General features: G+C 45.1%; 48 protein-coding genes and 2 pseudogenes. 33 read left to right on the top strand and 17 right to left on the bottom strand.

The genetic code is table 11. The annotated features are described in order from the left end of the window. Positions 1–108 precede the first annotated feature (108 nt). The 5 genes from ST37_RS02665 to ST37_RS02645 form a co-directional block, all read right to left on the bottom strand. Complete coding sequence (locus tag ST37_RS02665) at positions 109–342, bottom strand: hypothetical protein (RefSeq protein WP_084883581.1); 234 nt, start codon at positions 340–342, stop codon at positions 109–111. A gap of 75 nt (positions 343–417) precedes the next feature. Next, positions 418–699, bottom strand: a complete 282-nt coding sequence (locus ST37_RS02660) for a hypothetical protein (RefSeq protein WP_242426203.1) — start codon at positions 697–699, stop codon at positions 418–420. A gap of 47 nt (positions 700–746) precedes the next feature. Beyond that, on the bottom strand, positions 747–992 hold the full coding sequence (locus ST37_RS02655) for a hypothetical protein (RefSeq protein WP_143698110.1): 246 nt from the start codon (positions 990–992) through the stop codon (positions 747–749). Positions 993–1,110: 118 nt separating this feature from the next. Continuing rightward, on the bottom strand, positions 1,111–2,451 hold the full coding sequence (locus ST37_RS02650) for an anaerobic sulfatase maturase (protein ID WP_084883575.1): 1,341 nt from the start codon (positions 2,449–2,451) through the stop codon (positions 1,111–1,113). Between the two features lie 79 nt (positions 2,452–2,530). Then, a complete protein-coding gene (locus tag ST37_RS02645) occupies positions 2,531–2,938 on the bottom strand; it encodes an FKBP-type peptidyl-prolyl cis-trans isomerase N-terminal domain-containing protein (protein ID WP_084883573.1) in 408 nt (135 codons plus the stop codon). 375 nt (positions 2,939–3,313) lie between these two features. On the opposite strand from ST37_RS02645, the gene ST37_RS02640 reads away from it, so the two are divergent. Then, positions 3,314–4,057: a hypothetical protein gene (locus ST37_RS02640; protein WP_084883571.1), complete on the top strand. Its 744-nt coding sequence runs from the start codon at positions 3,314–3,316 to the stop codon at positions 4,055–4,057. Between the two features lie 408 nt (positions 4,058–4,465). After that, a complete protein-coding gene (locus ST37_RS02635; protein WP_084883569.1) occupies positions 4,466–6,175 on the top strand; it encodes a sulfatase-like hydrolase/transferase in 1,710 nt (569 codons plus the stop codon). 131 nt (positions 6,176–6,306) lie between these two features. Here ST37_RS02635 and ST37_RS02630 read toward each other — a convergent pair whose 3' ends face one another. Continuing rightward, entirely contained in the window at positions 6,307–7,047 is a 741-nt protein-coding gene (locus ST37_RS02630; protein WP_084883567.1) for a sulfite exporter TauE/SafE family protein, read from the bottom strand. Positions 7,048–7,430: 383 nt separating this feature from the next. Between ST37_RS02630 and ST37_RS02625 the strand changes: the two genes are divergently transcribed. From ST37_RS02625 to tnaA, 3 genes are all read left to right on the top strand, one after another. Beyond that, the gene (locus ST37_RS02625; protein WP_084883565.1) at positions 7,431–9,962 is read left to right on the top strand and encodes a pyruvate formate lyase family protein; all 2,532 of its coding nucleotides are present in this window, start codon (positions 7,431–7,433) and stop codon (positions 9,960–9,962) included. Positions 9,963–10,162: 200 nt separating this feature from the next. Further along, the gene (locus tag ST37_RS02620) at positions 10,163–11,110 is read left to right on the top strand and encodes a glycyl-radical enzyme activating protein (RefSeq protein ID WP_084883563.1); all 948 of its coding nucleotides are present in this window, start codon (positions 10,163–10,165) and stop codon (positions 11,108–11,110) included. Between the two features lie 547 nt (positions 11,111–11,657). Then, a complete protein-coding gene (gene tnaA / locus ST37_RS02615) occupies positions 11,658–13,073 on the top strand; it encodes a tryptophanase (protein WP_084883561.1) in 1,416 nt (471 codons plus the stop codon). A gap of 272 nt (positions 13,074–13,345) precedes the next feature. Here tnaA and ST37_RS02610 read toward each other — a convergent pair whose 3' ends face one another. Further along, positions 13,346–14,080, bottom strand: a complete 735-nt coding sequence (locus ST37_RS02610) for a WYL domain-containing protein (protein WP_084883560.1) — start codon at positions 14,078–14,080, stop codon at positions 13,346–13,348. 134 nt (positions 14,081–14,214) lie between these two features. Between ST37_RS02610 and ST37_RS02605 the strand changes: the two genes are divergently transcribed. The 3 genes from ST37_RS02605 to ST37_RS02595 all read left to right on the top strand — a co-directional run bounded on the left by ST37_RS02605 (position 14,215) and on the right by ST37_RS02595 (position 16,513). Next, complete coding sequence (locus ST37_RS02605; protein ID WP_084883693.1) at positions 14,215–15,147, top strand: alpha/beta hydrolase; 933 nt, start codon at positions 14,215–14,217, stop codon at positions 15,145–15,147. Positions 15,148–15,325: 178 nt separating this feature from the next. Next, on the top strand, positions 15,326–15,829 hold the full coding sequence (locus tag ST37_RS02600) for an NUDIX domain-containing protein (protein ID WP_084883558.1): 504 nt from the start codon (positions 15,326–15,328) through the stop codon (positions 15,827–15,829). Positions 15,830–15,895: 66 nt separating this feature from the next. After that, positions 15,896–16,513, top strand: coding sequence for a histidine phosphatase family protein (locus tag ST37_RS02595; RefSeq protein ID WP_084883556.1), 618 nt, complete (start codon positions 15,896–15,898; stop codon positions 16,511–16,513). A gap of 70 nt (positions 16,514–16,583) precedes the next feature. On the opposite strand, the gene ST37_RS02590 is transcribed toward ST37_RS02595, so the two are convergent. Beyond that, on the bottom strand, positions 16,584–17,174 hold the full coding sequence (locus ST37_RS02590; RefSeq protein WP_084883554.1) for a hypothetical protein: 591 nt from the start codon (positions 17,172–17,174) through the stop codon (positions 16,584–16,586). Between the two features lie 549 nt (positions 17,175–17,723). Here ST37_RS02590 and hppD point away from each other — a divergent pair. From hppD to maiA, 4 genes are read left to right on the top strand one after another with little or no spacing between them, the layout of a single operon-like run. After that, the gene (hppD, locus tag ST37_RS02585; protein WP_084883552.1) at positions 17,724–18,797 is read left to right on the top strand and encodes a 4-hydroxyphenylpyruvate dioxygenase; all 1,074 of its coding nucleotides are present in this window, start codon (positions 17,724–17,726) and stop codon (positions 18,795–18,797) included. Continuing rightward, positions 18,790–19,947 (top strand): homogentisate 1,2-dioxygenase, encoded by a 1,158-nt coding sequence (locus tag ST37_RS02580; protein ID WP_084883550.1) that lies wholly within the window; start codon positions 18,790–18,792, stop codon positions 19,945–19,947. Before hppD ends, ST37_RS02580 begins: the two co-directional genes overlap by 8 nt. Then, complete coding sequence (locus tag ST37_RS02575; RefSeq protein ID WP_084883548.1) at positions 19,944–20,981, top strand: fumarylacetoacetate hydrolase family protein; 1,038 nt, start codon at positions 19,944–19,946, stop codon at positions 20,979–20,981. The genes ST37_RS02580 and ST37_RS02575 overlap by 4 nt, the downstream gene beginning before the upstream one ends. Before the next feature lie 4 nt (positions 20,982–20,985). Next, positions 20,986–21,654, top strand: a complete 669-nt coding sequence (maiA, locus tag ST37_RS02570; RefSeq protein WP_084883546.1) for a maleylacetoacetate isomerase — start codon at positions 20,986–20,988, stop codon at positions 21,652–21,654. Positions 21,655–21,709: 55 nt separating this feature from the next. On the opposite strand, the gene ST37_RS02565 is transcribed toward maiA, so the two are convergent. Then, on the bottom strand, positions 21,710–23,731 hold the full coding sequence (locus ST37_RS02565) for an acetoacetate--CoA ligase (RefSeq protein WP_084883544.1): 2,022 nt from the start codon (positions 23,729–23,731) through the stop codon (positions 21,710–21,712). Between the two features lie 200 nt (positions 23,732–23,931). Here ST37_RS02565 and phhA point away from each other — a divergent pair, with 200 nt between their 5' ends. The 3 genes from phhA to ST37_RS02550 all read left to right on the top strand — a co-directional run bounded on the left by phhA (position 23,932) and on the right by ST37_RS02550 (position 26,744). Then, positions 23,932–24,726: a phenylalanine 4-monooxygenase gene (phhA, locus tag ST37_RS02560; protein ID WP_084883542.1), complete on the top strand. Its 795-nt coding sequence runs from the start codon at positions 23,932–23,934 to the stop codon at positions 24,724–24,726. Further along, positions 24,716–25,054, top strand: a complete 339-nt coding sequence (locus ST37_RS02555; RefSeq protein WP_084883540.1) for a 4a-hydroxytetrahydrobiopterin dehydratase — start codon at positions 24,716–24,718, stop codon at positions 25,052–25,054. The genes phhA and ST37_RS02555 overlap by 11 nt, the downstream gene beginning before the upstream one ends. A gap of 343 nt (positions 25,055–25,397) precedes the next feature. Beyond that, the gene (locus ST37_RS02550; protein ID WP_084883538.1) at positions 25,398–26,744 is read left to right on the top strand and encodes a VCBS repeat-containing protein; all 1,347 of its coding nucleotides are present in this window, start codon (positions 25,398–25,400) and stop codon (positions 26,742–26,744) included. Between the two features lie 191 nt (positions 26,745–26,935). On the opposite strand, the gene ST37_RS02545 is transcribed toward ST37_RS02550, so the two are convergent. After that, entirely contained in the window at positions 26,936–27,823 is an 888-nt protein-coding gene (locus tag ST37_RS02545) for a LysR family transcriptional regulator (RefSeq protein ID WP_084883537.1), read from the bottom strand. Positions 27,824–27,969: 146 nt separating this feature from the next. Between ST37_RS02545 and ST37_RS19920 the strand changes: the two genes are divergently transcribed. The 3 genes from ST37_RS19920 to ST37_RS02535 are packed head-to-tail and all read left to right on the top strand — an operon-like array spanning position 27,970 to position 29,979. Then, positions 27,970–28,128, top strand: coding sequence for an NAD(P)-binding domain-containing protein (locus ST37_RS19920; RefSeq protein ID WP_172400917.1), 159 nt, complete (start codon positions 27,970–27,972; stop codon positions 28,126–28,128). A 33-nt stretch (positions 28,129–28,161) separates the two neighbouring features. Further along, complete coding sequence (ygiD, locus tag ST37_RS02540) at positions 28,162–28,986, top strand: 4,5-DOPA dioxygenase extradiol (protein ID WP_084883536.1); 825 nt, start codon at positions 28,162–28,164, stop codon at positions 28,984–28,986. Positions 28,987–29,004: 18 nt separating this feature from the next. Then, positions 29,005–29,979: a glutathione S-transferase family protein gene (locus ST37_RS02535; protein WP_084883535.1), complete on the top strand. Its 975-nt coding sequence runs from the start codon at positions 29,005–29,007 to the stop codon at positions 29,977–29,979. 122 nt (positions 29,980–30,101) lie between these two features. Here ST37_RS02535 and ST37_RS20195 read toward each other — a convergent pair. The 3 genes and pseudogenes from ST37_RS20195 to ST37_RS02525 form a co-directional block, all read right to left on the bottom strand. Next, a pseudogene (locus ST37_RS20195) lies at positions 30,102–30,316 on the bottom strand (IS3 family transposase); the annotation flags it as partial. Between the two features lie 52 nt (positions 30,317–30,368). Next, a complete protein-coding gene (locus tag ST37_RS02530) occupies positions 30,369–32,441 on the bottom strand; it encodes a methyl-accepting chemotaxis protein (protein ID WP_143698108.1) in 2,073 nt (690 codons plus the stop codon). 157 nt (positions 32,442–32,598) lie between these two features. Continuing rightward, on the bottom strand, positions 32,599–33,600 hold the full coding sequence (locus ST37_RS02525; protein WP_242426197.1) for a LacI family DNA-binding transcriptional regulator: 1,002 nt from the start codon (positions 33,598–33,600) through the stop codon (positions 32,599–32,601). Between the two features lie 326 nt (positions 33,601–33,926). Between ST37_RS02525 and ST37_RS02520 the strand changes: the two genes are divergently transcribed. From ST37_RS02520 to ST37_RS02495, 7 genes and pseudogenes are all read left to right on the top strand, one after another. Continuing rightward, positions 33,927–35,279: an ABC transporter substrate-binding protein gene (locus ST37_RS02520; protein ID WP_084883530.1), complete on the top strand. Its 1,353-nt coding sequence runs from the start codon at positions 33,927–33,929 to the stop codon at positions 35,277–35,279. A gap of 85 nt (positions 35,280–35,364) precedes the next feature. Continuing rightward, positions 35,365–36,375 (top strand): sugar ABC transporter permease, encoded by a 1,011-nt coding sequence (locus ST37_RS02515; protein ID WP_084883528.1) that lies wholly within the window; start codon positions 35,365–35,367, stop codon positions 36,373–36,375. Beyond that, positions 36,375–37,574 carry a carbohydrate ABC transporter permease gene (locus tag ST37_RS02510; RefSeq protein WP_143698107.1) on the top strand — a complete coding sequence of 400 codons (1,200 nt, stop codon included), beginning with the start codon at positions 36,375–36,377 and terminating at the stop codon, positions 37,572–37,574. Before ST37_RS02515 ends, ST37_RS02510 begins: the two co-directional genes overlap by 1 nt. A 31-nt stretch (positions 37,575–37,605) precedes the next feature. After that, positions 37,606–38,697, top strand: coding sequence for a sn-glycerol-3-phosphate ABC transporter ATP-binding protein UgpC (gene ugpC, locus ST37_RS02505; RefSeq protein ID WP_084883527.1), 1,092 nt, complete (start codon positions 37,606–37,608; stop codon positions 38,695–38,697). Positions 38,698–38,778: 81 nt separating this feature from the next. After that, positions 38,779–40,263 carry a sucrose phosphorylase gene (gene gtfA / locus ST37_RS02500; RefSeq protein ID WP_084883525.1) on the top strand — a complete coding sequence of 495 codons (1,485 nt, stop codon included), beginning with the start codon at positions 38,779–38,781 and terminating at the stop codon, positions 40,261–40,263. A 170-nt stretch (positions 40,264–40,433) separates the two neighbouring features. Then, positions 40,434–40,568 (top strand): annotated as a pseudogene (locus tag ST37_RS19680) (helix-turn-helix domain-containing protein); the annotation flags it as partial. A gap of 93 nt (positions 40,569–40,661) precedes the next feature. After that, on the top strand, positions 40,662–41,822 hold the full coding sequence (locus ST37_RS02495) for a GGDEF domain-containing protein (protein WP_084883524.1): 1,161 nt from the start codon (positions 40,662–40,664) through the stop codon (positions 41,820–41,822). A 230-nt stretch (positions 41,823–42,052) separates the two neighbouring features. On the opposite strand, the gene ST37_RS02485 is transcribed toward ST37_RS02495, so the two are convergent. Further along, a complete protein-coding gene (locus tag ST37_RS02485; RefSeq protein ID WP_084883520.1) occupies positions 42,053–43,090 on the bottom strand; it encodes a zinc-binding dehydrogenase in 1,038 nt (345 codons plus the stop codon). A 119-nt stretch (positions 43,091–43,209) separates the two neighbouring features. Between ST37_RS02485 and ST37_RS02480 the strand changes: the two genes are divergently transcribed. Then, positions 43,210–44,085, top strand: coding sequence for a LysR family transcriptional regulator (locus tag ST37_RS02480; protein WP_242426196.1), 876 nt, complete (start codon positions 43,210–43,212; stop codon positions 44,083–44,085). A gap of 349 nt (positions 44,086–44,434) precedes the next feature. Beyond that, positions 44,435–45,796: an MATE family efflux transporter gene (locus tag ST37_RS02475; protein ID WP_084883516.1), complete on the top strand. Its 1,362-nt coding sequence runs from the start codon at positions 44,435–44,437 to the stop codon at positions 45,794–45,796. On the opposite strand, the gene ST37_RS02470 is transcribed toward ST37_RS02475, so the two are convergent. Beyond that, entirely contained in the window at positions 45,793–46,374 is a 582-nt protein-coding gene (locus ST37_RS02470) for a hypothetical protein (protein WP_084883514.1), read from the bottom strand. The two genes, ST37_RS02475 and ST37_RS02470, sit on opposite strands and share 4 nt — an antisense overlap. Positions 46,375–46,512: 138 nt before the next feature. Next, complete coding sequence (locus tag ST37_RS02465) at positions 46,513–48,108, bottom strand: isocitrate lyase (protein WP_084883511.1); 1,596 nt, start codon at positions 48,106–48,108, stop codon at positions 46,513–46,515. 181 nt (positions 48,109–48,289) lie between these two features. On the opposite strand from ST37_RS02465, the gene ST37_RS02460 reads away from it, so the two are divergent. From ST37_RS02460 to ST37_RS02445, 4 genes are all read left to right on the top strand, one after another. Beyond that, positions 48,290–49,246 carry a LysR family transcriptional regulator gene (locus ST37_RS02460; protein ID WP_084883509.1) on the top strand — a complete coding sequence of 319 codons (957 nt, stop codon included), beginning with the start codon at positions 48,290–48,292 and terminating at the stop codon, positions 49,244–49,246. Between the two features lie 114 nt (positions 49,247–49,360). Further along, the gene (locus ST37_RS02455; RefSeq protein ID WP_084883506.1) at positions 49,361–51,559 is read left to right on the top strand and encodes a malate synthase G; all 2,199 of its coding nucleotides are present in this window, start codon (positions 49,361–49,363) and stop codon (positions 51,557–51,559) included. A gap of 243 nt (positions 51,560–51,802) precedes the next feature. Continuing rightward, entirely contained in the window at positions 51,803–52,300 is a 498-nt protein-coding gene (locus tag ST37_RS02450; protein ID WP_084883504.1) for a GNAT family N-acetyltransferase, read from the top strand. 133 nt (positions 52,301–52,433) lie between these two features. Further along, positions 52,434–53,624, top strand: coding sequence for a potassium/proton antiporter (locus ST37_RS02445; protein WP_084883501.1), 1,191 nt, complete (start codon positions 52,434–52,436; stop codon positions 53,622–53,624). 185 nt (positions 53,625–53,809) lie between these two features. On the opposite strand, the gene ST37_RS02440 is transcribed toward ST37_RS02445, so the two are convergent. Next, positions 53,810–54,583 carry a RelA/SpoT domain-containing protein gene (locus ST37_RS02440; protein ID WP_084883499.1) on the bottom strand — a complete coding sequence of 258 codons (774 nt, stop codon included), beginning with the start codon at positions 54,581–54,583 and terminating at the stop codon, positions 53,810–53,812. Positions 54,584–55,073: 490 nt separating this feature from the next. Between ST37_RS02440 and ST37_RS02435 the strand changes: the two genes are divergently transcribed. Both ST37_RS02435 and ST37_RS02425 read left to right on the top strand, forming a co-directional pair. Further along, positions 55,074–55,775: a VC0807 family protein gene (locus ST37_RS02435; protein WP_084883496.1), complete on the top strand. Its 702-nt coding sequence runs from the start codon at positions 55,074–55,076 to the stop codon at positions 55,773–55,775. Positions 55,776–56,868: 1,093 nt separating this feature from the next. After that, positions 56,869–57,483, top strand: coding sequence for a hypothetical protein (locus ST37_RS02425; protein ID WP_084883491.1), 615 nt, complete (start codon positions 56,869–56,871; stop codon positions 57,481–57,483). The last annotated feature ends 188 nt before the right edge of the window (positions 57,484–57,671 follow it).

The following is a 57,671-nucleotide window of genomic DNA, read 5'->3' as shown; positions in this document are numbered from 1 at the left end:
GACAAAGTGTAACTACTCAGCCAGTTTGAGTGTTGCTGGGTGGAACAGCTCTTCTATTGTGAGTTCGCGCTCTGACAGACCTTGCTCATACGAATAACGGAATAAGGTCTATAAGGTTTTGGTGTTATTGTCATCAAAGCCATAGCTAAAGAAGTTATCGCCCATTAACGCGCGCGCCGACTCAAGCTCTTGGACATACCAAGGCATCATGTCTGCCGCCCAACCGATCTGGTTCATTTGCCCATACGCGATTTGTGTGGCTTCGACATAAGCGTTATAGACAGCTTCTGCTAACCATGGGTGCTCTTCCAGTAATTCTGTTTTAATGGCGACTGCGTGCATAATTGGAAATACATCGGTCTTTTGGTAGTACTTTTTCTCTGCGGTGCGCGAATCGTTATATAGGCGTGCGACTTTTTAGTGTCCTTGCACATAAGCTTCGGGCTCTGCTGCATGGAATAAAGCGTCTACCTCACCGCTGACTAAAAATTCTGACTCGTCTTTATCTGCCGAGCCTGTGCGAACCACAACGCCGTTTGGCATGTGCGCTTCTTGAGCTGATACCGCGCCTGTTACTCCTTTAGATGAATCTACATCGGAGGCAACCCAGTTAACGTCTTGTGGAGATATGTTGTATTCGTCTTGCAGCATACCGCGTATATAGGTGAGAGAGGTGGACGAGTATCCAGGTGTTCTGATGGTTTTGCCTCTTAGATCTTCAGGCTTTTCGATGCCCGAGTCGCTGTTTATAAAGATGCTCTTATGTCTAAGGTTTGATCGCCATTGAGGACATCGTTATACATTTCACCGATGCCCATTTTTTTACAATGGAGATCAACACCTTCAATCTCAACTTGACCGTTTAGGATGGGTTTGAGCCTTGGAAATTCGTATCCAGAAATGGTGAGTTGTAGATTTTCGTCTGAGGTGGGGTTAGCAAATGCGGTTGTAGAAAAGATAGCTAGGCTTAAAAGCGAGAGTGCCTTTTTCATTAGAAAGTTCACTTATGCATGGAATCACTCATGGCATACTCCTTTATTATGGGTGATTCGATTTAAACTGATCTTTAGACTCAGCAATTTCCATTGTCGCCGACTCTAAAGATAGGAATTAGTATTGAGTATTAAACATGTAGCGTGGGTTTGAGCCCAACAGGCTTGCTATTTTGTCATCGCTATAGCGGCCAAATTTCACCGGGTAGCCATAGCTGCGGGCGATGTGTGCCATGCGCTTATCGATGTGTGCAAAGTACTTTTTCCAGCCTGCACACAAGTAATTTTGGTTCGGTTCGCCGTCGGCGTTTTTGATAAATCGATTTTTTGGGCATTCGCCGTAACAAGCAAATACATACTCGCAGCGTTGGCAAGCGCTGGTGAGTGATTCAATTTTGGCGTAGCCAAAGTCTTGTTGCTGCTGCCCGTACGACACCTCTTCGAGATTGTCGTGATAAATATTGCCGACTTTGTGCTCCGGATACACATAGTGGTCACAGGTATAGAGGTCACCGTTAGGCTCCATCGCCAACCCTTTGCCACAAACTGGGTTTAAGGTACACAATTGACTGCGCTCGCCAATCCACGAGGCCAGGTTTGCTTCAAAATATTGAACAAACACGCTACCAATATCACTTTTTTCCCACTCGTCAAAAACCGCGATCAAAAAGTTGCCCCAGCCTAGGTCTGAAACACAAAATGACTCAACTACTGAGTTTTTGTGACCAGGAATAAGACGCTTGTCACCTTGCTTAATTTGGTTTTTGGCCTGCCAAGACTCTGTATCACTTTGCGGTGCATCGGTACGGAAGGTCTTCTGCTCGACAATAGGGATAAATTGAATCTGTGTTGATTTAACAACGTCGCGTAAGAAGCGGTACACCTCAACAGGGTTTTTGCTGGTCAGGTTGTTTACGCACGTCAAAGTCGCGAATGTGACGTTGTGCTTGTGGATCAGAACCACGGCTTTCATGACTTGTCTAAAGGTGCCGCGTCCAGCGCGGTTAGTGCGGTGGGCATTGTGCAAAAGCTCGGGACCATCAATGCTAAGGCCCACTAAAAAATCGTGCTCCGCCAAAAAAGCGCACCACTCATCGTTTAGTAAGATGCCGTTGGTTTGAAGATCGTTTTTTATAACTACGCCGTCGGGTTGATATTTCTTCTGCAGTTCAACAACAGTTTTAAAGTACTCAAGCCCCAGTAGCGTGGGCTCGCCGCCTTGCCATGAAAAAATGATTTCTGGTGCGTTGTGCGATTCGATATATAGCTTGATGTAAGTTTCTAAGGCTTCACCTTCAATTTTTGGTGTACAGCCTGGTTTGTATTCAAGAAAATCTTGTTTACTTAGGTAGTAGCAATAGGTGCAATCAATGTTGCACGCTGCCCCTACAGGTTTAGCCATAATGTGGGTGCGCTTGGTGGGTTTACCATTGAAAGTGGAGCTGTCTTGTACGGTCATTGTCTGTTACCTATGTCATCGTGTGTGTACACAATCGCTGAAAACTGTGGTTTTTAAATTCGAGTGGTTTGCAGGGCTATTAGCCTTGTTGATCGCTCGTGTTGCTGTTGCTTAGCTCTTTGCGAGCGGCCGCTTGCGCCATATCTTCTTGTAGCGCCTCTAAAATCTCGGTAGCAGCAGCAGGAGTGATTTGTGAAGTGCGCTTAAAGGCGTCTTCAATGCCCTGCAACACAAAATCAGGATCCAGTTCGATGCCTAGTTGCTGTGGGTGCTCTAAGTTCTGTGATAAGCGAGAGGCGAAGGTTGAACCCAGTGCGTAGGCTTGCTGCTCAAGGCGGTTGGAAGGAACCAGTATCGAGTCAGCCTCGTTATTTTCTACTATCGCTGTGGCGTCGGACTTATTATTTACCTGAACATCGTCGCCTTGGCATCCAATAAGTAAAAGTGCAGAAGCGCTTATAAGAAATGCCTTAATTGTGTCGGTCATGGTTATCTCCAATTACTCGTTCGTTTGTGCCAAGAAGTATTAATTTCGGTCACTATAAATGAATAGATAACTGAGGTGAATAGGTTGTTTCTTGTTCGCAGTTAATTGAACGGAAATCAAAGAAAAACACTTAAAAAAATGAAATAAATTGAGATTAAAATTACTTGTTATCAATGGTTTATATGTATTGTATTGATTCATAAATGAGGGTGAGGTGATACATTAAGTTGACCGTATTGATCGTGGTGTCGTTTCTCATTGACTATTTAAATACGCTAGGGGAGTTATGTAAGTCGGTTGCGTTAGATAATGGATTTCAATTCAGCACAAATACATTTCCCTGAATAAATCTGTTTTAAATACCGAGAATGAATTGTGAAAAAATCTACTATCGCTTTAGCAAGCTTAATAGCCTTTGTGCCTATTATTTCCCATGCTGATGTTGCCAATACTGAAGAGACCGAACTGGCGGACATGTCGGATCCGTTAGCGGTTTATAATCGTGCGGGAGCAGGCGTGACCAATAACGGAATTAACCTTAAGTTTGGCATAGAATATGCGACTCCAGACTCCAATAACCAAGCTATGCATGTGCTCGAAATAAAGGGAATAGCGGGTGAAGCGCTTGGATGGAGTGACCATGACACCCGAGACGACTCAATAGACTCCATTCGCTACCGCAATTTCCAACTCGATAAGCAAAAAAACTGCGGTACTCAAATAGATATGGATTGGGACTTCGACAGTGATATGGGCAGCGCCTCTTACAGTTTTTTACAAGGAACGCCTAAATACGGCGCGTTTCAATTTTATCCTTTAGCTGGTGCAGGTTTTACGGTGTCGGATGAGAAAGAGGATGGCATTGGCATTCCTGGCGGCTTTGCCTTGGTGGGTGTGTATACCAAAGTGACGCTTACCGATACCATCTGGCTAAACTACAACCCAATGTATAAAGCAGGTGTCGGTGGGCAGCTCAGTGATTGGAGCCAGCTGGATCATGAAATTACCGCCTCCTATAGACTTAACCCACGCCAAAATGTTCGCTTTTACGCCAATTGGGATAATGAGACTGACTTTAAGAAAGGCGACTTTAAACTCGAGTTTAATCATCAATTCTAATCATCTGTAAAAGTACATCTTTAGCCTAACATGGCCACGATTGATCGCATCTAACTGATTAATCGTGGCCATTTTTTGTACTTAACCTAAATGCCATTGAACAAACCCACTGTATTTGGTGTGAAACATAATTGAAAGTGAGGTTTCAAAGCAACTTAGCCTAATTGATTGAAATTGGCTCTCGGTAGAAGATAGGCCTCGCACGGAATGCAGTCCTACTCAAACAGAGATGGACAAAGCAGTCAGCAATACAATGGATTCTTTTCCTTAGGATAGGCACTAGGAACTCATTGGCCGAGTGGTCTCACTGCGGCACCTGACAAAACCATTAACCTATTTGTTATGCATCATGGCGGGCGATTCAGTATTACGGCTCGACGACAAACGCATAACTAAAGAGGCGATACTGTGTTAAAACTCAATAAATCTATCGTAGCGGCATCCATCGCTACAGCGACCCTTGGTGCATCAGCGGTTCACGCTAATGAAATCATCCATGATGCTGAGCACTACATCTTACACGCACAAAGTGGCGAACGCTGGGCTGTTGAAGACAAAGATCTCGACGCAAAATTGGCCGAATTAGAAGCACGCTTTGGCACTAAGCCAAACATCATCCACTACATGTGGGATGACACACCAATTGGTGATGTAGGTATTCCAGAAATTCAAAAGGTACGTGGCTACGAAACGCCGGTACTAAACCAAATGGCGCGCGATGGCGCTAACTTCATGCGCATGTACACCGAGCCTTCGTGTACTCCAACTCGCGCCGCAGCGCTGACGGGTCGTTATGCGGTTCGTAATGGTATGTATACAGTTGGTTTCCCATACGAGTACGGCGGTCTACCTCGCTCAGAAGTGACCATCGCTGAGATCCTTAGCGAAGCGGGCTACAAAACGGCATTCCACGGCAAAGCTCACCAAGGTGATACCGAAGGCGGTAACATGAATGAGCAAGGCTTTGACGAAGCATTCTGGACGCCATACAACCAAGTTCCGAGCCTATATAACGCTCGTGGACAGCATGGCGCACTAGCGAAAGGTGTATTGCTTCCTGAAATGTTCCCTGAAGACCCATACGACATGGATCCAAACTGGCGACCAAACGGCTTTGTTTACGCGTTAGAAGGTAACAAAAATGGTCCAGTAACAGAGTGGGGCGAGCCTACGGAAGATTTCTACTACAACATCGACCGCGAAGCGACCGATCGTACATTGGACTTCATTGAGCGCAGTGTTGAAGAAGGCAAGCCATTTTATGTGGCACATTGGCCAACTATGGCATCGTTCCTAAACATCCATCCATCGGATGAGTTCCGCACCACCAATGGTTCTATCTTGGCAGAAGGCTTAACTCGCATCGATGAAATGCTTGGCGAAATCCAAGAAAAAGTGGTTGAGCTAGGTATTGAAGAAAACACCCTGATCATCGCTATGGCAGATAACGGCCCTATGGTGTCTGGTGGTCCAGTTGGCATGAACGAAACCTTATACACGGGTGGTAAAGGTATGTACACAGAGGGCGCGGTTCGCGTTCCTATGTTTGCTACTTGGCCTGGAATGATTGAAGAAGGTTCAGTACCGGGTGATATCCTTCACGTAACAGACTTGTTCACTACATTCGCACGCTTAGGCGGAGCAATGGACCACGTACCTACAGACCGTATTATCGACGGTGTTGACCAAACGTCTCTGTTTATCAATGGTGATACTTTCAGCCGTCGTGACTACGTTTACATCTACACAGGTGATGAGCTAGGCGCCATTGTTAAAGGCCGCTACAAGCACCACGTTGCTGGCGCACAAAAAGGTCTATCAGGCGCAGAGTACTACGACCTGTATGCGGATCCACGTGAGCGCGTTGGTATGATGCTACCAATGTTCCCTGCTAAAGGTATGTTCACTACCATGAAGACGCGTCACCTTATGATGATCGACGCCTTCCCGAATATTGAACAAGAGCGTGCAATGCCGTTCCTAACGGTTGAGAACCCTCGTGAAGAAGTCGAGCGTGCAAGTCAGCTTCGTGTTGATGAAGAGACGTTCCCAATTGATATTCGTGAGCACCTTAAGAACGTGAAAGGCTACGAGAACATCCAAGAAGATTGGAACTAATCTTAGCTGACACTGGAATTAAGTCCTAAATAGAAAGCCCTCACAGTCTAACTGTGAGGGTTTTTTGCTGTTTATCAGTCCAGATTATGCGTGGGTTTTACCATATATGCCGTTCGCTATGACACAAATAATCAAAAACTGACATTTTTTAACACAAGCGCGATACCCATGAACAATAAGAAACCATGAACGATCTTGTGGTAGTCGATTTTGTATTTCTGCATAAAGTGATACGCAATCATACCGCCTGCCAGTCCCACTATAAATGCAGGCATTGCAGACATCACATAGTCGAGCACTTCTGCAGTAATTAACCCCTCATTGTAAAACCCAATGTTGGCACCGATCATTTGCAACATGAAGAAAAACGCGAGCGTTGATTTAATTTCGTCGGCTGACCATGGCTGCATAGAGGTGTAAGCAATAACCGGCGGACCTGATTCACCAACACTGGCGCCCAGTAACCCCGAAGTAAACCCTGCACCTACAGTAACTGGGACAGATGTTTTTTGAAACAAAGGCTTAGTAGATCGAAGTGAGTGAATACTAGAAGCAATCAACACCAAGCCCATGGTGATCAAAATGTAATGAGAAGGAAGACTTGCCAGTAACTTCGCGCCCATAAAAGAGGCGGGAATTGAGCCTGCAAATAGAATTAAGCCGACTTTTCGCTGAATAGAGTGACGCATTTTCCATACGATAGGGAAGGTAACAATCCAGCCAAATATACCGGCGATAGGCACAGCTGTTTGCGCACCAACTAACAGTGAAAGTAAAGGTACCGACACCAACGCCGAGCCAAACCCGGTAAGACCTTGGGTAAATCCGGCCAATGCGATGATCATCGAAATGAGTATAAGGGTTGTATCCATCTTCCGTCCTAAAAAGCGCTGAGTTGCCCTGTAAATTTATGGACACTATAGGCTTCATACAGTTAATTACCATTACACGTGTCACATTGTGTCAATTTTTGTTGATTTACTTTCGCATTGTGACATTTCTCCCAGACGCAATTCAACGGCTCTATATAATGGGCTTTACAATACAAAGCCCTAACTGCACCCAACGGGTTGTAGACAAAAAATACAATAACGAGTCGACCTTAACGTGGGCTTGTTGAGTGAGACGTTAAGCGATTAAAAGACCCCAATGGGCTACCAAAGAAGTGCCATGATATTAAGGGGAGTGCGGTTGAACTGCCGCACTGAAGCGCGTCCACCTACCGAATTAGATTGAGTATTTTAAGAGGAAAACAATGGACAATTTTCAAGTGGAACAGGATGCTTTATTCCAAAGCAACTCGGGTACGCACACATTAGCGCGTGGTGTCGAGGCGTTTGATAAGGTGTATGGCTTGGGGTATGAAGTGGGCCATGAGGATTGGTCACCCTATCCACGAGTCAATACTCTGAGACAGACTTTCCTTGATAGACCTTATGAAATTGATGTCGAACGACTTCGCCTAGTGACTCAAGCCTATAAGGACAACGAGGCTACGCCTCGTATTTTGCAATGTGCGTATGCATTTGAAAACGTACTACTAAACAGCACGTTACACATCTACGAGCACGATCTTATTTTGGGTGAGATTGCTGCACCTGCCAAAGCCTCTCCGATTTATCCCGAGTTTTCCGTGGATTGGATTATTGACGAGATTTTGCATTCGCCGTTTGAAGAGCGTTCTAACGATCAGTTCTACATTCGCAACGATCAAGATCGCGCCGAAATCTTGGAACTGTGTGAGTACTGGAAAGGCAAAAGCGCCAACGAAATCATCACCGCCCACTTGGACGACGATCAAAAGAAAGGCTCGCACATGGGCGAGAAAGTGTTCCAAACCAACAATTACCACTTTGCGGGAATTGGTCATTTTGCCATGGACTTCAACAAGCTCATGACACTGGGCTACGACGGAGTATTGCAGCAAGCTAAGAGCGCATTCGAAAAGTTATCTAAACAAGATCCCGACTTTAGTGATAAGCGAGATTATTACAAAGCCACCATCATTTCGTTGGAAGCGGCGAAAAAGTACATCGCTCGCTACGCGAAGTTCGCCAATGAACTGGCCAGCACGGAACTAGACAGCAAGCGCCAGCAAGAATTGCAGACTATGTCAGCAAACTGCGCTCAAATTGCTGGAGGCGCTCCACAAAACTTTTGGCAAGCGGTTCAATTGTTTAACTTTGCTGTGACGCTTACTCAAATTGAAGGTAATGGTCATTCAATTTCGTACGGTCGTATGGATCAGTGGTTGTTCCCATTTTACGAAAAAGACGTGAAAGAGCGTGCTGTGTCAAAAGAGTTCATTCTTGAGCTGATTGAAGTGCTTTACGTCAAAATGAATAACCCAACCAAACTTAAAGACAAAGGCACAGTTAAAGTGCGTAACGGTCGTGGTTTTGGTGGCGAGAGCTTAACCATTGGTGGGGTTGACGCCCACGGCGATGATGCGACTAATGATCTCACAATGCTGATGCTAGAAGCGTCTGTGCATACCCGTATGATGAACCCTTGGGTGTGTGTGCGCTTACACGAAAATACGCCTTATGAGCTTAAAATCAAAACCATTGAGTGCATTCGCGCAGGCTACGGTCATCCTAAGTTATTCAATGACGGTCCTGCAATTAAAGCAATGTACAGCAAAGGCTTAAGCATTGAAGAGGCAAGAGATTACGCAGTCGTAGGTTGTGTAGAGCCAACGATTCCAGGTAAAGAGCATGGCTGGCTTGATGCAGGGTACGTGAACACTGCGAAAATGATGGAAATGGTGATAAATGGTGGGCGCATTCTTTCTGGACCTAACGCTGGCTTACAACTGGGGCCTAATACAGGAAGCCTAGAGACCTATACATCGTTTGAAGAAGTACTTGAAAGCGTTAACAAGCAGTTTGCTTATTGGTGTGATCAGTTGTGCAGCTGCCTCAATGTGACCGACAAAGTGCACCGCATGATAAAACCGACCCCTTATATTTCTGCGTTTTTTGACGGCTGTATAGAGTCGGGTAAAGACATGACCTATGGCGGCGTTAAATATAACGGCACAGCGCCACAAGCGGCAGGCATTGCAACCTGTGCAGACTCATTAGCCAGCATCAAAAAACTGATGTTTGATGACAAGAAGTATACAGGCAAACAGCTATTAGATGCCGTACGAGATAACTGGGAAGGGCATGAGAAACTGTATGCTCTGGTCAATAGCTCAAAGATCCCGCACTACGGCAACGATATAGACGAAGCAGACGAGCTGTTTACCTTCATGTTCGAATGTTTCTGTAAACACATCAAAGGTCGTAAAAACCCTCGCGGCGGTAAATTTAGTCCTGGAGTTTACACTGTAAACGCTAACGTAGGCATGGGGTTATACACCAACGCAACGCTAGACGGCCGTAAAAACGCCGAGCCTATTTCAGACAACATGGGACCGGTTCATACCGCCGGTGGCTCGCACGATATTTCGGGCCCAACAGCCATTGTAAACTCTGTCACCAAGGTGGATCACAGCTTGGCTACCAATGGCACATTACTTAACTTAAGGTTCCCAGAAGACGCGGTCTCTGGGGTTGAAGGTCGTGACATTTTAGTGAGCTTTGTCGATGAGTACATCGCTAAGCAAGGCATGCATGTTCAATTTAACATCATGAGTTCCGAGAAGATGAAAGCGGCGCAAAAGAACCCTGAGATGTATAGAGATATGTTGGTTCGAGTTGCGGGATACAGCGCCTACTTTGTAGAGCTGGGTAAGCCGCTGCAAGACGATCTGATTCAACGTACTGAGCTTAGATTCTAAACTAAAGGTTCTAAACTTAAGATTCTAAGCTGCATATAATAGGTTGAAGGGTTTGAATTGCAGCTGTTAAACGTCTAATTCTTAGTGCTTTTTTATGGCCTAATAATTAGACCTTGTTATAAAACACCCTATTGGGCATAGAGTTTGTTTCGGTAAGTTCATGCCCATTTCTCGCGTCGCGACTCACTTTGAGGTTTATTGTGTCAAACCAAGCAACGGTTCTTAACGTCCAAAGGTTCACTTTGCACGATGGCCCTGGAATACGAACAGAGTTCTTTCTAAAAGGCTGCCCACTGCGCTGTGATTGGTGTGGCAACCCAGAAAGCTTCAATCGAAAAGCCGAAGTCGGCGTTTATCAAAACAAATGTCTCACCACAGATAAGTGCAGCGAATGCATTGATGTGTGTGTGCAGCCAAATATGCTCATCTTTTCCGATGCAGCATTACAAAAGATCGATAGAAGCGCCTGCACAAGCTGTTTAGGCTGCGCGCAACAGTGCCCCTCAGAAGCGATTAAGCAGTGGGGAAGTGAGATGTCGGTAGAGCAGTGCGTGGAGGTGATTAAAAAAGACCGCGGTTTTTACGAGCGCTCTGGCGGAGGAGTGACAGTATCTGGTGGAGAGCCACTGCTGCAAAGCGACTTTGTTTATGACTTATTCAAAGCGTGCCAAAAAGAAGGGATCCATACCTGTCTAGAGTCTAGTTTTTTCGCCAACTGGAACAAAATTGACGCACTGCTTCCTGTCACCGATCTGTTTATTTCCGATATTAAGCTGATGGATTCAGCAAAACACAAAAAGCACACTGGTGTAGACAATCACAAGATACTCGACAACCTTAAGCGACTTTCTACAACTGACAAACCGCTTATACTTCGCATCCCTGTGATCCCGTCCGTCAATGATGATCTTGGTAACGCAGAAGCGACCGCAGATTTTATTCTCAATGAAATGGACGGTAGGGTAAGAACGCTGCAGCTTTTGAGCTTTATGCGTTTAGGTGAAGAAAAGTATGCTTCACTAGGTCTTGATTACCCGATGCGTGACTTAGAGTTTGATCGGGTTGAGTTTCAACATCGAGTGAATCAATTGGCCGAGTATTTTAACCAGCGAGGGATCCATTGCTTGGTGGGGACTAAAGAGAGCTAGGGCAATACTACTGATCCTTCGTCACTGCATTTCTTTAACGTTACACGTAAACTGACATACCCAAACACTGTATTTCAACCATTTCTGCCCTAAGAACCCCATCACAACTTAGTTTCGCTAATTAGTTAAGTTCACATTTGTGACTAAGAAGGTTTTACTTTCGTCGGCAAAACGACAATATTTAACGGTAGCTGTTAATGGTATCTGATACTCGGTTAGAACAGCGCTCCTAAAACTTAGATTGGTATTGCATGGATATGAATACACAAGTGAAAAACAAAAATGGATGGCGATCAAGCTCAACAGCTTGGTACACCCACGACTACACGCTATCGATCCTTTCTAAGTTAGACGCTTAATCCTCTTCAATTCGCCTGGGCCTTGCCCAGAGCGCTTTCTTTTACACGATAGAAATTCCGAATAGTGACGCCAAATGTTGCCATCGGTACTCGTCGTGATATTCAAATAAAAGCATTAGTAGATCACTCTAAAGATTTCATGTGAAGTCGAGTAATGATCTGCTGATCGAGATTGATAGGACATTATCATGGAAAACTTTAAGCACTTACCTGAACCCTTTCGTATTCGTGTTATAGAACCAGTAAAAACAACAACCTATGAATATCGAGAAAAAGCGATATTAGACTCGGGCATGAACCCATTTCTGCTTGATAGCGAAGATGTGTTTATTGATCTGCTGACAGACAGTGGCACGGGTGCCGTAACCCAAGATATGCAAGCCGCAATGCTACGAGGCGATGAAGCCTATAGCGGAAGTCGTAGTTATCATGCGCTTGCGAATGCAGTAAAAGATATCTTTGGTTATGAGTACACGATTCCTACGCACCAGGGACGCGGCGCCGAGCAAATCTACATACCGGTTTTGATCAGTATGCGTGAAAAAGAAAAAGGCTTAGACCGAGGTAAAATGGTCGCTATTTCTAACTATTTTTTCGATACCACTCAAGGTCATACTCAGGTGAACTGCTGTAAAGCGAAGAATGCTTACCTTGAAGATGCATTTGATACCAGTGTTAACGCCGACTTCAAAGGTAACTTTGATTTGGACAAGCTTGAATACGCAATTCAAGAAGCGGGTCCAAAGAACGTACCTTATATCGTGAGTACCATTACCTGTAACTCGGCTGGTGGTCAGCCAGTTTCGATTGCGAACTTAAAAGCGGTGTATGAGATTGCCCAGCGATACGACATCCCAGTGATTATGGACTCAGCACGCTTTGCAGAAAATGCGTACTTTATTCAACAGCGTGAACCTGGCTATCAAGACTGGACAATAGAGGCGATCACGCGCGAAACCTACAAGTATGCCGATGGTCTGGCGATGTCGGCCAAAAAAGATGCCATGGTACAGATGGGCGGTTTATTGTGCTTTAAGAATGAAAAGTTCTTAGACGCCTACAATGAATGTCGAACGCTTTGTGTTGTGCAAGAAGGCTTCCCAACCTACGGAGGTCTGGAAGGGGGCGCTATGGAGCGTCTAGCCGTAGGTCTTTATGACGGAATGCGACAAGAATGGTTGGCGTACCGAATTGCTCAGGTGAAGTATCTGGTTGATGGGCTTGAAAAAATTGGTGTCGTTTGCCAACAGGCTGGGGGGCACGCCGCGTTTGTTGATGCAGGGAAGTTACTTCCTCATGTCCCACCTCATCAATTCCCAGCCCATGCACTCGCCTGTGAGCTGTATAAAGTCGCTGGAATTAGAGCGGTAGAGATTGGGTCACTATTGCAAGGGCGGGATCCTGAAACCGGTAAGCAGTACCCATGCCCAGCGGAGTTATTGCGATTAACCATTCCTCGGGCTACCTACACGCAAAGTCATATGGACTTCATTATTGAAGCGTTTGAGAAGGTGAAAGAGCGAGCGGCTCATGTTAAAGGACTTGAGTTTGTTTACGAGCCACCTGTATTACGTCACTTCACCGCTAGGTTGAAAGAGGTCTAATATCCAAGCAACGGAAGGACCACCTCACAAGGTGGTTCTTCCTATGTAGTAGGCTGAGTAGAGTATTCCACGAAGTTGAAATATTCCTAGAGAAAGAACTAAAGAAAGTTGAGCGCCAACTTTCCATAGATGAAGAGATCAAAAGTAACCTAGAGCAACTTGGTGGAATGAATATCGATAAATTAAATCAATGGATTAAGTTGGGCTTTAACTTGCGATGATTCAAAAAACTTACAGGTATTTCCTATTAGGATATCAATGCAACGTTCTTTCTACAGCGACTTGTAGCCGTGAGCAAAATTTCGAACGGGAGACACCTGTTGATCAAAAGCAACATGGCGACGGAGAAAGGTTTCACCTTCAATCACTTCAGGGTCACTGATCCTATCCATTCTAAAATGTCTAAAATCTTGCCTTGATGGATCCCATGCCACCAAGTACCAAAGTGGCGGCAATATTAGCATTGCCTGAGGCTCAACCCGTCGTTGCGACTTCTTGCCATTTACATCTTGGTATCGAAACTTCAAAGGGCATTGATTTAAAAAGGCCGTTTCAAATTCTGGTAGTAGGGAAGTGTCTACAGCTCTCATATTAGAAAGGTTAACTTGCTGGGACAAAGTGCCAATATATAGGCAATCTAAAAGTCGTCGTAGGTCATTGAGCTTGTCGGAAGGCAGAGACTTTTCGATCTTAGCTAATGCCGTGTCGGCGAGGCTGGTAAAGGGGACACCACCCATAGCGCAGACGGTAGATACACTGATCACCAATGAAAACACTTCTGCGACAGAGAGTCGTACGGTTGTTTGTACTGACCTCTGGTCTAGCTGAAGACCGCCTCCACGACCTAGCTCCGAATGGATAACAAAGCCTTCATCGCGCAGTTTAGAGAGATCGCGCAATACGGTGCGTCGCGATATTCCCACCTCTTGGCCAAGCTCCGCAATGGTTGTTGTGCCTTTACGCCGGAGAATACGGATAATTGAATCATGTCGCTTTCGAACTGTCATTGTTGGCTTTTAATCCTTTAAAGGTGCCACAATTTGACACCTTTAAAGGATATAACAGGGGTTCACTCGTCGGCAAAGTAAATTTAGATGGATTTGCCGCTACTTTAGAATTTAAAGACCCTCGGAGTCCTCCTATGTTTGAACAACACCAATTCCCAAGCGCGAAGATGATCCCTGTAAATGATGTGATATTAGAAGTGTTTGAAGCGGGCGAGCAAAACTACGGCAACCCCATTGTGCTGTGTCACGGTTGGCCTGAAGTTGCCTACGCTTGGCGATACCAAATTCAGCCACTAGTGGAAGCCGGTTATCATGTCATCGTGCCCAACCAACGCGGCTTTGGACAGTCCTCATGTCCACCTGACGTAGAAGCGTACGACATTGAACATCTAACCGGCGATTTAACCGCACTTTTGGTTCATTACGGGTACAAAGACGCTATTTTTGTTGGCCACGACTGGGGCGCGATGGTGGTTTGGGGTCTTGCGTTGCTGCATCCCAGTAGTGTGAGCAAGATAATCAATCTAAGTTTGCCTTACCAAGAGCGTGGAGATAGACCTTGGATAGATGTCATGGAGCAGTTTTTGGGTGAAGAGTACTATTTTGTCCATTTCAACAAACAGCCCGGCGTTGCTGACGCGATACTAGAGAGCAATACAGAGCAATTTCTCAATAATTTATATAGAACAGTCTCACAAGACAGTGCGCCCGAGCCGGGCATGATGATGATAAACCTTGCCAAATCTGAGCAACCTAAAGGGCTCCCTATTATGAGTGACAGTGAACGGAAGGTGTTTGTAACTTCATTCGAGTCGTCTGGGTTTACTGCAAGCATCAACTGGTACAGAAACCTCAACAGAAATTGGCACCTTTTAGCTAATGTGAATCCTATTATTCATCATCCAACCCTTATGATTTACGGCGAGAAAGATGTCATTCCAAAATCGGACAGTCTTACAAGTTTTGTGCCTAACGTGGACATTGTGAGCATAGATTGTGGCCATTGGATCCAGCAAGAGAAACCAGATGACACCAATCGCTGTATTTTGGAGTGGCTAAAAAAGTAACCTTGATGGATTTAGATTGAGTTGGTAAGGAAATGCTCTAGGAGCCATTCGCTGAAGCACTTAGAGGCGACGCCCCTAGTTAATCGGAATCAGAATTATACATTTTTATAATTGAAATCAATTTGCTACACATCGATGGCTATATAGTTTTAAAATACATATTTGAGAGGTTTTCCGTTTGAAACTATTGGCAGAAATTAATCAACTTAAAGACGCAAAGCACTACCGTGATGTTTTTGTACGGGATGGGGCAAAAGGGCTCGCGATGCACGAAGATAAGCTTTTGTTGCTTAAGCTTCGCGATGGTTCTTACAAAATTCCTGGTGGTGGGCTAAAACCTAATGAGACGGTCAGAAATGCATTGATTCGCGAGTTCTTAGAGGAGTGCGGGATAGCAATAGAGTCCTATGACATCAGAATAGCCGGTAAAGTCCATGAGCTGAAAGCGGACAAATTTGAACCTGATTGTATTTTCTCACACACAAGTTACGTTGCGACGATATCGATGGTCTCATTTGAAATTGGCGCTCAACAGCTCGATGACTATGAGGAAAAACTAGGCATGCATCCTGTTTGGGTAGAGTTGAGTGAAGTGAATATGTATTTAGACCCAGAAGGACCACACGATTGGAATTTACGCGATGCACGTATCGTGCAGGACGTCTTATTTACAAGGGAATAGCGCAACAATTCTATAGTACTTTGTTGAACTATTTTTTTTCGTTTAGTCGCTGTTAGAGGGTCTCTAATGACCGAAATTCACATTTTTAGGCACGGTGAAACCCAATGGAACTTGGAGCACAGAGCTCAAGGTTCATTGGACTCAAAACTTACCGCTTTAGGCAGAACGCAGGCTAAAGACGCGCGAGTCAAAATCATAGGCGTGAGCTTTGATGTCGCATTTACTTCTACTTCAGAACGCGCTTATCAAACGGCGGAAATTTTGCTCGCTGATCAACCTACCCCGATACACCCTTTGGATAAATTAAAGGAAATTGATATGGGTATATGGGAAGGAATGACCTATGAAGAGATACAACAAAGGTACCCAGTTGAGTATCATAACTTTTGGAATAAACCCAGTTGCTACAAACCCTTGGGTGGAGAGCGTTTTGAAGAGTTAGAGCAACGAGCAGTCACAGTACTGGATGAAATTACGGCCGAACATAGTGGTAAAACAATTCTTCTTATTTCACATGCTGGCTTCATTAAGACACTGATTAACACACTTCTCGGTAGGCCAATTGATGAGATATGGGCAAAGCCGTATACATCGAATTTGACGCATAGCGTAATTAAAAGAGAACTAGAAGGTGAGTATCACGTTATGAAGTACTGTGATCATCCTTGGGGCTCAGGTTGTTAAGTTATTTGTCCGTTTAGGCAACCTACTTAGATTGTTGGATAAGTGAATTAATAGGGTGCTAGCCTTCATACTATTCTAGAATCAACGTTTTTATTTGAGCCTCTAACTGAAATAAATGGTTCGCGGCTTCCATGTATTGCGGATAATCACTGAATTTTTGTTGGTAATCAGGTGTCATTTTAGCAATTTCATCCGCAAGCATCAGTTGCCAGTAGGTCTTAGTGGTTCTTAGCATCGCCAGCAGAGGTTTAAATACCTCTTTTTCATAGGCTAAGAATAAACATTCTAATGCTTCCTCCCGCTCGACTTCACTTTGAATAGTCGCTTTTAAAGCAGTCGTCGCTTTGACGTAGTGGCTATTACCCTGCAATGCAGTCATTACCGGGACATTTTCTTTGGCCATTTCGAGCAACTCTGCTTCAACACTTTCTAGCCAAGCTTGTTGCGTGAGTTCATTGCTATCTAGAGTATCGAATTGAACGCGAATCTTTTTTTCGAGTTTTATCTGTGAACTCATCACAACCTTACGCACTTGTTGGAAAGGTAATTGATAGGTTTTGCACAGTTCAAGAATCAGGTCATGAAAACCGTTTTCTGGGAAATGCATATTGGCTTTAAATGTTGCAATAGCTTGTTCTTGCTGAGGAGTTAACTCACTCATGATTTATTGTCCTTTACGTTGATGCGCTGCTGCATTTTGACTGATTTAGCAAGCAATGAAAATGTGTAGTCAAAATTTTTAGAATATGCCTCACTTTGGGTAGGATTCGCGTAGAACAAACGCGGAGTCAGATCTGGTTTGGCTGAGCTGTATAGTAACCTAAACTAGTTTGGTCTTTAATCGATCTGAGAACGGCGCGTTAACCGTTGTTTCACTATTCAACTTATGATCACCGTACAACTCATTATGCTTTTGACTACTACGGTTTATCGCAATCGACACACTTCTCTAAATGATACTTTGCTGATCAATCTCCCGCATGTAACATTTTATTCACATTTATCGTTTACTTGTAAATAAAACCACTACCTTTCAATCCCTTGATAGCACTCACTTTTTCTTGAAGACTGAGTTGGTGTAACATTTTATTTACAATTTGGCGGGCTTTCATCGAAATTGCCCATTTTCCTCCACGTATTCCATTATCTCCGCTTGTAGGCCAAATTTAATCAAGGACAAAAAACACGCAAATGCACAAGGAGAAAGTTCATGGTGGATACATACAACCCGCTTGGTACGGATGGATTTGAATTCGTTGAATATACAGCCGTTGACCATAAGGGAATTGAGCAACTTAAGGCGCTGTTTGTGTCACTTGGTTTTGCTGAAATAGCCAAGCACCGCTCAAAAGAGGCTTGGCTGTATCGACAAGGTGACATCAACTTTATCGTTAATGCGCAACCACACAGCCAAGCTGAAGCGTTTGCTAAGGTGCATGGACCCTCGGTGTGTGGGATGGCTTTTCGTGTTCACGAAGCCACGCCTGCAATGGAGCAGGCGTTTAACAGCGGCGGTGAAGAGTATAAGACCGAGATAGGGCCAATGGAGCTTAGCATTCCTGCCATTTACGGTATTGGTGAAAGCTTACTTTATTTTGTCGATCGCTATGGTAAGCAGAGTATTTATGATGTGGATTTTCGATTCTATGACGACGCGAACGATCGCATGGCGAAAGCTGATGCGGGCCTTTTTGAAATCGACCACCTTACCCATAACGTTAAGCAAGGCAATATGGACGTGTGGTCTGGGTTCTACGAGCGTCTTGGCAACTTTAGAGAGATTCGTTACTTCGACATTGAAGGTAAACTGACAGGGCTTGTCAGCCGAGCCATGACGTCACCTTGTGGCAAGATCCGAATTCCAATTAATGAGTCTTCGGACGACAAATCACAAATCGAAGAGTTTATTCGTGAATACAATGGCGAAGGTATCCAGCACATTGCGCTGGCGACGGATGATATTTACAAAACGGTCAAAACCCTGCGTGATCGCGGCATGGACTTTATGCCAACCCCAGATACCTACTACGAGAAAGTCGATCAGCGTGTTAAAGGTCATGGTGAAGACACCGCTCTACTGCGAGACTTGCGCGTCCTTATTGATGGAGCACCCACCAAAGACGGTATCTTGCTGCAAATTTTTACCCAAACGGTGATCGGGCCGGTGTTCTTTGAAATCATTCAACGCAAAGGCAACGAAGGCTTTGGCGAAGGTAACTTTAAGGCGTTGTTTGAATCGATTGAAGAGGACCAGATCCGTCGGGGAGTGTTAGACGATGCATAAATGGATCTCCTTTCCTCATCGGGAGGGCGTGTGCTCTAAACAAGCGCATGCCGACTTCCCAAAAGAGGCAATCTACGAACGAGAAGCAGGACGCAGTGGTTTTTTTGGCCCTGCCGCTCACTTTCATCACCAGCATGCCCCAACCGGTTGGTCTGAGTGGGAGGGAGATTTACGCCCTCGCGCTTATGATTTTACGTTAATTGAAAAAGCCAGTCAGATATCGCCGTGGGCGGTTCCTCACCTTTTACACAATGCGGACTGTAAAATCCGCGTGTGGCGAATGGATGAGAAAATGGACTTTTTGGTGCGAAACTCCGATGGGGATGAGCTGCTATTCATTCACCAAGGCAGTGCGGATCTGTATTGTGATTATGGCCACTTGGCGGTAAGTGAAGGGGATTACGTGATGATCCCGCGCTCAACCAACTGGCGCTTAGAGCCAAGCGAGCCGCTGTTTATATTGATGATCGAAAACACCGATGCGGCCTATTCGTTGCCAGAAAAAGGCATGGTTGGCAATCACGCCGTGTTTGATCCTGCTGTTCTCGACATTCCTTCAATCAATGACAGCTTTCGCGCTCAGTATTCAGAAAACCCAACCCAGGTGCAGGTAAAACGTCACGATACCGTCAGCGTGATCACCTATCCGTTCAACCCGCTAGATGCGATTGGCTGGCATGGCGATTTAGCTGTGGTAAAAGTGAACTGGCGGGATATCAGACCGCTGATGTCTCACCGCTATCACTTACCTCCATCTGCACACACCACGTTTGTGGGGGCTGGTTTTGTGGTGTGCACCTTTGTGCCTCGTCCAATTGAAAGCGATCCTGGCGCACTAAAAGTACCGTTTTATCACAACAATGATGATTACGATGAAGTGCTGTTCTACCACGCTGGGGATTTCTTCAGTCGCGACAACATCGAAGCGGGTATGGTGACGTTCCATCCGGCAGGGTTTACCCATGGACCTCATCCAAACGCCTTCAAAGCGGGGCAAGCACACACTAAAAAGTTCACCGATGAGGTGGCGGTGATGATCGATACTCGCCATGCGCTTCAGTTCTCTGATGAACTCGACAGCGTTGAGAACAAAGACTATGTCTACAGCTGGAAAGAGAACTCTGGTAACGAAAGCGAGGGAGCACAATGAAACTAGCAACCAAAAAAAATGGCACTCGTGATGGCTTATTGATGGTGGTGAGCAAAGATCTCAAACAGTGTGCAGCGACTACGGATATTTTTCATGGGTTGCACCTTGCTCCAACCATGCAAGTGGCGATGGATAACTGGGATAGAGTGTACAATCAATTGCAAGAGCTCTACATTGGTTTGAATCACGGCCAAGTGGCGGGCAGCGAACCCTTTACCGCTGAGTCTTGTGAGTCGCCTTTGCCACGCGCGTATCAATGGGCTGACGGCAGCGCGTATGTGAACCACGTTGAACTGGTTCGCAAGGCGCGTGGCGCTGAGATGCCAGAAAGCTTTTGGGTTGAACCACTAATGTATCAAGGCGGCTCAGACGCATTTATTGGCCCTTGTGACAACATTGAGTTTGCCAGCGACGAATGGGGCATCGATTTTGAAGGCGAGGTCGCGATAGTGACGGGTGACGTGCCAATGGGTGCGAGTGTGGCACAGGCGCAAGATTCGATTCGGTTGTTGATGTTAGTGAACGATGTATCGCTGCGCGGTCTTATCCCAGCAGAGTTGGCAAAAGGGTTTGGCTTTTTCCAATCTAAGCCGTCTTCAGCGTTCTCTCCGGTGGCAGTAACGCCCGACGAATTGGGTGAAAAATGGCAAGATAGTAAACTGCATTTACCACTGGTATCGACCTACAATGGCGCTGCTTTTGGATGCCCCAATGCAGCTGTTGATATGACCTTCAACTTTGCTGAGTTGGTGGTGCATGCTGCTAAGACTCGTCCACTGTCCGCAGGCTCGATCATTGGCTCGGGAACGGTGTCCAACAAACAAGGTACGGATCACGGCACTTCTATTGCGGAAGGCGGAGTAGGGTACTCATGCATTGCTGAAGTGAGGATGATTGAGACTATCCGAGACGGCAAACCATCGACTCAATTTATGTCGTTTGGCGACACAATTCGGTTAGAAATGTTTGACGATCAAGGCGATTCTATTTTTGGCGCGATAGATCAACAAGTTAGCCAGTACCAAGAGCAATGATGATATGAGTGAGACAAGGATACTGTATGGCTATTGGCGTTCCTCTGCCGCCTATCGAGTGCGTATAGGGTTGAATATAAAGAAACTTAACTACCAGTCTAACTCGGTGCATCTTGTGCGAAATGGTGGCGAGCAGCACGACGCCAGTTTTCAGCGGCTCAATGCCAGTGAGTTGGTGCCCGTTTTGGTGGATGGAGAGGTGAGGCTTAATCAGTCGTTAGCCATTCTTCAATACCTTGATGAGCGCTATCCCGAAATCTCACTGATCCCCGAAAAGTCGCCGCTGCGTTATACGGCTTTAGCCATGGCGCAAGATATTGCGATGGAGATCCATCCTCTTAATAATCTGCGAGTGCTGCAGTATTTGGAAAGGGAGTTGTCGTGCAAGCAAGAGGCGAAAATGGCGTGGATCCATCACTGGATCCACCAAGGGTTTGCTGCACTTGAAGCGAAGCTTAGCACGCACCGCGAAACTCAAGGTGATACCATTTTTAGCCTGACGGACTCACCAAGTATTGTTGATATCTGCTTGGTGCCACAAGCCTATAACGCGCAGCGCTTTGCTGTGGACATGTCGCCGTATCCGTTGATTAACTCGATTGTTAAAGCCTGTAATCAGCTGCCATCCTTTATAGATGCAATGCCTGAAAATCAAGCGGATGCGACCAAGTAACCGAGGCTACTGATCGAGTTAATCTAATTAAGTGCGAATTCAGTGTTCCCTTTGTTCAGAGGGCGGTAACCTGCTCAATCTCTTGCAACACCTTGGGGTTAGCAATCGCACCAAGGTTTTCTACTCTTTTGCCATTGATTACCTGTTTGACCGCCAGCTCTACCAGCTTGCCCGATCGTGTTTTTGGCACTTCACTGATCGTAAATATCTGACTAGGGACATGCCTTGGCGAGCAACATGATTTGAGCTTGCTCTTGATGGCTGTGCGCATTTCATCACTTAAGGTTATGCCAGGCTGCAGTTGCACAAACAACCAAATTTGCTCGTTGCGGTCGATCTCTTTACCGACCGCGATGGAATCGACAATGCCTTCTATGGTGTTTACTTGCTGATAGATTTCGGCAGTGCCAATTCTTACCCCACCAGGGTTAAGTGTGGTGTCGCCTCGACCATAAAACAGGTAGCCTCCGTTGGCGCTTTGTTCTACCTCGTCACCATGGTGCCAAACATTGTCGAACTTGTCCCAATAGGTGCTGTGATAGCGCTCGCCGCTGTCGTTCCAAAAACCTGTTGGGAAGTTAGGCAGGGAGTTTGCGCATACCAGTTCACCACGTTGTTGTTTGACTGGGAGGCCGTCGGCATTGAAGACTTGAACATCAATACCTAGCCCAGCTTGCTGGCATTCGCCGCGATAAACTGGGGAAATAGGGTTACCTAAAACAAAGCAGCCGCAAATATCGGTGCCGCCTGAAATAGACGCTAAATGCAGGTCTTGTTTGATATGCTTGTAGACGTAATCAAACTGCTCTGGGTAGAGCACAGACCCTGTCGAGCAGAGCGTTTTTAAGTGAGGAAGAGTATGGCTGTTGATAGGAGAAAGTTGAGCTTTCTCCATCGTTTCTAAATACTTGGCTGACGTTCCAAATGTTGATACTTCGGCGCGCTGCGCTAAATCCCACAACACGTTAGCGTGTGGATACACTGGGCTACCATCAAAGATCACCAAACAGGCACCGCTCGCAAGCGCAGAAACGTGCCAATTCCACATCATCCAACCACAAGTGGTGTAGTAAAATACGCGATCATTCGGCTTTATGTCACAATGCAGCTGGTGCTCTTTTAAATGGTTAAGCGTGGTTCCACCGACGGAATGGACAATGCATTTTGGCTTGCCTGTTGTGCCGGAAGAGTAGAGAACAAACAGGGGGCTATTGAAGTCAACTCGGGTAAATTGCAGCGGCTGTGGTTCAAAGAGATTGAGGATTTGTGGCCAGTATTGGGTGTGAGGGCTGGGTTCTTCTCTACCCAGTTTCGATTCAATACTCTGCTCCTGATAACTCTCCCGTTTAAGGTAAGGGATAGTGCAAACCTGCTGCAGCTCATTTAACTGTGCAATAATTTGCTGATTTTTGCTGGCCATATCGAATGTCTTGCCATTAAAAGTGTAGCCATCGCAGGTAAACAGTACCTTGGGTTTCACTTGACCAAATCGCTCAATGACACTCTCTACACCAAAGTCTGGTGATGTGGATGTCCAAGTCGCTCCTAAGCTGGTTGTGGCCAGCATTGCGATCACGGTTTGGGGGAGATAAGGGGTATAGGCTGCAACCAAATCACCTTGTTGCACGCCACACTCTTTGAGCCACTGCTGTACACACGAGACTTTCTCTCTTAGCGCTTGCCAGGAGTAAACTTGCTTCTCGCCCCGTTCATTTTCAAACCATATCGCAAGATCAGTTGGTGATGTCTTACTTGCATTCAGTAAGTTTTCGGCATAATTAACTTGAGCATTTGGAAACCACAGCGCATCGCGCTGGGACTGTGGCTGCTTCCAACGGCTTTCGCCTTGGGCTAATACCCTGTCACCTCGCAAGCCAATCATTCCAGTAAACTGCCAAACATGTTGCCAAAACGCTTCTGGCTGCTGCACAGACCATTGATGAAGATCTTGGTAACGCAACAGTGCACTGCTGAATCCAACACCTTGCTGTTCAAGGCTATGCATAAACTTGGTTAGGTTGGCTTGTTCAATACGCTGAGTACTTGGTTGCCAAATGGGCTCGCTGCTTTGGTACATCTCGTTCTCTTTAACAAAACTTTAACTTTTTCAGTCTGGTATGTCGGCATTGGAAAGTCAAAAGCCCAATGAAATAAGCACTTAGTAAAATGGTGTAAACAAAATGTTACAGATCGGCAGTTTGCAAAAAACGCTGCGAAATGGCGCTAATAAAAAAGTCGGGATAGTTTTAAAGGGAGACATGCATAAGGAGATGTTTAGTGACGCAATATCAGTCTAAGCCCGTGAGTAAAGAGGGGTGGGTAGAGTGGAGTCTTGAAGAAGATGCCATTTGGCACGATTTGGTGACAAAGCAGCTGGCCATTGTAGAGGGGCGTGCTTGTGACGCGTACTTGCAGGGTTTGACTTTGCTTGATCTACCAATGGACCGAGTGCCTCAGTTACCAGAGATAAACAAAGTGCTAAAAGACACGACAGGTTGGCAAGTAGAGCCAGTACCTGCGCTGATAGACTTTGACCGTTTTTTTGATTTGCTTGCCAACAAACGATTTCCCGTAGCGACCTTTTTACGAACGCGAGACGAATTCGACTATTTACAAGAGCCAGATTTCTTTCATGAAATCTTTGGACATTGCGCAATGTTGACCAATACCGACTTTGCCGCTTTTACCGAGCACTATGGAAAGCTAGGGCAATTGGCGACGTCCAAACAGCGCGCTTATCTGGCTCGCTTGTACTGGTTTACAGTTGAGTTTGGCTTAGTTAAAGAAGGGCAGACACTAAAAATTTATGGCGGTGGCATTTTGTCGTCTCCGGCAGAAACCCTTTATGCGCTTGAAGGCAGCGCTGCGATCCGTGATGAATTTGATATTCAAACCGTTCTAAGGACCCCATACCGCATCGATATCATTCAACCTAAATACTATGTGATAGAGACGCTGTCTGATCTGTTTAAGATCAGCCAGTGCAACCTATTACAGCAAGCCAATCTCGCGATAGAAGCAGGATTACTACCACCACTTTTTGAACCTAAGGAATCAGTACATGTTGAATGAACTAAAATGCGAAGCCTGCAGTATCGATGCAATTGCTCTCAATAAAGAGGAGCAACAATCGTTGTTATTGGAGTTGTCTGAATGGCAGATAATGGATAGAGAGGGCATCTCACAGCTTGAGAAAGTGTATACGTTTAAAAACTTCAAGCTGGCGTGGGCATTTAGCAACAGAGTTGCTGAGTTAGCGGAAGAGGAGTTTCATCACCCTTCAATTTTATTAGAGTGGGGCAAAGTCACGGTGACGTGGTGGAGTCACTCGATTAAAGGTCTGCATAAGAACGATTTCATCTGTGCCTCACGTTGCGATTGCTTGGTTGAGGGCGAGTGATTTTTTGCTCAATGAGGCGATTGACAACTAAAAGGGGTAAGGGTGCAATGATCTGCACCCTTAATACTGAACACATTACTACGCGACTTTTCCGTGCCAGGAGTTATGCGTATGCTGCTAAATTAGCAAAGCACCTGACAAGCATAGTCCAGAGAGGTTTTTAAAAGTAACGTCGTAACACGTCTCTGCCTTTAAGTTCCCTAGCAAGGTTCTTTCAGGTATTTATTGGGTCATCTCACCTGAAATGACTAGGCATGTTTATTTTTAAACTAAGGGACAAAATATGTACTAAACTATCCTCTTAGGTATCGCACGTATTCCTAAATATTGACAGGGAAAGTACATGAACTATAAGTCTATATTTACTGCCAGTATGGTTATTATTGGCCTCGTCGCATGCGGCGATAGTGATAATGAAAGTGATAACCGTGGGAGTATTTCTTATGATATTCCCCGCAATAGCGCTGTAAACCGAACCACCTCCTACGCCATTGAAGACGATTCCCCACGTATAGATAGGCGTTTTGGTTTAAGTGGTGATGATACCGGTGAGTACTTTTATAGTGGTGCAGTTTATGCTGACTTTAACTTAGATGGCTTTACCGATCTGGTTCTAAGTGGCTCAAATGGTCGAAGTAAGAAACGAGCTAGATATTTTGTCAATGATGGTAACGGCAACTATGTCGAACATCCAGACTATATTATCGGTGGCAGTGGCTTAATTCACCCAAGAAAAAGTATCGCTGGAGACTTTGATGGAAATGGCTATCTTGATGTAATCAATTTCGCTACAGGAGAAGACTGGGAACCATTTCCCGGTGAAGTCTCAGATATGTATTTGAATACAGGTAATGAACTTGTTTTTTCTGATTCTCTATCTTCCTTCATAGGTTATCATCACTGCGGTGCTTCTGCTGATATTGATGCTGATGGTGATATTGATGTATTAATGGGTGATGCAAATAACGATGGCATGTACTTTCTTATTAACGATGGTAAGGCTAACTTTGAACCTGCAAAAAATCGTATCGTCGATAGTGGAGAAACGTATCGACGCGCTTTTACTTGTGAATTATACGATGTGAATGATGACGGGTATGTCGATATTATTAAAGGAGGACATGATTTTGAAGGTAGCGATAGTGAAATCCTATATGGCAGTGCATCAGGAATTTACGATAAGCGTGAAGTAATACCCCCTGTAGACTACATGGGCGTGGTTTTAGATATAAATTTTGCTGATATTAATAATGATGGCTTTATTGATATTTTAGTGTCTCGTACAGGGGCCTCAACTCCTGCGTCACAAATACCAGAGCTGTTATATAGTGGTTATTATTTACAGCTACTGTTAGGATCAGACAGTGGTTTTATTGAGCAAGATACAATTGAAAATAGTAGTGATATCGCCTTAGTTAGCCGCGGTAACAACGACTCTATAACCTACTTCCTTCGCTGGCCTGTTTATAAAGGTACTCAAGAAAGAATTTCATGGAATAACCACGAGGAGTGGGTTGATTGGATGCGAATTCAAGATGTCAATGGAGATGGTTTCCTTGACATTGTTGAGGAAGAAAGTTCCACTGGAAGAACCTGGCTCAATGATGGTAGTGGCAATTTTAGTAGCGAGTTTGACCTTTTAGCTGTTCCTGATGAATATAGTGTAGTGAAATTATTAGGACAGCAATAAAGAATTCACTTATCAGTAATTTAAAACGGCCAAGTAAATCGATTATGCCCCATTTGGGTAATTACTCAGTGGCAAATTTTGCCACTGAAACCAGCGTCAAAGTATTTAGCAGGTCTATAACCCTTAAGCCAATCACCACGTTGTTCTTGGTTGGATGTAATACGGTTAACTTAATCCTATGTCGTCACAATTCATTGTGATTGAAAATCGGCTACTGCAAAATCTATCAAGGCTCTTACTTTACGGGGCATGACATTTCCCGTTAAGTACACAGCACTAATTGGATGAGTTTTCATGGCATAATCATTAAGGAGTTTTACAATACGACCCTGTGCAATCGCTTCATGCAATACGAAATCAGGGCACAACGCAATCCCCCGGCCATCTATTGCCCAGTCCCTCGCTATCCTTGCGCTGTTAACGATTAAATTTCTTGTTGGGTTAAACAGCTCTTCTTTCTCGTCTCTGAAAAACGCCCATTTACTATGACCCCTGCGGTTGGTATCGACAACACAGGTGTGTCCGTTAAGTTCTTGAGGTGTTTTCGGTGTTCCTCTAAGAGCCAAGTATTCTGGTGAAGCGACGATGCAACTGGTGACTTCCCCCAGTTTTCGTGCTTTAAGGGTCGCGGTATCAGGAAGCCCTATGCGAAATGCCAAATCAAACCCGTTGGTAGCTAAATCGACATAGGAGTCGCTAAGACGAAGGTCAAAAGAGACCCCCGGATGAAGTGCAGAAAAGCGGCTGAGGAGCCCTGTGATGTATATCTCTCCAAAGGTGACTGGCGCAGAGACTCGCAATAAACCAGTTAACCCCTTTGACTCTTCGGAGGCCATTTCCAGTAAGTCATCCAGTGCCTCCAATAATGCAGGTGCACGTATTAGTAACTGTTGCCCTGTTGGTGTTAGCCCTACCTTACGAGTTGTTCTTTGTAGTAGCCGTGCTCCGATACGCTCTTCCAACTGAGCAACATATTTGGAGGTAATTCGGTTTGATACACCGAGTCGTTCAGCGGCTTCAGTAAAAGAGCCCGTTTGTGCGGTTGCGACAAATGCTTTCAATCCATCTACTAAATCCATGCTACACCCACATTAAGAACATATTGGAGATTATCATTCTATATATTCACCATTGTGTTGAAAAGATTAAACACAGATACTTTTCTAGTACCAAACATACCTACACAGTCCAACACTTTGGGCATCCATACAATAGGATATCGGTTATGACTATCGCAATTATCGGCTCAGGAAACATTGGTTCAGATCTAACTGGTGCATTTGGCGCAGCCAAGCATGGCGTCGATGTGGCATCAATAGATGAGCAAGCTGCCCGCACACAAGCGGAAGCTCTGGCTTCTGAAGGTCATCTTCTATCAAAATGAATATCGTAAAGTAGTCAATAGTAGGAAAGAGTTATGAGCGTCGCATCCTCACTTCAAAAGCTAAAACAGAGCCTTAAAGCCTCTCCAAGAATGCCAGCATTATTTCTGGGACACGGTTCACCAATGAATGTGATTGAGGATAATGTCTTCACTCGCAGTTGGTCAGAGCTTGGGCGTTCACTGCCACCACCTCAGGCGATTCTGATCATCTCTGCGCACTGGATGACCCGTGGAACAACATTGGTTGATGTTTCTGCCGCCCCTCGCATCATCCATGATTTCTATGGTTTTCCTGACGAGCTGTACGCAATGCAGTATCCGGCAAAAGGCCACCCTAAGTTTGCCGGTGAGGTCGCAGCGCTGCTCTCTGATTATCATGTGCAAAAAGATGAAACATGGGGACTCGACCACGGTGCTTGGGCTTTGTTGAAATCATTGTTTCCTGCTGCTGATGTACCTGTGTTCCAGCTGTCCATTGATATGACCAAAGAGATGAACTGGCACCTTGAAATAGGTAAGACTCTTTCGCAACTGCGAGACCGTGGTGTACTCATTCTTGGCTCAGGTAATCTGGTGCATAACCTTCGAGCCTTGCGCTTTAATGGAGAGCCGCATGACTGGGCAATTGAATTTGACCATTATGTTACGAACCAGTTGAACAATCGGAATTTCTCCGCACTCACAGATGTCGCTTCGATGGGGAGTCTGATGAGAATGGCAAACCCGACGCTGGAGCACTATGCACCCGCTATTGCTATTGCTGGCGCATCAACCGAAAAAGACGATATTTTTTATACTGCCGAGGGGATAGTTCTTGGCTCATTATCAATGCGCTCATTTGTTTTCCACGGCGCTTAACCTTCTAAGGACAATACTATGCTAGTAAATGGAAAGTGGACACAAGACTGGAAGCCTTTACAAAAGTCCGATGAAAAGGGGCGCTTTGTCCGGCAGGTTTCTGGTTTTCGTCACTGGATAACGCCCGATGGCAGTGCGGGGCCAACAGGAGACGGTGGTTTCAAAGCGGAGGCGGGTCGTTATCGCCTCTATGTGGCGCTAATATGTCCTTGGGCATCACGTACATTGATAGCCAGAAAGTTAAAAGGGCTCGAAGAGATGATTTCGGTGACAGTGGTTAACCCAGAACTGACGACTCAAGGATGGGGATTTGGTGGATATCCGGGAGCAGACAGCGATCCACTGTTTGACTCGACCTACTTGCACGAGATTTATACACGTACTGATTCCGATTATACAGGGCGAGCTACCGTTCCTGTGCTATGGGACATGAAGCAAAATGTCATGGTGAATAATGAGAGTGCCGATATCCTGCGCATGCTCGATACTGCCTTTGAACATCTTGTGCCATCTGATATCAGGTTATACCCTCAAGAATTTACGACAGAGATTGATTCGCTCAACGTGCGAATTTATGACGCACTGAATAATGGCGTTTACAAAGCAGGGTTTACACAAGCGCAAGACTGCTACGAAGAAGCTGTTAAAGGCGTCTTCGATATGTTGGATGAACTTGAAGAGCGCCTGAACAGGCAACAATACCTCATTGGCAACCGATTAACTGAAACCGATGTCCGAACCTTTGTGACACTGATTCGGTTTGATGCCGCCTACCACGGCCTGTTTAAAGCCAACCTAAAACAAATAGCAGACTATCCGAATTTGTCTGCGTATATGGAGCGGATCCTGCGTCTGCCCGGTGTGGTAGAGACGGTAAGCATCGACCATATCAAGGCCGGCTATTACTCAATAAAGGCACTTAATCCAGCGGGCATCCATCCGATAGGACCGGCTCATATTAAAGCGCTGATTCAGTCTGTCCGCCAGTCATGAGTGTTATTGCTGGATCGGTCGATTGATGGTGCACAAGTGGATTGTATTCCGCTATAAAGCAAGTGGTTCATCCCCGTGGTCGAAGATATGCAAGAGTAAGAACACACGCATGTACCACCTGCTTTGTCCATTTCCCCACATTTGGCTTTGCCCAACTGACTTTCACATACAAAAATCATGGCTGCGTTTTTAAGCGGCACTATTTTCCAAGTTGAGGTGTGCTTGGGTACAGGTGGTATCTTTGCGCTCGCTCATCGACAGTCATATCACCGCTAGCAGCAGCCAATGCCACCTTAGCTTTAATCTCTGGAGAGTGGTGTCTCCGTTTTCTAGTGATAATCTGTTGCAGTACTTTTAGGGGACTATCATAACGGATCGATCACTTAATGTTATGTCCGAAAATCGGCGGCCTCTTCTCTGCATGTGAATCGATGAGTCGCGTTTTCTTGAGAGTGAGCCACTCGACTCAACTCCTCACTAACGCCTAACAGTTTCTCCAGGTTGCCTTTTCCTTCTCGTGATACATTGGCAATAAAGTGGATACGTTTTGACAGATCTTCGGTGGTCGTTAACTGCTCTTGTGTTGCATTGTGGATCTCATCGCTTTCAAGAGTGATACGTTCAAGTTGCACAAATATCTGCTCCATTGCTTCACCGACTTGCTTTACCTGCGAGACATTGTCGTTTATCTGAACCACATTGGTATTAAGTACATCGCTAACTTCTCCCGTATCTTGCTGTAACCTCTTAATAAGCGCATCAATTTTATCGATTGATTGGCTTGTACCAATAGCCAACCCCCTCACTTCATCAGCAACAACAGCGAAGCCTCTGCCATGGTCACCGGCTCTAGCCGCTTCAATGGCTGCATTGAGTGCCAGTAGATTTGTTTGTTCAGCAATTCCCGAAATAACTTGCAGAATCTCACCGATGTCGTTGGCCGTCTTATCCAGTCTTGCACTGACCTCGAGTGAACTATAGGTTTGAGCGACTAAGCGATCCGCTGTCACCAAGTTGCTCTGGATCTGTTTTTGTCCAACAGCAACGATCTTATTAAGATCCAACACACTTTTTCGGGCGTGCTGTGCATTGGTGTTAACCCCCTCAAACGACAGCTCCATCTCTGTGATTGCCGAGGCAACAGAGTCAATCTCAGAAAGCTGTTGCTCAAACACCTGATCGCTCCTATCTGAGACCGCTTTGTTCTCTTCCGCCAATTGGTTGAGAGTATCTGAGCTACCGACAATTTCTGAAATCAAACTATCAAGGTGAACAGTGACACTGTTGATGTCGCGAGAGATCATTCCAAGTTCGTCACGTCCATTAACCGGGATCTCACCTTTGAGGTTACCCTCAGACAATTCCTTTAAAGCAAGACGAATGCGCGTCATCGGTTTACGAATCGATGAAACCACACTAATGACAATCGCGATAGCAAGGATGGCTGAAGCAGCTAACATCACAATCATTAACTGCATCGATGTATGGTTTGCCGATTGAACTTCATGAGTAACCTCTTCAACCAACATCGTGATTTGCTCTGCCAGCACACGTTGTAACGCCAGCGACTGGTTTAAGTCATCTGACATTTCCAAAAACAGCGCATTGCTCTGCTCCTGCAGTTCTATAAGGTATTTATACTGTGCAACAAGGCCACTTTCGTTGGTATAGGCACGAACAAGAATATCCCAATAAGGTGTTAATCGCTGATGAATTATTGCCGAGTCAGACTCTAACTCTTCAAGACGCAGTGTCCCCATCTCTATGTCGCTTGCAGCCGACATAAGTTGCTTGTCGAGTTCTTCACTGTCTTCGATATTGCTCAAACCAGTAATGGTGTTTCTAAGCGACACCAACTTATCGAGCAGATACTTAACTTTTCCGCCTGCAGTCGGATTATAGTTGCTGTGCTCATCACTGTTGAGCATTTCTAACACTCGATCTACTACTCTCAAATCATCGGTATAGTCTCGCCAGCCCATGGCTTGCTGGTGGTATTCCTCTTTGTATTGACTTGAAAGACGAAGAGTTTGCCGTTTTAAGTCTATGTGTTGTTTTCCGTTCAAAAATGTGCGTTTTGAATACAGATCAACTTGGTGCAGGCTCTCTTCGAGTTGGCTTTTCCCTTTTAACTGATTTTGTATATCTCTAAAGAGTTCATCGTAGAGTAATGTTGAGTTCCCATACTCTGCCTCCAGAGCTGTCAACACTTTGTCATTGTCGTTTGCGGCATGTTGAGAAACCGTTTTGTTTACATCTTGGGTCGTTTCAAGCAATGAGTTCACTTGGTAAAGGAGAGGCATATGCTGGTTGGTCAGTACGTTGACCTGCTCGTTCTGTGCTCGCTGGTTTGACAGCGAAATCAACATATTGGTGACCATGAGTAAAAAGATGAAAGCAAAGCCAGTAATAACCTTAGCAACTAATGAGTTCATTGATATTTTTAGACGTCCACTACGCACGTGCAACTCCTTGCGTCGTTATATTTTTATGGATTGTTAGGTTTCTATCTCAGAATCTTTTCAAGCAACAAACCAATGGGCTGCAACAATATCGGTTTATTCGTCGAACGATTGTAAGCTAGAGTAAGCAGTGATTCGCTTTGATCGGCACGTCTATTTAACCGCTTGACCTAACAATAACTTTTGTATCTAAAGTCATTGAATGGTTAGGCAACTCACCGAGAACCATTCTTGCAGCAATTTCGCCTTTGTGCTTTATCGGTTGTTCGACAGTACTTAGGCCGTGAGCTTGCGACTGTGGTATTCCATCAAAGCCCACGATCCGCAGGTCATTGGGCACAGACAACCCCAATTCTGAAGCAACTTCTAAGGCCGAAATCGCAAATTTGTCGCTCATACACAGCAGAACATCAACCTTTTTACTTGATGTTAGCGCGCCTCGTATCAGGTGCTTTGTTATTGAGGGATCCAAATCATGTAGTTGCCATACTTGTGAGTGGTCGAATGAAACTCCGATCTCACTCATTGCTTTTACGTAACCGTCGAATCGGCTTCGTGAAATTGCTTCATCAATATTGTATAAGTTCTCCAAACTCTCCAATGTAATGGCGCTTTCGGCGTTTAACTTAAGGGCAAAAACCAACACATGGTCGTCTTTCGATTGAATGGCATGTTTAGCAATTTGATAGCTTGCATGAAAGTTATCTACATTAATGGAAGGCAGCTCTGCCTCCTTAAAATCGACTAGTACCGTCGGTTTATGCTGACACTTAATTAGGCTCAATACCTTTGAATCTGCAGGTTTGCCATAAACAATAAAACTGTCTGGAATCGTTTCAACTTGTGTATTCTTATAGTTATCAATCTTTGTAGGCAAGAGCAGCATGTTCACATGATGCTCATCAAGAGTCTGAGAAATACCGGCTAGAAACTCAGTCGCAACCGGGTCAGAAAAGTTGTAAGAAAGACTGTCTGCCAGAAGCACCCCTATTATCCCAGTCTTCCCCGTTCGGAGGCTTCTGGCCGTAATACTCGGCCCTGTATACCCAAGCAGCTCACACTCTTTTAATATCCTCTCTCGCAACGCTTCGGACAACTGGTTAGGTCGATTAAACGCATTAGAAATGGTTGCTGTTGAAACATTGAGTTGCTTAGCCATTGATTTCAAAGTTGTTTTTTTCTGGGTCATGTTGGCGAAATCTACCGTCAATTGTCGTTATAGAAGAAACACACAGTGGATTATTCTAAAACGATTAAGATGGCTTTAATACCTGTCTGCACAAATATTGTTCATAAACCGGACAGTGATCAAACTTCTTATATCATTGTAAATAAAAGGATGATCTATGCCTCATTCGCCTAACAAACTACTAGAAAGAATAGTCAAACAGGATTAACTTTTTATCGAAACTTAAACGATTAAGTTCATTTTAAACACCAAAGGTACTAACAATCATCGATTAACCAATACATGGAGTTACAAGAATGAAATCTACCCTACTTGCGAGCGCTATCGCTCTCGCTGTCTCGACATCATCTGCATTCGCAGCGGATCTTAAGTTTGCCCCAGGTGAAGATAGCCGTTTCAACTGGCAAAGTTACGAGCAATTAAAAGCAACGGATCTCAAAGGCGAAACATTGACTATCTTTGGCCCATGGCTAACAGAAGATAAAGAACTTGTAGAGTCAGTCCTTGCTTATTTTGAAGAGGCCACAGGCGCAAAAGTCAACTATTCTGGTTCTGATTCATTTGAACAGCAAATTGCCATCGACGTTCAAGCTGGTAGCCCACCGAACATCGCAATCTTTCCTCAGCCTGGGTTAGCTGCTGATCTAGCATCCAAAGGTTATTTGACGCCACTTCCAGCTTCAACCGCTGGTTGGTTAGAGAATAACTACGCAGCGGGTTCTTCATGGGTTGATTTGGGAACGTTTGCAGATAAAAATGGTGACGAAAATCTTTACGGTTTCTTCTATAAAGTTGACCTTAAATCTTTAGTTTGGTTCGTACCAGAAAACTTCGAAGATGCTGGCTACGATGTGCCAAATTCAATGGAAGAGCTAAAAGCACTAACTCAACAAATTGTTGATGAAGGCGAAACCCCATGGTGTGTTGGGCTGGGCTCCGGTGGTGCGACCGGTTGGCCGGCAACTGACTGGGTGGAAGATATGATGCTTCGTACACAATCTCCTGCAGATTACGACAAGTGGGTTAGCAATGAGTTGAAGTTTAACGATCCTAAAGTTGTTGAAGCAATTGAAGAATTTGGTTGGTTCATCTCCAACGAAGACTTCGTCGATGGCGGGTCTCGTGCGGTTGCTGCAACGGATTTCCGTGACTCTCCGAAAGGCCTATTCACATCACCAGCAAAATGCTACATGCATCGTATGGCCTCGTTTATTCCTAGCTTCTTCCCAGAAGGCACTGTGCTGGGTGAAGACGCAGACTTCTTCTACTTCCCAGCTTATGAATCTAAAGATCTCGGTAAACCAGTACTTGGCGCTGGCACAATGTGGAGCATCACTAAAGACTCTAAAGCTGCGCGTGCGTTCATGGAATTCTTGAAGTCACCAATCGCTCATGAAGTTTGGATGGCGCAGTCGGGCTTCCTAACTCCGCACAAAGGTGCAAGTGTAGAAGCGTATGGTAATGACACCTTGAAAAAACAAGGTGAGATTTTACTGGATGCAACTACGTTCCGATTTGACGGCTCTGACCTCATGCCAGGTAAAGTTGGTGCGGGGGCATTCTGGACCGGTATGGTTGATTACAGCGGTGGTAAACCAGCTCAAGAAGTTGCAGATGATATCCAACGCACTTGGGACGCTCTAAAGTAATCCTTCACTAAGTATGCGCCGTTAGGTCGTTAACCTTTCGGCGCAACTCTCATATGTGTAAATCTTGTTTTTGTAAGAGGCTACAATGGAACAATTATATTCCTCTTTGATAATCATGCTGTTAGGTGTCGCCAGCTGCATCATCTACTTCTTCGGGAGTAACTGGTTGCTAGGTGTTATCTTTCCTACTAAGCGTGTTTCCGAAGAAACAATGGCAACTAACTTAAGGCGTGCGGCAGTTATCCGTCCTTGGCTTTTTCTTGGTCCGGCAATGGCGTTTCTTGGGTTGTATCTCGTGTACCCAGTTTTCGACTCATTTTATCTTTCATTGCATGACCGTACTGGTAATCACTTTGTTGGCGCAGACAACTACATTTGGTTATTCAACGATAAGGAGTTCCGAGAGTCGTTGTTTAACAATTTGTTGTGGTTATTGGTTGTCCCAGCAGCATCCACTTTTTTTGGACTCGTCATTGCGGCACTAACTGATCGCGTTAGTTGGGGAAATATCGCAAAGAGTCTTATTTTTATGCCAATGGCGATATCGTTCATTGGTGCATCAATCATTTGGAAATTCATCTACGACTATCGCGCTGCGGGGTCAGATCAAATCGGTATTCTTAACGCCATTGTCGAGATGTTCGGTGGAACACCTCAAGCATGGATAACCATCCCGTTTTGGAACAACTTCTTCCTAATGGCTATCTTGATTTGGATCCAAACCGGCTTTGCTATGGTACTGCTTTCGGCTGCGCTTCGAGGTATTCCGGAAGAAACCGTTGAAGCCGCTGTTCTCGATGGAGCAAATGGTCTTCAAATCTTCTTTAAGATCCTTATTCCTCAAATTTGGGGAACCATTGCGGTGGTGTGGACCACCATTACTATTTTGGTACTTAAAGTCTTTGATATTGTTCTTGCCATGACCAATGGTCAGTGGAACACCCAGGTCCTCGCCAATATGATGTTTGATTGGATGTTTAGAGGTGGAGGTGACTTTGGAAGAGGGGCAGCCATCGCGGTAGTAATTATGGTGGCAGTCATTCCTGTCATGGTTTGGAACATGCGTCAAGCCAGTGCGCAAATGGAGGGAAGATAATGAGCCAACAAGTTGAAACGCTACCGAACACGGACAATAAAAATGCCAAGTTTAGCATCAGTAAGTTGCGTCGCTCTCCATTAATGATGCTGGTTCACCTGTCGGTTCTTTTAATCGTGATCCTCTGGACACTGCCGACTGCAGGGCTACTCATTTCGTCTTTTCGCGATAAGCAGCAACTCGCACTTACCGGCTGGTGGACTTCGCTTACCGCGTCGGAGCAAAACTTGGTGTATCGCACAGATGCGCCGGATATGCAAATCGAACAAGATGGCCGCTACGTATTATCAGGACAGTTAGACATCGACAATAAGCAACCTAATATTATTGCTTTTGGGTTCTCTTCTCGTGAGCCTAGCCGGTTTTTGCCTGGAGAAATCGCAGTAATGCCCAACGACGATACGCTCACCATCACTGATAATGGGCGCTATACGATGACGTCGTTAGAACCATTCACCGGTTCTCGTGGCAAGCGGTTATTTGTGACTGCAGTCGTTCCGCCTAAGTTTGGCTTAGACAATTATCGTGAAGTGCTAAGTGCTGAAGGCATTGGTCGGTCATTCATTAATTCATTAACGGTGACAATCCCAGCAACCATTATTCCGATCCTGATCGCAGCTTATGCCGCTTATGCGCTATCGTGGATGAAAATGCCGGGTCGCAATCTATTAATTGCAGTGGTCGTTGGATTGCTGGTTGTACCGCTGCAAATGTCGCTGATCCCACTGCTGAGGATTTATAACGACGTTGGTGCTTTCTTTGGTGTAGGAGCCAAGACCTATGTGGGTATCTGGCTTGCGCACACGGGGTTTGGTCTGCCATTGGCCATTTATTTGTTGCGTAATTACATCTCGAGCCTGCCTCGCGAGATCATCGAATCAGCGAAGGTAGATGGTGCAACCGATTTCGAAGTATTTCTGCGTATAGTGCTACCGCTGTCTTTACCAGCTCTTGCCTCGTTTGCCATTTTCCAATTCCTATGGGTTTGGAATGACCTACTCGTCGCAACCGTCTTTCTTGGCACCGGCGAAGAGCACATCGTATTAACCGCAAGATTGCGCGAACTTCTGGGTTCACGTGGAGGTAACTGGGAAGTGCTTACCGCATCAGCTTTCGTATCCATCGCCGTACCTTTAGCTGTTTTCTTCACATTGCAACGCTACTTAGTTCGCGGACTACTATCTGGCTCTGTGAAATAGACAGGCCTTAGACTTTATAGAGAATAATGATATGACAGGTTTATCTTTAACTAACATTAAAAAATCCTACGCTGACACTCAAGTACTGCATGGTATTGATTTGCATATTGATCAGGGCGAATTCATCGTTTTCGTTGGCCCATCTGGCTGCGGTAAATCAACCCTATTACGCATGATCGCGGGTTTAGAGGATATCACCTCCGGAGACTTATGCATTGAGAACTCACGAGTAAATGACCTGCCTGCTGCAATGCGTGGTATCGCGATGGTATTCCAAACTTACGCGTTGTATCCACATATGACCGTTTATGACAATATGGCGTTCTCCATGCGCATTGCTAAGCAGCATAAAGACGACATCCATCAGCGAGTAATGGAAGCAGCGCGCATGCTTCAACTAGAACCATATCTTGGGCGACTGCCTAAAGCACTTTCTGGCGGTCAACGACAACGAGTAGCGATTGGTCGCGCTATTGTTCGTCAGCCTAAGGTTTTCTTATTTGATGAACCATTGTCCAACTTAGATGCAGCATTGCGAGTACAAACTCGAATTGAAATTGCTAACCTCAAAGAGCAGCTCGAAAAAACGACAATGATCTATGTAACGCATGATCAAGTCGAGGCAATGACTCTAGCGGATCGCATTGTCGTATTGTCCAACGGTCACATAGAGCAGGTTGGTACGCCGCTTGAACTCTATACCAATCCTGCAAACGTGTTCGTCGCGCAGTTTATTGGCTCTCCATCAATGAACATTGGTGAAGTCACCCTTGAAACCGCGGGCAGTAGCAGTGCGATTGTTGCCGGTACAGGAACATCAATCACCGTGCCAATAGCGGCGAGTAAAGATCTTGAAAAGACCAAGCTAAAAATGGGGGTAAGGCCAGAAGACTTTGTGGTGACCACCGCAGGGCAAGCCTTGGTTAGTGGGGAGGTTGCTTTTGTTGAGTCACTGGGAGAGGTGACTTTGTTACATGTTCACTCAGAGCATTATGAAGAGCCAATAGTGGCGAAGTTGCCTGGGATCTTAGACTTTAAGAAAGGTGAATATATCAGCCTAACTGCTGATGCCGATAAAATCCATCTATTTGACCTTAACGGCCAATCACTAAAACACCTTTAAGCAACAAGCTATTCATCAGTGTCTGATGAGAGTCATTGCCTACGGCTCTCATTGGACCCTCCGAAGAGGATAAGAACTATAATGAAAAATCAAGTGCAACTAATTACTTATGTAGATCGTTTGACCGATGGAGGGTTGGTAAAGCTAAAGCAGCGTATTGAGCAACCTTTATCAGGGTTGTTCTCAGGCATTCACATTCTGCCTTTTTACTATCCTATTGACGGCAGTGACGCAGGTTTCGATCCCATTGATCACACGCGCGTTGATGAACGTCTCGGCGACTGGGGAGATCTCAAGGCACTTGGCGATGAATGCGAAATCATGGCAGACTTAATTGTCAACCATGCATCGGCTGACTCCCCAGAGTTTCAAGATGTCCTTGAAAACGGTGAAAACTCACGTTACTGGTCGATGTTCTTGAAAGAAGCCGATCTATACCCTGAGGGTATAACAGAGCAACAAGCTAAGCTAATCTATCGACCTCGTCCTGGTAGCTGTTTCAGCGCTAAATCCCTCGTCTCTGGCAAAACTGTGAATTTCTGGACGACGTTCACTGACAACCAGATAGACATTAATGTTGAAAGCCCGGAAGGCAAACAGTACCTAGAACGCGTGCTACAACTGTTCGCCGACAACGGTGTTAAAATCATTCGTCTTGATGCCGCTGGCTATGCCATTAAACGTAAAAACACCAGTTGTTTTATGATTGACGATACGTTCAAGTTCATCAGCGAACTTTCCGACTCCGCTAACCGACTAGGTATGGAAACCATCGCTGAGATCCACAGCCACTATCAGACTCAAATTGACGTTGCGAAGAAAGTGAACAAAGTATACGACTTTGCACTGCCACCTTTAGTCCTTCATTCACTGTTCACAAATAATGTTGATGCTCTAATCAAGTGGCTTAGGATTGCACCACGAAACTGCATCACTGTGCTGGATACCCACGATGGTATTGGTATTATTGATGCGGGCCCTAGCGGTGATCTACCCGGCTTACTCAAGGACTCCGAAATTGATAGCCTAGTAGAAACCATCCATGACAACAGCTCGGGTGAAAGCAAAAAAGCAACTGGGGCGGCTGCGAATAACCTAGATTTATACCAAGTAAATTGCACCTACTACGATGCTCTTGGTAAAAACGATTTCAATTATCTGGTTGCTCGAGCGATCCAATTTTTCAGTCCTGGTGCTCCTCAAGTATATTATGGTGGACTTTTGGCAATGCAAAACGATATGCACTTGCTCAGTGAAACTCAAGTCGGACGGGATATTAATCGCCCTTACATCAGTGACTCTGTGTTTGAATCACAAACCAAAAAACCGGTCGTAAAGGGCTTGTTTGAGTTGATCAAAATCCGTAACCAAAGTCATGCCTTTAACGGTGATTTTTCGGTTGTTGGTGAAGCAACCAAGCTTCAAATGAGCTGGAAGAAGGGTGAAGAGTTAGCCGAGCTTAACGTTGATCTCGACACGCAAGAGGCAACTATTAGTGTGCACCATGGTGAGCGCCACGTTCAATATAGCCTACTCGAGTTATCTAAAGGCATCGTAAATCAGTAAGGGCTCCTCGTCCCGCGGTTTCGATTTGGGAAGGAGTCTAAAATAAGTTCCAATAGAGGCTTTGTGGTATTAGTGCAGACAGAACCGGCACTTTGATTTGAAATGAAGAGAGTTACCGACTTTGGCTAAAGATGCTGAATAGGTAATCAAAGGCAATGGAGGTAACTCTCATACTTCATACGAGCAATTTAATCATCAAACACAAAGCCGATCTTCTTAATCTTGCTGAGGAGCTGGAAAATGTATCTAAAGCGTGCAAGATCATGAGCGTGTCCATAGATACGTCCTATCGCTATCAACAACTCAACGCCATTTAAATATCCAAATTTACCGTACTACATCGTATAAAATATTTGGTATAGTAAACAGGTATATAAACACAATGGCTGAGAAAAGGCATGGAAAACGTTTGGTTACAGTTAGACATTAGAACACTAAATTTTATAGTGATTTTATTTTCATTTATCTACTGTATTGGGTTACTACTTTTTCAAGTGACTCAAAAACCGATAGAAGGGCTTTCACTCTTTTCATTGTCAATCCTAATTATTGGTAGTGGCCCTCTTTTATTGAGTTTGAGAGATATTATACCTAATTACCTTAGTATCGTTGGGAGCAATACGCTCATAGCATTAGGGTTTCATCTTACGTTGTATAGCCTGTCTGTATTTCGAGGGTATTCGAGTAAGCTTTCTCAGTTTAGTAGTGTGTTGTTAATAGTTGTACTTGTTAGCTTTATCTATTTTACCTATTACGAGCCTTCGATACGAAGTCGGATTGTAGTCATTAGTTTATTTATGGTTTTCGTGACTCTAAGTACCGCGATTGTTGCCGTTAAAGGGGCAAATGAAGATTTACCTTTGGCAACGAAAATGATGGCAATTCCCTTTATTGCATATGGTGCCTTTATGGTACTTAGAATAGTGATGTCAATATCTGAGGTTGAAATAACAGACTTTATGCAAGCGAGTCAAGTTCACCAACTGACCTTCCTTTTTAGCATTGTCCTAATTGTCTCGATGAGTTTTTCAATGCTCTGGATGATTAACGCTAGATTACTACGGATAAATGAGCATCTATTGCATCAAGACCCTCTTACAAAACTGAAAAATCGTAGAGCATTAAATGACGCCATTCCCCAATTTCAACAGAAAGTTCAAAATACTCCAGTGAGTATCGTAATGTCTGATGTCGATAATTTTAAAGCGATTAATGACCAACACGGACATCTAGTTGGTGATGATGTGATTCAAGCGGTAGCAAACAACATTCAAGATAAACTAACGGATTCAGCGGTTGCTTTTCGATTAGGAGGAGATGAGATTATGATCCTGTTGCCCAGTTATTACCTCACTGACGCAGAAGACTGGACCAATCAGTTACGGCAGTCTATCTCCGAGATTTCACTCGACACTCAGCCAACGTTACAACTTACCGCTAGTTTTGGTATTGCTTTGTTATCTCCAACAGGCAATTGGAAGGAATCTGTTGAGAAAGCAGATAAAGCGCTTTATCAATCGAAAAAAAATGGTCGCAATAAGGTAAGCATTTCCGCATAGGGTTTGATTTGACGTTGCGACTGACGCCGTGTACTGGCCAGTTAATTATTGTGCTTTTCCAGACGTTTCTCGAACTCGATGCTCAACAAATTATGCCTTACCTCAGTTTTCAATGGGTATATCCACGTCTTACTGGCGGCTTTAATTGCTAGTTTTTCAAACGCGGAGATCACGACATGGGTAAACACCTGCTCCCAAGCGTTACCTCCTGTTTGCTCAGACACTTTAGCTTAAACAGATGTCATTTGTTCTGGACTCTCATTGCACTGAACCAAAACTTTTCCAATGCTGTTGCCACTTTCCAGTTCTTGATGCGCTTTGTGTGCTTGAGCCAGTGGGACAATGCTAGAGATAATAGGGTCAATTTCGGCCTTGTCTAACATGTCAATTAGGGACGTAAGAGTGTCACGATACCATTGTCTATTTTTATTGGCCTCAGACGGTAGTGCGCAAAAGTCAATTGACTTTCCGTTGGGGAGGAAATTTAGAAAAGTGAGCTGAATGACTCCTGCGAGCATGTTGAATAAACCCCCAAAACCACCACCAGAAAAACCGTAGCTGACGGTAATGCCACCTTTTTTAACCGTCCGCATCGTACGATTTAGATGCGCACCTCCAACTGGGTCAAAGGCAGCATCAACCCCTTTAGGGCAGTAAGACAGGATTTCCTGAACGAAATCTGTGCGGCTATAATCGACAGGATGTGCTCCCAGTTGTTTAACGATGTGTTGTTTGGTTGAAGATGCGGTGCCAAATACCTTTATGCCAAAATAGTGTGCGAGTTGAGCCAGTGCAGAACCAACACCACCTGCCGCTGAATGGACTAGTATTGTTTGTTTGGGCTGAACATTAGCCTTAGTAAATAGCATGCAATGAGCGGTTAAATAGTTTAAGGATAAGGCGCAAACCTTAGCGGGATTTAAGTGTTTTGGATACTTAACGAGCAGTTCACTTGTTATGCACAAGTATTGCGTATAACAACCGTACTTTGGGTTCAATCCAACAACATTGTCGCCAATGTTAAACTCAGATACCTCATCACCCACAGCATCTACGATCCCTGCAAATTCGTATCCAGGTACGAATGGGAGTTTGGGAGTTAGAGGATAGCCTCCTCTTCGTGCCATAACATCGGCCCAACCTACACCTGCGACAATAACTTTAACTCGAACTTCCTTCGGTCCAAGTAATGGTATACCAGTGGTAACCATTTTTAGGGAAAGGGGGTCGCCATGTGAAAAGATCATAGCACTAGTATTATGTTCCATTGAACAGTCTCCGTAGGTTTGTGATTGGTTCTAAGTGTTTGTCTAACAATAATTACAGTGATTTTAATATCCACATTTGTTATAAAGAATGGGTTTAAATGCAAGGTGGGTATACAAATATGAATATTGACTGGCGTTCTTGGAATGTGTTCTTGGCAGTAGCCGAGAGCGGAAGTCTGACCAAAGCAGCAGCTACGCTCAATACTTCTCAGCCAACATTGAGTAGACAACTCTACCAATTAGAAAGCCAGGTTGGACGCACCTTGTTCGACAGAAGTACACGTGGTCTTGTATTAACGAGCTTTGGGCAAACGTTATTGGAAGAAAGCCAAAAAATGGCTGCTTCAGCAAACAGGATCCAAAGGTTAATTCAGGGGCAGGACATTTCTTTGTCTGGTATCGTAAGGTTGTCGGTAAATGAGATGATCGCTCAATACTACATCCCTGAAATATTACCCAAATTCTTAGACTCACACCCAAACCTGCAAGTGCAAATTGTGGTCACCAACCAGATTACCAGTCTTGATAAACGCGACGCAGACATTGCGATAAGAATGCATAGGCCAAAGCAGCAAGATCTTGTTATTAAGCATCTATTTGATATTGAGCTTGGTGCTTATGCGAGTGACGCATATCTGGAGAAATCGGGTAAACCAATGACGCCAGAAGAGTTTTCAAACCATAGGATACTGGGGTACGATCGTGACAAGCAGCTTGAAGAAGGCGCAGCGGCCTTGGGATGGGATATAAAAAATGACCAGCTTTCCTTTCGTACAGACAATATGCCTCTTCTCGTTGAGTTGGCGAGTCATGGGGGAGGTATTGTTTTTACTCACCGAGATGTCGCCGAGAAAACAAGTCTCAAGCCTATAGATTGTGGCTTGGTCATCCCATCCTTACCTGTTTATTTGGCCTGCCACCGGGATGTACAACATAATAATAAGATAAGGGGGCTCTCGAAATTTCTTGCTGACCATTTAGGAAAAAGCAGCTAGCGTTAAAAAAAGTATTTCATGAAAAATATCCTGAATGAGCCACATAGTTTGCTGTTGTTTTAGCGTTCGCCCTTATAGAGTTTAGGCCGGTTGAATAAACCATACCAAGACTGCTATAAATCAAATGCGCCTAACGGTTGTGCCTGAAAACATAGGGGTTGGTAAAGACTTAGTCGGTCGATTAGTTTCACTTCGGTAAGCTCCTTAGAAAGCAATCAAAATACTAATTACCTAGCAAAACTAAAAACTGATTCAACCACGCGCCTAATTATCAAAAGCGTCAATCTCGTTATACTCTCAGCCTGTCAAGTTATCGCTTGCTCATTCATACCCTATAAGGTCTGCCTTAATGCCTGTTATTTCTCCCTCACTACGACTGGTTATCCAACGAACCTTGCCATTAACCGTTGGGCTATTTGCCACGATGATGGTGCAGTTGGTGGACTCAATCTTTATTGGTCGGCTTGGTGTGGATGAATTGGCGATCCATGGTATTACCTTGCCGTTCCAAGCTGCGTTTATTGGCGTCCAAGTGGGGCTGGGGGTGGCGGCTACATCGCTCATTTCTCAGGCGAGTGGAGCGAAAGACTCTGTTAGAGCCAGTAACATCGCAACGATTTCTGTGTTGGGAGGGACGATATTTATTGCGCTGCTGAGTGTGATTTTGTACCTCTTCAAAGCGCCTTTGTTGGATGCATTTCTTTCTGGAGAAGCGTCTCCCGAGCACTATGTCGTTCTGCAAACTATTTTTAACCGCTATTGGCCGTTTTGGTTGTTTAGCGCAACCTCTGTGGCGGCGCTGTATCTGGTGTCTTGTGTGTTTCGGGCCAATGAAGATTCTAAGTCCACAGGAAAAATGTTTCTGTACGCCAGTTTGATGAACCTGGTATTGGATCCGATTCTGATCTTTGGATTGGATTTGGGGATCATAGGGGCCGCTTTAGCCACTAGCATAGGCTACTTGTCGTGTACTTTGTATATGCTGCTAAGTTCTGGGAAAAAGCATTGGTTCAGCCCAATTGGCCGAGCACTCAAGGCGATACATCACGCCAAACAACTGGCTGCATTAACCGTGACCACCACGATGAATCAGTCCTTACCGTCAGTCAGCGCATTTTTGTGCATGGTGTTTGTTTCCAGTTTGGGGACTGACGCGATTGCATTTTGGAGCTTACTCGCTCGTATTGAGGGCTTTTTGTTGGTGTTCACCTTGGCGTTAACCATGGCGGTGCCACCGATCATTGGGCGCTATTTAGGGCAAAGAGAGCACAGTAAAATTAACGAAATGCTCGCCACGACAAGCAAGTTCTTATTGCTGTTTCATTTTTCAGCCGCAGTAATTGTGGGCTTTGGCTCGTCACTGCTCATTCCATTAATAAACAATGACCCCACAATACAGGGTTGGTTTAGCACTGTATTGTGGGTGATCCCATTTAGCTACGGACCATTAGGGTTATGTATGCTGGTGGTGTCGTCGTTTAATGCACTGGGTAAGCCCAAACGCGCGCTGCTGGTGTCTGTGGTGAGATTATTTGCGCTGTATGTACCGGCGATATGGGTTGGCACCTCCACCGGCGATGTTGTAAATACAGTCATCTGCGCGGCAACAGCGAATGTTTTGGCGGGTGGCTATGCGTGGCTTAAATTACAGCAGTTTTCTGCTACGCCAATCACTACTGAAGCACCAACGGCCACACAAGCTGTTAATTAAGCCTGTTCGCTCACATTTTCTTGCAACAGGGTGACAAATTGTGGAGCAATGTCTTGGTCGATGTACGCCATACCTAACTTGTTTAGGTACTCCATTCTATCGGCGCTTCTTAGGTCGATGTCGGGAGTAGGGTAATTGCACTGCTGGTAAATGCCCGCTAGATGCGCCATAAAGTGCTCGCCACTGTCCATCATTAATAGACTCATCGCACCGACATCTGGCTTAACTTTCGCAAGAGATTCTGCTGGGAGGGTCACCTCAAATACAACGGGCTCTTCGCTGCCTTCAAAGCGAACGCTGCGATCGCGCACTGTCTGTGTCGCCCAGTAATACGCTAACTCTTTGCTTTGGGTAAGAAATACGGGCTCTTGGGTGGGTGTAAAGGTGTTGCCTATGGTCGCCATTGTTTTTTGGGCCGCGTCGGTTAACGCCTTGTCACCAGAGCGCTTTAACCCCGATTGCACTATGGAAGGCACTAATGCAGATGAAGTACCGTGGTACCACACGTCAGAGGTGGTGAAGCCGTGCTCGGTGAGAAGGTGTTTTGCATCTTGTAAGTACATCGGAAGAGTGGTCATAAGAGGCCTCTACAAACAGGAAGTGAAGGATCGTTCTCAGCGTTTTTCATATTAGAACAATGAGTAGGCTCATCGTACAAAAGGTTGGAGGATAAAAAAGCGACATCTCTGCCGCTTTTTATTATCCGATGATTAGTATTAGAACTGGTTCGAGGTGTTTTTCTCGCCAGCGGCTTTAAGCGCGTTCTCACCGGCAAAGTACTCTTTGTGATCATCACCAATGTCAGAGCCTGACATATTTTGGTGTTTCACACAGGCGATGCCTTGGCGGATCTCTTTACGCTGAACGTTTGCAACATAACCCAACATGCCTTGGTCGCCGAAATACTCTTTGGCTAGGTTGTCGGTAGACAGCGCCGCCGTGTGGTAAGTCGGTAGCGTGATCAAGTGGTGGAAAATATTCGCTTCTCGTGATGCGTCGGCTTGGAAGGTGCGGATTCGGTCATCGGCACGTGTAGACAGTTCAGTTTCGTCGTACTCTGCGCTCATTAGATTGTCGCGGTCGTACGTTGATACGTCTTCGCCTGCTTCAACCATTGCATCATAGGTTTGCTGACGGAAGTTTAAGGTCCAGTTAAATGAAGGTGAGTTGTTGTACACCAGCTTCGCATCTGGGTGAACTTCACGTACGCCGTCCATCATCTCTTTAATCTGGCCAATGTGCGGTTTTTCGGTTTCAATCCACAAAAGGTCTGCGCCAGCATTGATGGCTTCAATACAGTCAAATACACAGCGATCTTCGCCTGTGCCTTCACGGAACTGGTACAAGCCTGATGGTAGGCGCTTAGGACGAACCAGTTTACCGTCACGGTTAAAGCATACGTCGCCTTCCGCCATATCCGCTACGTCAATCTCTTCAACGTCTAGGTAAGAGTTGTATACGTCACCCTGATCGCCTGGCTCTTTAACCACCGCGATTTCTTTGGTCAAGCCTGCGCCTTGCGAGTCGGTACGCGCAACGATAATACCGTTGTCGATGCCCAGTTCTAAGAAGGCGTAACGAAGTGCGCGAAGTTTGGCGTGGAAATCGGCGTGAGGGACTGTCACTTTACCATCTTGGTGCCCACACTGTTTTTCGTCTGCTACTTGGTTTTCGATTTGTAGACAGCAAGCACCGGCTTCAATCATTTGCTTAGCCATGAGGTAAGTCGCTTCTGCGTTACCAAATCCAGCATCGATATCGGCAATAATTGGCACAACATGGGTCACATGATTGTCGATCTGATCTTGAATGGAGTCTTGCAGAGTGACGTCACCGGCTTCGCGAGCCGCATCAAGAGCACGGAACAAGCCACCGAGTTCGCGAGCATCCGCTTGGCGCAAAAAGGTATATAGCTCTTCAACCAAGCCTGCAACAGAGGTTTTCTCGTGCATAGACTGGTCGGGAAGAGGACCAAAATCTGAGCGAAGCGCTGCAACCATCCAACCAGAAAGGTATAGGTAACGACGGTCAGTTTTACCGCCAAAGTGCTTTTTAATCGAAATCAGCTTTTGTTGGCCGATAAAACCGTGCCAACAGCCCAAAGATTGGGTGTACTGAGTCTTATCTTTGTCAAAAGCGTCCATATCTGCACGCATAATGTCTGCAGTGTATTGCGCAATATCCAAACCAGTCTTGAATTTGTTTTGTGCACGCATTCGAGCAGCAGATTCGGGGTTGATTGCGTCCCAAGGGGTACCAGCGGCGCGCTTGGCTACTTCGATCATTTCGATATCTTGATTGATTTGCGACATAGACTCGTCCTTTAGTTTTGTAGGGTACTTTCTTATAAGTTTCTTGGGCGTTCCTGCTTACTATTCCTGTAAGCTGGCGGTGAGTGTTCTCTCTTCGTAGAAACATCTAACCTTGGACAAAGTATAAGCAGCTATGTGATAATTTATTAAATTTATAGTTTTTATACTCGGTATTTTTCATATGAATATTAGTCGTATTGACCTTAATCTTCTTGTGTATTTAGACACCTTGCTAAGAATGCGAAATGTCACCCAAGCGGCCAACCATTTGGGGATCACTCAGCCGGCAATGAGTAATGGACTCAAACGGTTAAGGGATCTATTTGAAGACCCATTGTTAGTAAGAACCAGCGAAGGAATGATGCCAACAGAGCGCGCTTTGAAGCTGCAGCCAGTGATCCGAAATGTGCTGGCAAATGTTGAAAAAGCGCTGCAACCTACCCACGAATTTGATGCAGAAAACAGCACCAGAGTGTTCCGGATCATGGCCAGTGACTACGCTGAGTCGACCTTGATCCAGCCTTTATTGCAGCGTTTAAGTCAGGTCGCTCCCAAGATCCGCCTCGACATCATGACCCCCAGTGATGTGAGCTATCAGGATGTTGAGCAGGGCACAGTCGACATCATTATTAACCGTTTTGACGATATTCCTATGTCATTCCACCAAGTCAGCTTATGGCATGACGGCTTCTCGTGTCTATTTAGTAAAGACAACCCGATTGCCGAGCAATTTGACCTTAGGTCTTATTTAAAAGCGCAGCATATCTGGGTAAGCAAAACAGGTATGGGGACAGGAGTTGGGGTCAACCCGAGTGAGGTTCAAAAACTGGGCTGGATTGATGAGGCACTTATGCGCATTGGCAAAACTCGAAACATCACGGTGTTTACCCGTCACTATTTATCAGCCGTATTGTTTGCCCAGCAGCCGAATCTTATCTTGACCATCCCTAGTAAAGCCGCTCAATCACAGCGAAACAATCCCAAGCTGTTGATCAAACCTGCGCCTTTTGCCATCGAACCCTTCGAAGTGAAGATGGCTTGGAGTCCGCTGCTGCAAAGTAACCCCGATCACCAATGGATGCGGCAATTAATTAAAACTGTGGCCAATGAAATTGAAAGCGGAGTGGTTGAAATGTAACCAATTGCTGGCTATTTATTTTATGAATGACGAATATAACCTGCATAAATTGGATTAATTTTGGTGCCTTTTGTACAGTTTTAGAACAGTCTTTGATTATAAAAGAGAGATTCTATGAGCAATCGAATTCAACAGGGAAGCTTGAGCATCGATAGCACCCTCTTTGACTTAGTTAATCAACACGCAATTCCTGGAACGGGCATTAATGCCGACGAGTTTTGGCAATCCTTCGAGTCAATATTATCCGACCTTGCGCCCAAAAACCGTGCACTTCTAAACAAGCGAGATCAGCTGCAACAGCAAATTGATGAGTGGCATAAGGGCCATAAGGGCCATAAAGGCAATGCGTTTGATGCTAACGCTTACAAGCAGTTTCTTACGGATATTGGGTATTTGGTTCCTGAAGGAGAGGGTTTTTCAGTCTCGACGAAGCAAGTAGAGCCTGAAATTGCGACTCAAGCGGGTCCGCAGCTTGTGGTTCCTATAATGAATGCTCGATTTGCTCTTAATGCAGCAAACGCGCGTTGGGGTAGCCTTTACGATGCGCTGTATGGCACAGACGTCATCAGCGAAGAGCAAGGCGCTGAGAAAGGCTCAGTCTTTAACCCCGTACGCGGCGAAAAAGTCGTTGCCTACGCAAGAGCTTTTCTTGATGAAGCGGCGCCACTTAACGGGGCTTCACACAAAGACGTTGTGGGATACAGCATTGGCGGCGTTAAGGCTGGGCGTGCTCTTACGGCGACATTAGAAAATGATGAAGAAGTCGTATTGATAGATAGTGAGCAATTTGTGGGCTATCAGGGCGAGCCAGACTCTCCTAGCGCTATATTGCTTAAGCACAATAATTTACACATCGAAATTCAGATTGACCCTAATACTCCAATAGGCCGAGTAGACCGCGCGGGGATCAAAGATGTGCTAATGGAAGCGGCGCTTACCACCATTATGGATTGTGAAGATTCGGTCGCTGCAGTAGATGGCGAAGATAAAGCATTAGCCTATAAAAACTGGCTGGGCTTAATGAAAGGGGATCTGCAAGAGCGTCTTGAGAAGAACGGCAAAACGCTAACCCGTTCACTCAATCCAGACAGGCAATACACCAGCGTTCAAGGCGGTGAACTCGCTTTGAAAGGTCGCAGTATGCTGTTTATTCGTAATGTAGGGCATCTAATGACGAACCCTGCAATAGTAGACGGTAACGGCGATGAAGTCCCTGAGGGGATAATGGATGCAATGATCACTTCTTTAATTGCTATGCATGATTTGAAGGGCAATAGTCCGTACCAGAACTCGACGGCCGCGAGCATCAATATTGTAAAACCCAAAATGCACGGTCCAGAAGAGGTTGCCTTTACTACTGAGCTGTTTTGCCGAGTGGAAGATGCGTTAGGTCTTCCTCGTAACACCATCAAAGTGGGGATCATGGATGAAGAGCGCCGTACATCGGTCAATTTAAAAGAGTGTATTCGCGCAGCCAAAGAGCGAGTTGTCTTCATCAATACCGGATTTTTAGACAGAACTGGTGATGAAATTCATACCAGTATGGAGGCAGGCCCGTTCGCGCCAAAAGCACAACTGAAAACCATGACTTGGATCGGAGCTTATGAAGACCAGAACGTGGATTTGGGGCTTGAGTGTGGCCTTCAAGGCAAAGCGCAAATTGGTAAAGGTATGTGGCCAGAGCCCGACAATATGGCCAAGATGATGCAAGCTAAAATTGCCCACCCTCAAGCGGGTGCAAATACGGCATGGGTACCTTCGCCGACGGCCGCGACGCTGCATGCATTGCATTACCACCAAGTGAGCGTACCAAGTCGCCAAAAAGAGCTGAGCCAAAGAGTTCGTGCCAATGTCGATGACATCCTAACGATACCTCTGCTAGGGGACCAAACACTCACCGACAGCGAGATCCAAAATGAGCTCGATAATAACGCTCAAGGGATTTTGGGGTACGTAGTACGTTGGATTGATCAGGGTGTGGGATGTTCTAAAGTGCCCGACATCAATGATGTAGGCTTAATGGAAGACAGAGCCACATTGCGTATATCTAGTCAGCATTTAGCAAATTGGATCCATCACGGGATCTGCAGCAAAGAGCAGGTGATGGCCAGCATGCAACGTATGGCCAAAGTGGTGGATGGGCAAAACGCTGGGGATCCCAACTATCGAGCGATGTCGCCTAACTTTGAGCAAAGTATTGCGTTTAGCGCAGCCTGTGAACTTGTGTTTGAAGGATGTGCGCAACCAAGTGGTTACACCGAACCTGTATTACACGCCATGCGTCTGAAGCTTAAAGCGACAGAGCAGGTATAACGGTTTTTTGTGCTACGTCCATGCGTGGCACTTTTTACAAAACTGCCCAAGTTTATAGCGTCTTCGGACGCTTTTTTTGTTTAAAAATAGGCGCTAGAAGTGTTTAGATTCACCACCTGTTTAGAGGTTAGTGCCGAATACGATAAAATCGATTATTCTAAGGACTCAATCGTTAGATAAATAACGCTATCTCTTAAGATATCTCTCAACAGTGTCTCTATGGGTAGTGTTTCAAGAGGGAATATGGACATTATTTTCGAAAGAGTCTCGGAGCCAAGTCAAGTCGACACTGTTGTCGAACTGGCTAATATCATCTGGACCGAGCACTACACCCCCATCATTGGTGCTGAGCAAGTCAGTTATATGCTGGCTAACATTCACTCTCAGGCAACCGTTCAACAAGAAATACAAGACGACAATAACCATTACTATCTCATTAAGCTCAACGAGCAAGCCGTAGGCTATATAGGCATTAAGCTACAAGCTAACCAATTGTTCTTGAGTAAAATTTATGTGTTGTCTAGTCAGCGGGGGGCCGGAATTGGTGGACGCGCGGTGGATTTCATTAAGCAATTAGCTCACTCTCATCAGCTAGACACCATTTTCCTCACCGTGAATAAATACAACGAACACTCCATCGCGGCTTACAAGCGCATTGGCTTTAGGGTGATTGAAGAGATTGTCGCTGACATTGGTGCTGGCTATGTTATGGACGACTATAAGATGGAGCTTCAACTTTAGAGTCTAATGTCCGCGAAAACTGCCTCATAGGCTATTGAAACAGAAAGAATTGACACGAATTTCATCCTCTGCGTCGGCGGAGGATGTACAATTAACGGTGTCAGTTAGAACTACACGAAATAAAGGAGATTAGATGTCATACCAATTGGTACTGATAGGAATTGCCGCGCTAGTCGGTGTCGGTATTTTGCTGCATCATCCATCGCGTACGTTGGGCATCCCATCGTTGCTTATTTTTATGGGGGTGGGTTTATCAATTGGTAATGGTGAGTTTAATTTCGTCTATGACGACCTTGCCCTGACATCGTTAGTGGGCAGTATAGCGCTTAACATTATTGTTTTTGTTGGTGGACTTAATACGCCTATGAGTAACGTCCGCGTCGCGTTCAAAGAAGGTGGGGTGTTGTCGACGCTGGGAGTACTCCTCACCACTGGTATTTTAGCGGTGTTAGTGTCCGCGCTTATGGGTTATCCATTGCTATATTGTTTGCTCTTTGCCGCCATTGTTTCGTCGACGGACGCCGCTGCGGTGTTTTCCATATTGCAATCCAAAAAATTAAAACTCAAAGAGCAAACCGATACTATTTTGGAGTTTGAATCCGCTACCAATGACCCGGTAGCATTGATATTGGTGGTGCTACTCACTCAAATGGCGCTAACAAGTGGTACCAGTATGTCCGCTATGGATATTGGCATCGATCTAGTCGTGCAAATATCTGTTGCGCTGCTTATTGCGGGTGGCGTGGGTTGGCTTAGCGTGTGGCTGCTTAACCATATTAAACTGGAAGAGTACGGACTGATCCCAGTATTTGTTTTATGTGGGTTTATCTTAGCGACCTATGGCGCTGAGTTTTTAGGCGGTAACATATTACTCGCATCGTATGTCTTTGGCGTGGTTGTCGGCAACGGTGTGAAGCGAGGCCGTGAGGTCAGTAAGCACTTTTTCAACAGCGTTTCTTGGCTTGCTCAAGCTCTGATGTTTATTGTGCTTGGTCTGCAAATTTTTCCGCAGCAGCTATATAGCGTGTTTTGGTCATCGCTGGTTCCTGCATTATTGTTGGTATTTGTCGCGAGGCCTCTCGCAGTGCAACTGTGCTATTTATTGTTCCCAAGCGCCAGTTGGAGAAAGAGGCTATTTGTTTCTGCGATTGGCTTAAAAGGTGCAACACCGATAGTCTTTGCGTTAATACCCGCAGCAGCCGGGGTTCCTCATTCGATGACCATCGTCAATATGGTATTTTTTGTCGTATTGATCTCGGTGTTTATTCAAGGGGGCGCCATTGAGCCACTTGCTAAAAAACTGCGTTTGAATGAATCCAATTAGACGTCACTCTCGTTAATTCTGTGGATCAGTCAACGTCATATACCTGAACGACATCTATGAAAAAGGCGCGATGATGATCCATCGCGCCTTTTTACTGCTCATTGTTTACTGCTTATTGGTATTGGTCACTGAAGCTTCTAGCCCCAAGTGCCGTCGCTTAGCCATTTTAGCTCATACGTATACGCTTAGGCGGCTTCAATGTTGGTGGTTACATAAGGTACCCACGCATTTTGATAGAGATCTTTGGATATGCTGCGAAACCGTTTTAATTGGGCCAGCTCCATATCGTTATAGCTTCTGTTTTCACTCGCCGCTAGGCGCTCTATACGCTGAACTTGCTCATAAATATCGTGCTCTGGACCATTTTTAACCTCTGCGATCTCTTTTAAATGAAGCTGTACTTCAGCAATGATGTTAGTTTTGGGCAGTTGCACTAGCACATTCAAATCCCGATAACCCGAAGCGGTTGGTTTCTTAAAACGATTTTTGACTTTTACGATGGTCGCTTCACGCTCTAAGACTTCGAATACATTAACCAGACTAGGGATGTCGTTAGCGACAATGGTGGCTCTAGCCAGATCGGTGATACGTTCGGCTTTACCATCCAGTTCGTATTGGACTTTTTGTTTCGCTCGTTCTGAGGATTTCGCACCTGCAAAATACGCGCTGGACGAAGTGAGTAATGCGGTACTTTTGCATAATGTTTCGAGCTCAGCTTGGGCCTGATGTGCTTTGCTGTAAAGCATGTCGAAATCGGTATAAGGTTGAAGTGGGGTAACGTTGTGGTTAGGGATACCATAAAGTCCGCTCAAGCTGCGCTTGAATCGTGTGGCACATACCTGACCTTGACTGTTTGTTCGAGCATTGTCGGCGTTTGGAGCACTTGGTAGCGCGGCAAATGCCGGTACCCGCGTTAGCACTAGTAAAGATAGGGCTGCAGCACGTAAGAATAAGCTCATTCGCTCTCCTATTTCATATTGACTCAAAAACGGTAACGTAAAAAGGTGCGTTAAGACAAAATAGGTGCATTTAAGAGATGGGGTCGTAGGAAGTAATTACAATGTATGAAAGCCCATTTGCTCTATTAGTGTGATTTAAGTCTCAATAATATTCCTATAGTATCGAATCAATGTCGAAAATTAACATCGTCTTTGTGACGCTCTAACAGCGGTTACCAGCGTCAGTGCACTCTTAGACGTTATCACTATCAATTGCAGGTAAAGTCCGCAGTACGTCAATAAAATGGTAAGAGTTGTATCAAACTGCTACAAGTGCAAAGCAGAAATAATCGGGACGCGGGGAGTTGTTAGCAAAGTGAAATTTTACCTTTATCGTGACGCTTGCAACTGTTTGAGACAGATGGCGCGGTTTATTTACTTTACAACCGTGACCAAGCAAGGAACAATCACCCACTAATAAACTAATGTATCGCATTCACTGTACGTAACCATGACAGATAACACCACTAAAACTTCAAATCCACTTTTTGAAATCATCTTTAACGTTTTGATCCCTTCTTTAATCTTAATGAAACTGAGCGGGGAAGAGCACTTAGGCATTGTGCTTTCACTGATCGTAGCGTTGGCATTTCCTGTCGCTTATGGTGGTTTGGAGTTGGTTCGCAACAAAAAAGTGAACTTCATTGCCGTACTGGGTTTTGTCAGTGTACTTCTGACTGGTGGGATCGGCTTGCTCGAACTCGATACCAAATGGTTAGCGCTTAAAGAAGCATTAATTCCAGGCATTATTGGCGTTGCCGTTCTTGCCTCAACGTTTACAAGCAAGCCTCTGGTTCAGCGATTTATTTTTAATGACACCATCTTGAACATCGCATTGATCGAAGAGAAACTTAAATTAAACGGGACAAAGCAAGCATTTGAACGCAGCTTAATGAACTCAAACTACTTGTTTGCAAGTACATTTGGCTTTTCATCGGTGATGAACTACATCTTGGCAACTTATATCGTTACAAGCCCTGCTGGGACAGCGGCCTTCAATGAAGAGTTGGGTAAGTTAACGCTATATAGCTACCCTGTAATCGCCATTCCAAGCACATTGATGATGATGGGGATTTTCTACTACATGTGGCGCCAAATTCGCACCATGACCTCGCTTGAGACAGAGCAAATTTTTCATCAGACAGACAAGTAGGCTAGTCGCCGGTAGCGGATTACTCATTCAGTAAACTCCTATAGATATTCTTAAGCGAGCCCTATTTAATAGGGCTCGCTTTTTTATTCAACGTTTCAGGGCCATATTGAGTTTTTACCTTTTGTTAAAAAAAGGGGGGGATTACCATAGGAACTGAGATTTTTGATTAATAGAGACCTTATGTCGGAAGACAATAAAGAATGATCTGATTCAATTAAGTCTGATCGGTTTTTGCTAACTCGGTTGAGGCGGGGCATGAGGGCTAAGAGGTTAATACCCCGAAATGATTCTGCATTAGAGTTACTTTGGGTTCAACTAAAGCAGGTTACGTTTCCACTTCTTGGTATACTGCTGCATCTCTATAGCGTTGCTACTGAAACCGGTTCATGAGTGTAACCAACGAGAGACAGATTGAAGTAGTATTCGGTGATTGATGACTGAAAGCCTTGGAGGTATACAGGGGGGTAGCCTATCCGTTGATAAGTCCGATTCCCGTTTCCGCGCCACTCAAGGCGAACAGTCATCTAACAACAATATACAACCTGACCATTATTCAATCAATCTCATCGAAGTAGCTGAGTTGGATGCCAAATATGTTTCGCATACGAGTCGAGCATAGCGCAATCGCTCGTATTTGGGCTGTGCAACGCGAATTTGCCCCATTCCTTTTCAGCAGCGTTTATATCGCTAAAGTGCCCTGGCACTGTTAGCGATACTTTTTCTTATGCCCGTGATTGAAATGAAGCCCTCAATCTCTGCGCTCAGCCAAGTACTGACGTTACGTACAGCTCATCGAGCTATGAGTGTTAAATACGATGGAAACAATCTAAATCGCGGTACACAAGTCAGCTCGTTTCGTTGGAAAATTCACAGCGGAACACAAAAAATCAATGTGTTACCAATAGAAAAGGCTCAGTTTTGTAGGCAAGGTGTATTGATAATCCGAGCCGGCTCGTTTTTCCAACAGTTTTGTGTGGTTGAACCTTAGCTTTTGTGTGACTATTGATGCATTTACAAGGATTTTGGTCGGTTCGACGTTTCCTAAAAACGAGCCCGCCTACTAATAAAATCTTAGCTACAAAAGGTTATAAGATTGAATTGCATCGAAATAATTCAAGTTATTAAAGATATTGCTCTCGCTGGCGCTGCGATAACCACAGCTATTGTGGCGTACCAAGGGTTAAAGAGTTGGAGACGTGAACTTGAAGGGAAGGCTGAGTTTGAGATAGCAAGGGCTTTGGTATTGGCCACATATAAGCTTAGAGATAGCTTGAAACTCGTTCGTTCTCCTTGGATCCATGGACATGAGTTCCCAGATGATTATCCACTCAATATGTCTGAACGAACTCCAGATATAGAAGCGAAGGCATTTGCCCATATTTATACCAATAGATGGAAACCCGTTGTAGAGGCTTTACAGAACTTTGATGTGCAATCATTAGAAGGGGAAGCATTATGGGGTTCTGCGAGCAGAGATAAAACTAATGAAATGAGGCAATGCGCTCGGAACCTTCAAGTTTCTATTGAAGCGTTTATACATAACAAAGCCGAAAATAATGAAGACTTTAAGTCTAATAAAGAGTTTAAAAAGTCAATTGAAGCTGATGTCTGGGGTACAGAAAGTGAAGACAACAAATTAACTCAACAAATAAATGCAGCAGTTGAAAATTTGGAAAAAGAACTACGACCGTATTTAAAACGTAGCTAATAAATTGCCTAAGTCTGGTTAGTAAACGCGTGCCGAACTCGCTTCGTTCATACATGGCACACGTCCATTTACAGCCTAGCAAGGCGTTGATATGACCCCCACTGTCAATTAAAACGCCAAGAATTCTGCTCCCACATTTTCAGAGCTTTGATGTGTATCAAGGGATAGTGTTAACGCATAGGTGAAGC

It is taken from the genome of Vibrio sp. qd031 (genome assembly GCF_002100145.1).
Taxonomy (GTDB): domain Bacteria; phylum Pseudomonadota; class Gammaproteobacteria; order Enterobacterales; family Vibrionaceae; genus Vibrio.
This window is presented reverse-complemented; position numbering and strand designations above follow the sequence as displayed.

Coding starts and splice junctions, on each gene's coding strand:
- ST37_RS02665 (WP_084883581.1), bottom strand. CDS start 342: ATGCACGCAGTCGCCATTAAAACAGAATTACTGGAAGAGCACCCATGG.
- ST37_RS02655 (WP_143698110.1), bottom strand. CDS start 992: ATGAAAAAGGCACTCTCGCTTTTAAGCCTAGCTATCTTTTCTACAACC.
- ST37_RS02650 (WP_084883575.1), bottom strand. CDS start 2,451: ATGACCGTACAAGACAGCTCCACTTTCAATGGTAAACCCACCAAGCGC.
- ST37_RS02645 (WP_084883573.1), bottom strand. CDS start 2,938: ATGACCGACACAATTAAGGCATTTCTTATAAGCGCTTCTGCACTTTTA.
- ST37_RS02630 (WP_084883567.1), bottom strand. CDS start 7,047: ATGGATACAACCCTTATACTCATTTCGATGATCATCGCATTGGCCGGA.
- ST37_RS02625 (WP_084883565.1), top strand. CDS start 7,431: ATGGACAATTTTCAAGTGGAACAGGATGCTTTATTCCAAAGCAACTCG.
- tnaA (WP_084883561.1), top strand. CDS start 11,658: ATGGAAAACTTTAAGCACTTACCTGAACCCTTTCGTATTCGTGTTATA.
- ST37_RS02610 (WP_084883560.1), bottom strand. CDS start 14,080: ATGACAGTTCGAAAGCGACATGATTCAATTATCCGTATTCTCCGGCGT.
- ST37_RS02605 (WP_084883693.1), top strand. CDS start 14,215: ATGTTTGAACAACACCAATTCCCAAGCGCGAAGATGATCCCTGTAAAT.
- ST37_RS02595 (WP_084883556.1), top strand. CDS start 15,896: ATGACCGAAATTCACATTTTTAGGCACGGTGAAACCCAATGGAACTTG.
- ST37_RS02590 (WP_084883554.1), bottom strand. CDS start 17,174: ATGAGTGAGTTAACTCCTCAGCAAGAACAAGCTATTGCAACATTTAAA.
- hppD (WP_084883552.1), top strand. CDS start 17,724: ATGGTGGATACATACAACCCGCTTGGTACGGATGGATTTGAATTCGTT.
- ST37_RS02580 (WP_084883550.1), top strand. CDS start 18,790: ATGCATAAATGGATCTCCTTTCCTCATCGGGAGGGCGTGTGCTCTAAA.
- ST37_RS02575 (WP_084883548.1), top strand. CDS start 19,944: ATGAAACTAGCAACCAAAAAAAATGGCACTCGTGATGGCTTATTGATG.
- maiA (WP_084883546.1), top strand. CDS start 20,986: ATGAGTGAGACAAGGATACTGTATGGCTATTGGCGTTCCTCTGCCGCC.
- ST37_RS02565 (WP_084883544.1), bottom strand. CDS start 23,731: ATGTACCAAAGCAGCGAGCCCATTTGGCAACCAAGTACTCAGCGTATT.
- ST37_RS02555 (WP_084883540.1), top strand. CDS start 24,716: ATGTTGAATGAACTAAAATGCGAAGCCTGCAGTATCGATGCAATTGCT.
- ST37_RS02550 (WP_084883538.1), top strand. CDS start 25,398: ATGAACTATAAGTCTATATTTACTGCCAGTATGGTTATTATTGGCCTC.
- ST37_RS02545 (WP_084883537.1), bottom strand. CDS start 27,823: ATGGATTTAGTAGATGGATTGAAAGCATTTGTCGCAACCGCACAAACG.
- ST37_RS19920 (WP_172400917.1), top strand. CDS start 27,970: ATGACTATCGCAATTATCGGCTCAGGAAACATTGGTTCAGATCTAACT.
- ygiD (WP_084883536.1), top strand. CDS start 28,162: ATGAGCGTCGCATCCTCACTTCAAAAGCTAAAACAGAGCCTTAAAGCC.
- ST37_RS02535 (WP_084883535.1), top strand. CDS start 29,005: ATGCTAGTAAATGGAAAGTGGACACAAGACTGGAAGCCTTTACAAAAG.
- ST37_RS02525 (WP_242426197.1), bottom strand. CDS start 33,600: ATGGCTAAGCAACTCAATGTTTCAACAGCAACCATTTCTAATGCGTTT.
- ST37_RS02520 (WP_084883530.1), top strand. CDS start 33,927: ATGAAATCTACCCTACTTGCGAGCGCTATCGCTCTCGCTGTCTCGACA.
- ST37_RS02515 (WP_084883528.1), top strand. CDS start 35,365: ATGGAACAATTATATTCCTCTTTGATAATCATGCTGTTAGGTGTCGCC.
- ST37_RS02510 (WP_143698107.1), top strand. CDS start 36,375: ATGAGCCAACAAGTTGAAACGCTACCGAACACGGACAATAAAAATGCC.
- ugpC (WP_084883527.1), top strand. CDS start 37,606: ATGACAGGTTTATCTTTAACTAACATTAAAAAATCCTACGCTGACACT.
- gtfA (WP_084883525.1), top strand. CDS start 38,779: ATGAAAAATCAAGTGCAACTAATTACTTATGTAGATCGTTTGACCGAT.
- ST37_RS02495 (WP_084883524.1), top strand. CDS start 40,662: ATGGAAAACGTTTGGTTACAGTTAGACATTAGAACACTAAATTTTATA.
- ST37_RS02485 (WP_084883520.1), bottom strand. CDS start 43,090: ATGGAACATAATACTAGTGCTATGATCTTTTCACATGGCGACCCCCTT.
- ST37_RS02480 (WP_242426196.1), top strand. CDS start 43,210: ATGAATATTGACTGGCGTTCTTGGAATGTGTTCTTGGCAGTAGCCGAG.
- ST37_RS02475 (WP_084883516.1), top strand. CDS start 44,435: ATGCCTGTTATTTCTCCCTCACTACGACTGGTTATCCAACGAACCTTG.
- ST37_RS02470 (WP_084883514.1), bottom strand. CDS start 46,374: ATGACCACTCTTCCGATGTACTTACAAGATGCAAAACACCTTCTCACC.
- ST37_RS02465 (WP_084883511.1), bottom strand. CDS start 48,108: ATGTCGCAAATCAATCAAGATATCGAAATGATCGAAGTAGCCAAGCGC.
- ST37_RS02460 (WP_084883509.1), top strand. CDS start 48,290: ATGAATATTAGTCGTATTGACCTTAATCTTCTTGTGTATTTAGACACC.
- ST37_RS02455 (WP_084883506.1), top strand. CDS start 49,361: ATGAGCAATCGAATTCAACAGGGAAGCTTGAGCATCGATAGCACCCTC.
- ST37_RS02450 (WP_084883504.1), top strand. CDS start 51,803: ATGGACATTATTTTCGAAAGAGTCTCGGAGCCAAGTCAAGTCGACACT.
- ST37_RS02445 (WP_084883501.1), top strand. CDS start 52,434: ATGTCATACCAATTGGTACTGATAGGAATTGCCGCGCTAGTCGGTGTC.
- ST37_RS02440 (WP_084883499.1), bottom strand. CDS start 54,583: ATGAGCTTATTCTTACGTGCTGCAGCCCTATCTTTACTAGTGCTAACG.
- ST37_RS02435 (WP_084883496.1), top strand. CDS start 55,074: ATGACAGATAACACCACTAAAACTTCAAATCCACTTTTTGAAATCATC.